Genomic DNA, 57,671 nt, shown 5'->3' on the forward strand with positions numbered 1-57,671 from the left:
AGCCCCGGTTCCAAGTAGACGGTGCGCAGTGCCTGCTCCACCTGGCGAACCTGCAGGATGACGTCGCCGTTGCTCTTGTTGGCACTCCGATTGTTCATGCTCTGCCCCTCCCATGGCCCGACCCCTCACGCTTGGGCGCCGCACCGACTGACCAACAAGATCGTTCCACATCCACCGGGACGTACTAGAGATTCCGACTACGCAGAATCGTCGAGGCCGAGGCCGAGGCCCAGCAATGCCAGTGCCTCGCCGACCTCCTGGGTCATTTCGTCGGCGGGTCCGAAGACGAGACAAAGGTCGTCGTGCAACGGCCGGAGTATCCGGCGGGCCTCGATCGCCTGTCCCTGGGCGAGCAGCAGCATGCCGATGTCGCGGCGCAGTTCGACGGCCTCCTCGCTGAGATCGCTGTCGACATTGCGTACGACGTCGAGGAGGCCACGCAGCGCGGCGAGCGCGTCGGTGACCTGGCCGATCTTGGCACGGCAGCGTGCGGCCTGGGCGCGGCAGGCGCGGGCCCGCTCGCCGGTGGGGCCGTCGGTGCGTGCGTAGGCGTCCGCCAGCGCGTCGAACTCGGGCAGGGCGGCCCGGTAGTCCCCGCCGAGCAGTTGGATCGCGGCCCGTCCGGTCCGCAGCTCCAGGACCTTCCGGCTCTCCGAGCCGAGTGCGCGGGCGGCGGGTTCGATGATCTCCCCGAGCACCTCGGCGGCCTGGGCGAACCGCTGCTCTTCCAAAAGCGCGTCGGAGTGCGCGTACGCCTCCTCGATCTCGGCACGCAACTGCGCCGGTACGGGGACGGGCGCGGCGGGCACGGCAGCCGGATCGGCGGCCACGGGCGCGGGGCGGCCCGCCCCCGCGCGGGCCCGGGGCGCGTACGGGTTGCGGAAGACCCCCGTCGGGTCCGGCGCCCCCGCCGGTCCGGCCTCGCCGGGTCCGGGCGTCCGGCCGGGCGGCGGCAGGAAGGGCCGCAGCCGCTCGTACACGTCCTGCACATCGGCGGGCCGCGCCTCGGGCGCCTTGAGGAGCAGGTGCAGGACGAGTTCCTCCAGCTCCTGCGGCACCTCGGGGCGCAGTGCACGCAGGGGAGTGGGAGCGGCGTTCACGTGCTGGTGCATCACCATGTACTCGCTGTCCGCCGTGAACAGCAGCCGCCCGCTGAGCAGTTCGTGCAGCACGCAGCCGAGCGCGTACAGATCGGTCTGCGGTGTGGTCCGCCCGCCGCGCACCTGCTCGGGTGCCATGTACTGGTACGTGCCGATGGGCGTGCCGGTCGCCGTCAGCTTGGTGACATCGGTGCGCAGGATCGCCGCGATCCCGAAGTCGAGGACCTTCACCGTTCCGTCGCGGGCGACCAGGATGTTGCCGGGCTTGAGGTCGCGGTGGATGACCGGCACCTCGTGCGCGTACGAGAGCACGGTGGCGACCTGCGCCGCCACCGCCACTGCCCAGCTGACCGGAAGCAGCCGGTCCGGGGCGATGTACGCGGACAGCGACACCCCGTCCACCAGTTCCATGACCAGGAACAGCCGCTCGTACGTGTCATCGAGCACCGCGTCGTACACCTGCGGCACACCGAGGTGCTGGATGCGCGCGGTGATCCGCGCCTCGCGGCGGAAGCGCTTGGCGAACTCCTCCGCGAGCTGCTGCGAGCCGCCGACGGACTGCTGCCGGATCAGCTTCACGGCGACGGGCCGGTCGAGCACGGCGTCGTAGCCGCGCCACACGTCCCCCATACCGCCGTTGTCGAGGGGCTCCAGGAGCTCGTACCGACCTGCGATCGGCTGGTGCTGCGGCACATTGCCCCCGTGTGTGCGTGTGCTGGCCGGTGCGCGCGGCTGGATGGACCGGCTTTCGGCAGGGTGAAGGGCAAGTGTCCCTGGTGAGGAGATCTTCAGTCCAGCGCCGGCGGTGCAGGAGTGTCCGGGACGCCTCTTTCCGGTCAGGTGGGTGGAAACAGTTCCCCGTGGTTGAATCCGCAAGGTTCGTGCCGTTCTTGTCGGATGTCGGCCGTACGCTGTTGTCGGAAAATTGGGGGAGACGATGATTGACTACCGCAAGGCGAGCGTTCCGGTGTGGACGCTGGCGACCGGTGACGTACGGGTGCCCGAAGTGGTCGGGGACGAGCCGATGACGGCGGCGCGCCTGGCGGAACTGCGCAGCGCACTGGCCGGCTTGGCGGACCAGCCGATTGCCACACTTGAGGCGCATCCGCTCCCCGGCACGCTGGACCGCAGCAAGGGCATGTCGCTCGACGCCGTCAGCCCCTTGGCGCAGCACCTGTCGCAGCTCATCACGCAGTCGGCGCGCGGCTCCTCCGCGGCGGCCAGGGCGACCGCTTCCGGTGAGTGCCTGTTCCGCATGGTGGTCCCGGCGAAGGTGGCTGCCCAGTACGGAGGCGCCGTCCGTCCGATGGTGGCCAAGGGGATCATCTGCGGCTTCCGCGGCCCCCTCGTGAACTCCACCACGGGCCGGATCGTCGCCGGCACGACGTTCGTTCCGGTCGGTACGGCAACAGCGGGCGCGGCCGGTGGGGCCGGTGCGGCGGCCGGCGTCGCGGTCGGCGGGAGCGTGGCGCTCACCGTGGCCGCGCCGCTCGTGCTCATGGCCGTGGCGGTGGGCGTGAGCGCGCACGTCGATCAGAAGCGCCAGCAGGCCATCGAGCACATCACGGAGCTGCTGGAGCAACTGCACGAACAGAAGCTCGACGACGAGCACAGCGAACTCGACGGCTGCCGAGATGCCATCGACAAGGCCACCGCCCTTCTGCTCGACCAGGGCAAGCTCGGCTTCTCGCTCGGGCTGGACTCGGCGGTGCACGCCATCAACACGGCACTGGGCGCCGCTGACCGCCGCCTCGCCCGGTGGCGGAGCGCGCTCGACAATCTGCCCGAGGGCAAGGCCGTGGACATCGGCACACTGACCAAGTCCTTCCCCGGCATCGACGAGGAAGGCGGCAGATTCCGCGCCCACCTCGAACTCGCCGCCCTGGCCATCGCGCTGAAGCGGCGGGTCGTCGTCCTCCAGGCCGTGGAGCACGCCCAGAGCGACCCCGACAACCTGTTCAAGAACTTCGCCGGCGCCCTCAAGAAGGACCAGCACCGCCTCGACGAACTGGAGTCGGGCATGACCGGTGTCCTGGAACGCCTTTCGACGCTGGAGCTGGGACGCCCGAGCGGTCTGCGGCCCGTCTTCACCAACGCTGAAGTCGATCGCCTGATGCGCGCGGCCAACCGGATTCGCAGGCTGGGTGACGGCGCCGCGGCCGACAGCCGTACGACGGATGTGGCCATTGAGATCGCCCGCGAGAAGGACGGCTCGGTGGTCGTGTTCCCCGCGCTGTCCGCGTCGGTGTAGGCGAGCTCGCAGTACGCGGGCGGGTGCTGTCGGTGTGCCTGCAGCCGGATCATGTTGCCGTGATCCGGCTGCCCGCGCAGTCGAGGTCACGGCCGCGCTCGTGGAAGCTTGCCGCATGGGCGGCGACGGGGGCTACACACCCTCGCCGACGCCCGGCAGGACTGATCCGGGGGCGAGCACCGCAGGGGGCAACGGGTGCGCGCGGTTGTCGAGTTGCCGCGTCGGCCGCGTTCCCAGAACGGCCCAGACCGTCTTGCCGGGCCCGTCCGTGATCGGGTACCAGCCCCAGCGATCCGCCAGCGCGGCCACCAGAACGAGACCGCGGCCGCCGGCGCCGTCTCCGTCCAGGTCGTCCGACGGTTCGGTGAGGACGGGGATGCGTTCGCCGCGGGTGTCGGTGACCTCGATGCGTAGAGCGGTGCCCTCGGCGGACACGCACAGGCGGAAGTCGCGGCCGGGGACGAGCCCGTGGCACACCGCGTTGGCGCTCAGCTCGGCCACGATGAGCGTCAGCGCGTCGTGCGTGTCGCTGCCGTACGGGATGCCCCACGCGTCGAGCCGCTCCCCGGCAAGGCGTCGGGCGAGGCGGGCGCCGCGGGGCGTGGAGCTGAAGCGCATCGAGAAGTGGTGCCACGGGAAGCGGCGTTGGGCGGCCGGAAGCGGGCGTACAGGGAGTGAGGGATTGCTGGTCATGACTCCACGGTGGGCCTCAGTGGCGTAGCGTGACCAGGGGTGACGCGCCGTCGCGGACTGCTTGTACGCGGAGGCGGTCTGCGTGTACGTACGTGGGTGCGTGGGACAGGCGGTGGCGATGACGGTGGTACGGGGCGACGCGGAGCCGGGCACGGGCGCGGAGACCGGGGAACGGCCGGAGGGCGAGCCGGGGTCCGGGGTGATGATGGCGTTCGGGCGGCAGCTGAAGCTGTTACGGCTCCGAGCGGGCCTGGACCGGACCGAGTTCGGCAAGCTGGTGGGCTACGCGGCGCAGTCCGTCGCGTCGTTCGAGCAGGGGCGACGAATTCCGCAGCCTGCGTTCATCGACAAGGCGGACCCGGTGCTGGACGCCGGGGGCTTGTTGCTGGCGTTGAAGGACGAGCTTGCGCGGGCGCAGTACCCGCCGTTCTTCCGGGACGCGGCACGGTTGGAGGCCCAGGCACTGGAGCTCTTTCTGTACGCGGTAAGTGCCGTGCCCGGACTTCTCCAGACTGAGGAGTACACCCGTGCCCTGCTTGCGATGCGGCGGCCACTTCTGGACGAGGACACGATCGAGCTGCGCGTGTCAGCGCGCATCGCGCGTCAGGAGATTCTCACTCGGTGGCCGGCCCCCTTGGTGAGCTTCGTGGTCGAGGAGGCCGTTCTGCGCCGGCCGTTCGGTGGTAGGCCAGTGCTTCGTGGCGTCCTTGAGCGGATTCTGCACGTTGGTCAGCACCGCAGTGTCGAGGTTCAGGTCATGCCGACCGACCGGGAGGACAATGCCGGACTGGACGGACCGTTCACCTTGCTGACTCGCAAGAGTGGTGACCAAATTGCCTATCTGGAGGTGCAGGGGCGCAGCATCCTGCTGACTGACAAGGATGAGGTGCGCTCCGTTGCGGCGCGTTATGGGATCATCCGGTCGCAGGCCCTCACTCCGCGGGAGTCGCTGGGATTCATCGAGAAGTTGCTGGGAGAACTATGAACACCACCGGTAGCCCTGCCACGCGGGAGCTGGCTTGGTTCAAGAGCAGCTACAGCGGGGCCGAAGGCGGCGAGTGCGTCGAGGTAGCCGCCGCAGCCACCCACGTACACATCCGCGACTCGAAGCAGCTCAGCGGCCCGATGCTGACCGTCGGTCCGCACGCATGGGCCGGGTTCGTCGGCCTCGTCACCGGCTGACGAACACCACACGACGACGGGAGGGTCCCGCCGCGCGCCGCGCGCCGCGTAGGCGCAACGGCGGGACCCTCCCGTGTCTGTGCGGGGCGGGACTACTCGTCCACGTTCTCCTCGCGGCGGATCATCCGCCACGCCGCCCGGCGAGCACTGCGGTCCAGGCTGGACCGGAAGTCCTTGTCGGGGCCGAAGTACTGGCGCCCTATGCCGGCGGTCGTCTCGATGTGGTCGGCCATGTTGTCGGCGAAGGCGCGGTCGAAGACCTTGCCGAAGTTCGCCTCGTCGTTGACGACGGCCGCGGCCCGGACCTTCGGGTCCTCGGTCGTCTTCTTGAACGGCTTGCGGACGTCGTCCTCGGTGAACTCCGTACCGAACTTGGCGTTGAACGCGTCGATCAGCTCAGACAGCAGCGACTTCTCCGCCTCCGCCGCACCGCCCGTGCCGTCGCCGAAGCCGGGGAGCTCGGCGGCTCCCTCGGGTGAGAGCGACACGTCGTACTCGCCGGTCTTCTCCACCCGCAGGTGACTGAGGTCGATCTCCCCTATGTCGACGCCACCGTCCGCACGGCGGGGGAGACGGTTCAGGAGGTAGCGGCCGTAGAGGTGCAGCCGCTCCAGCTCGGCATCGCGGTAGGGGACGATCTGCGCGAGGAAGCCGTACTTCCGTACGTAGTCGTTGAGGTCCGCGCGGAAGTCCTCGGCCGTCTCCACATCGTCGTCTTCCTCGCTCTCCAGGAGGGGGGTGAAGCGGGCGACGGCGGGGGAGAGGAGCCGGTACAGCTCGGCGTGCAGCTTCTCCCACTTCGCCTGCGAGCCGGCCGCCTTCTCCTTCGCCGCGAAGTACGCGGCGGCGAACTCGTCCATCTCCGATTCGGAGATGATCGGCGCCGACATGACCCGACTCTGCGCGGTGTAGAGCAGGTTCGGGTCGGAGGGGAGGGTGTTGGCCTCCTCGAAGTACGGGCGGAACGCGTCCTGGATGTCCTGCGCGTCGTTCACGAAGTCCAGGACCGCCAGATCCGCCTGCGTCTTGCGGTCGGCCGTGCGGTTGAGGCGTGAGAGCGTCTGGACGGCGGAGATGCCGGTCAGCGTCTTGTTGACGTACATGGTGGTGAGGAGCGGCTGGTCGAAGCCGGTCTGGTACTTCTCCGCGACGACCAGGATCTTGTACTCCTGCTGGCCCCGACCGCCCGCGCCGACCGCCTTGTCGTCGGCCCGGGTGTACGCGAACGCCTTCGGAAGCGCGCTCTCCGGGATACCGCCGTTTTCCTTGGCCTCGGTCGTCTCGTCCGTGTCGTCGCCGACCGTGAGGGAGCCCGAGAACGCCACCAGGACGCCGAGGTCCGGGTACTTGGTGTCGTACTCCCGGTCCTTGATGTAGCTCTTGATCGCCCGCGCCATCTCCGCAGCGGACTGCCGCGAGGCCGTCACCACCATGGACTTGGCCCGGCCGCCGAGCCGGCCTCGGGAGTGCGTCAGGAAGTGCTCGACGATCACCTGGGCGTGCTGGGTGACGGTGCTCTCGTGGGTGAGTGCGTACCGGGCGAGCAGCGTGTTGGCCTTGGAGGGGTCCACCTCGCGCTCGTCCGGGTTCTCGTTCACGAGCTTCCAGTACGTGTTGTACGTGACGTAGTTCCGCAGCGGGTCGAGGATGAACCCTTCCTCGATGGCCTGACGCATGGAGTACGTGTGGAAGGGGCGGTAGGCCGCCTTGCCGTCCACGGTGTCCTCCGTGCCGAAGAGTTCGAGCGTCTTGGCCTTCGGGGTTGCGGTGAAGGCGAAGTAGGAGAGGTTCGCGGCCTGGGAGCGCTCCGCGGCCTTCTTCTTCAGCTTCTCGTCGAGCGTGACGGCCGTCGCGCCCTGGTCGTCCGAGTCGGAGTCCAGGCCGAGGTCGCGGAGAGCAGCCCGCACGGCCGTGGCGGCGTCGCCGGACTGGGAGGAGTGGGCCTCGTCCACGATGATCGCGAAGCTGGTGCCGCTGATCTCGGTCGGGTTGCGCTGGATGTAGTCCAGCAGCGCCGGGAACGAGTGAAGGGTGACCGTCACGATCTTGCCGGTGTCACGGGACAGCGCGCGGGCGAGCTGCTCGCTCTTCGAGCCGTGCTTCTCGTCGACCTTCACCACCAGACCCTCGGTCTGCGAGAAGCTGCCGACCGTTTCGCGGAGCTGGGCGTCGAGGTTGCGGCGGTCCGTGATGACGATGACCTTGTCGAACACGGGCGAGCCCGGCTTGATCCGGCCGGCCGCGAGCGCTTCCGGGTCGATCGTGCGGGGATCGGTGTCGGCGTGCAGGTCGCTCAGCCGGTGGGCGAGCCAGCCGATGGTGTTCGACTTTCCGGAACCGGCGGACGCCATCACGAGGTAGTTCTGGCCCACGCCGTGGATGGATGCGTGGGTGGTCAGCTTCTTGACGACGTCCCACTGGTGGAAGCGCGGGAAGATCGTCGACTTGGTGGTCCCGCCGCCGGGGGTCTTCGTCTTCTGCTGGTGCACGTAACGCTGAAGCAGGTCCAGCCAGTTGTCCCGCGCCCAGACCTGCTCCCACAGGTAGGAGGTGGCGTAGGTGCCGTACGCGGTCGGGGCCGGGTTTCCAGCGCCGCCGGGCAGGCCGGCACCGTTGGAGCCGGTGTTGAAGGGGAGGAACCGGGTGTTCTTGCCCCGGAGCTGGGTGGCGACGAAGACGAGATCCGGGTCCACGGCGAAGTTGGCGATGACGCGGCGGGTGAAGATCAGCTCGGTGGGGTCGCGGTCGATGCGGTACTGCTCCTTGGCATGCTCGACGCCCTGCCGGGTGAGCGGGTTCTTCAACTCGGCGGTGGCGACGGGGATGCCGTTCAGGAACAGGGTCAGGTCGAGCCGGTTGTTCCAGTCGGCCTGCTTGGTGGCATAGGCGAGTTCGCGTACGACGGTGAGGCGGTTGGCCCGGTAGCCGTCGAGCACGGAATCGTCGGCGACGAGATTCGGCTTGAAGTAGGCCACGCGGAGACGGACGCCCCGGTCCTTGACGCCGTTCCGGAGGACCTTGAGAAGGCCCTCTTCGCTGATGGCCTTGTCGAGCCGCTGGGCGAAGCCGCGCTGGGCGGCGTTGACGTCGTTGCCGTACACGGCGAGGAGCTCGTTCCACTCGTGGATCTGGCTCTCGCCGAGGAACGTGAACAACTCGTTGGTGTCCAGGCCGAGGTCGGCCTGGTAGTCCTCGGGGCGTGCTTCGCGCCAGCCGCGCTCGGTCATGGACGCGACGATGGCGTCCCCGAAGGCGGACTCGCTGTGTACGGGGCTCACGCCGATACTCCGTCCGTAAAGTTGCGGCCGCTGGCGGTGGAGACGTCGAACTGGCCGGTTACTGCTGCGGTGATGAGGGCTTGGCGGCGTTCTGCGAGCAGTTGCACTTGCTGCTTTACATATTGAGTTGCTGTGCTACTCCATGTTTCGATTTCGTCGCAGCGCTGCGACAAGGTTGCCTGCTCGCCGCGGTCGGGCAGCAGCAATGGCATATTCAGCAAGATTTCCGAATTGAGGTTTGGCATCGTGCTGCCGATTGCATGCAACTGAAAGTAATGCCGTACTGCAGGGATCGCCAGGTAGCGCCGCAAATATCCGGAGTGAAATGCGTCGCTCTGGAATCGCACTCGCAATGACCCTGTGCCGCAAACCCATCCATCTTGTTCCTCCTGGACAACGCTTGCTCTCCCCAGTTCGCCCCTTCGTCCGAAGATGACGTCGCCCTTACGCAACACGTGACGCGCCAGATGCTCGCGAACTTCAGCAGAAACTGTGACGGTTCGGTCGGCGACAAGACCGACGGGTGTGATGTTGGCTGGATTGACTACCGGGTAGGCGTCCTCGACGTAGTCTTCGGCGTGCAACTGACTTCCGAAAGGGCCGGTTTGTACCTTGCAATCGATTGACCGGAGTCGCGCTTCCTGCCAGTTTGCAGGGATTTCCCCGAGCGGGATGTACTCGGCCTGCTTAGTCTGTCGAGTCGGCAGACCTCTGATAGTGAGATCCATCTGGCTGGCTGAACGCTCGGAGAGTAGGCCGAGGCTGCGGACTCGCAGCGCGGACAAGCGCTCGATGTGGGCGGTCTCGGTGTCGAGGAAGTCGGCGATGCGGCGCTGTTCATCGAGCTCTGGATACGCCCACGCGGCGGAGAAGAAGGCGCTGGCGTCCAGGTTTTGGATCCCCGTGGTCTGCTTGATGGCGCTCTGCGTCAGACCTTGCCCGTATGCTGCGGCAAAAACGTAGGTCAAGAAGCGGGCGTCCACGTTTCGTTCTGGGGAGATGCGGGCGCAGAAGTTGGAGCAGACCGCTTTGTCTGACTCTTCGAACAGGACGGCCATGCCGACCGGCTGCTTCTCTCCTCCGCCGGACTTTTCGAGTACAAGGTCTCCGGGCTCTAGTTGGTGATGTCGGAGCGTTGACACGTCAACGCTCCTCAGAGGTGCTTGGCTGATCCTTACGCGGCGTTTGGTGCGATCGAAGTCAGCAGCGCGGATGCAGTGAACGTCGTCACCGTCTTCCTTGGGATCGTTGCCCCACGTGCCATTGGTAGCGGAGGCGATGAGGTTCTTGATCCGCCCCCGCGTCCACTGGGCGGGTGCCGCATGAATCCACTCATTTGCGCTGGTCATTCTGTCACCTCACCCAGCAGCGCCTGAATCTCCGCCTCAAGCGCCTTCAGCTCCGCGTCGATCTCCGCCAACGGCCGCGGCGGCTCGTACACGTAGAAGTGCCGCGTGAACGGGATCTCGTACCCCACCTTCGTCTTCGCATGGTCGATCCACGCATCGGGAACGTGTGGGTGCACTTCCCGCTTCAGGTACTCCTCCACGTCCTCACCCAGCGGCACGTTCTCGTAGTCCCGCAACTCCGCGTCCGGCTCCGAGGCACCGCCCTTGAGGAGCTGCACCTCCCCCTCCGGATCCCGCACCCCCACCGCATCCCGCAACGCCTTGGCAAACGGCGCCCCCGTCGGCCCCGGCACGCCGGCCTCCGCCATTGCGCCCCGAACCGCCACCTGAGCCTCGGACTTGGTCGCCCACTCCGAGCCCAGCAGCGGCCTCAACGCATCCCCGAGCACCGCCGCCTCAGCATCGGCCAGCTTCTGGAACTGGGCCTCCTCATCTTCCGTGAGCTTCCGCCGGACCTTAGCCTTGGCAGCGAGCTCCGGCTCACGCGGCAGGAAGCGCTCCTCCGCCCACTTTTGCACCGGCTTTGACGCGAGCAGCGCGGCCAGGGTCTCCTCCGTCAGCTCGAACCGCAGCTTCAACGGCCGCTCCACCGTGATCCGCTGGTAGCCGAACGCCGTGTTGTCGAAGACCTTCACCTTGGCGTGCATCGGGTGCTCGGCGTCCGCCGCCGCTGCCACCGCTTCCCCGTACAGGCGGGTGATGTCGCCGATGTGGTTCGGCTTCCCGTTCGCCCCATCGCCCAGTTCCTTGCGCTTGTCGCCGAGCGACTTGCGCATCTTCACCCACTGGTTGCGCGCGTCCAGCAACACGACCTTGCCCTTGTGCTGGGCGTCCTTCCGGTTTGTCAGGATCCAGAAGTACGTGGAGATGCCCGTGTTGTAGAAGAGCTGGTCCGGCAGGGCGACGATCGCCTCCAGCCAGTCGTTCTCCAGGATCCAGCGGCGGATCTCCGACTCGCCGGAGCCGGCCGCGCCGGAGAAAAGCGGCGAGCCATTGAAGACGATCGCGATGCGTGAGCCGCCTCCGCCATTCACGTCCACCGGCTTCATCTTCGAGATCATGTGCTGGAGGAAGAGCAGCGAGCCGTCGTTGATACGAGGCAGGCCCGCGCCGAAGCGGCCGGAGTCGCCGAGGTTCGCGTGCTCGTACTCGACCTCCTCCTTGACCTTCTTCCACTCCACGCCGAACGGCGGGTTCGCCAGCAGGTAGTCGAACTTCTCGCGCTTGTGGCCGTCGTCCGAGAAGGAGTTGCCGAACGCGATGTTCTCCGGGTCCTGCCCCTTGATCATCAGGTCGGACCGGCAGATCGCCCAGGATTCCGGGTTGAGCTCCTGGCCGCTCACCTCCACCGTGGCGTCCTTGTTGTACGCCTTGATGTGATCCTCGGCCGCGCTGAGCATGCCGCCCGTGCCGCAGGCCGGGTCCATGACCGTACGTACGACACCGGGCATGCTGAGCGCGTCGCCGTCCGGGGCGATGAGCAAGCTGACCATCAGCTTGATGACTTCGCGCGGGGTGAAGTGCTCACCCGCGGTCTCGTTGGACTGCTCGGAGAAGCGGCGGATCAACTCCTCGAAGATGTAGCCCATGTTGTGGTTGGACACGGCCTCGGGGCGCAGGTCCAGGTCCGTGAACCTACCGATGACCTGGTATAGCAGATTCGCACTGTCCAGCTTGCGGATCTGCTGGGCGAACTCGTACTTCTCCAGCACCTCGCGGGCGTTCGGCGAGAAGGCGCCGATGTAGATCTGGAGGTTCGTCGCCGCGTTGTCCGGGTCACCGGCGATCGACTTCAGTGTCAGGCTGCTCGTGTTGTAGAACGAGTGGCCCGCGGCACGTGGCAGGAAGTAGTCCGGGTCGAGGTCCTGCTCCTTGCACCGGACGACCGCTTCCGCGACCTTCTCGCGCGTCGGCTCCAGGACGCATTCCAGACGGCGCAGCACGGTGAACGGCAGGATGACCTTGCCGTAGTCGGACTGCTTGTAATCGCCGCGCAGGAGGTCGGCGACGGACCAGGCGTGGTTCGCCAGTTCCGTGTGCTTACTGCTGTTCAACGCGTTCCCTTCGATGGACCCGGCCCGGCCGGGACGGTTGCGCTTCAGTGTGGTGGATGTGTGAAGGCGGCGTTGCCGTTCAGGCCAACGGGCTCTCCGGCGGCGGGCGTAGCGCCCCCGCCGTCAGGCCGGTGAGCAGTGCGTGGGCCGTGGCCTCGGCGAGGTCGGCCGTCCGGCGGGCGGCGGTGCGGAGTTCGTGGGTGTGGCGGAACGCGGCCCCGTAGCGGCGTTGTTCCTCCAGCGGGAGCAGCGGTACGCGCAGCCGGCCCGGGGAGACGTGCAGGATGGTGCTGCCCGTCGAGGCACCGGCGATGTTGGCCTCGGCGCCCAGGAACCCCGCGAGGAACCAGGGGTCCAGCCGGGCCGGGTCCGGGCGGAGCAGGTGGATGTGGTGGCCGAGGAGGGCCTCGGCGTCCGCCTCGTCCGCGACGCGGGCCATGAAGCCGTTGCCGCCGGCTACGCCCCGCACCAGCACATCCCCTGCGGCGACCGTGTGCGCCGCGTCGGTGCGCAGGTCCTCCGGTGTGCCCGAGGGGCTGGTGCCGCTGCTGATGTCGGACGCGGTGAGCACCGGGCGTTCCCTGCTGCCCCCGGCCCCGGTCTCACCGCGGGTGCCCGGGACCGCCGCCCGTAGCAAGGAGAGCGCACCTCCTCGGGCGAGGTCGGAGACCGTCGCCGTGCGCCAGGCCCCGGAGGACTCGGCGACCGCTTCCCACGGGCCGACGCCCGCCGTGTTCTCCAACTGGGGGAGGGAGGCGACGAGCAGCGCGCGCCGTTCCTCCGCGCGCCCCGCCACCTCAGCCGGGTCGAGGTCGGCGGGGGCGGTGCGCACCTGCCGGGCCGGCGTGAGGTCGACGAGGTCGTCGACCAGGTCGATGGTCGGGACGGCGCGTGCCGTGCCAGGGGTGTCGGTGAAGGAGTCCGGGGCCTGCCTGTACGCGGACCAGTGGCGCAGGACCTCGGCCGACAACGTGTCCCAGTCCACCCCGCCGCGACGGGTCCGGGGCCGGGAGTGCGTGTCCTGCGGCGACCCCGCAGCACCGTCGCGCTGGTCCCCGCTCACGTCCACGAACAGCACCGACGCACCGCCCGTGGCCCCCGGCTCAGGGCGCTGGAGCACCCACAGGTGCAGGCCGATGTGCAGCGGCGCCGAAGCGCCGACGGGCAGGCCGACAACGGCGCGCAGTGCTCCGCTGCGTACGAGCTCCGCACGGATGCGGCGGCCCGAGGCACGGGTGGACGTGGCCGGCGGGAGCAGCATCGCGGCATAGCCGCCGGGTTCCAGATGCGCGAGGGCGTGCTGCGTCCAGGCCAGCTCCGACTCGATCCGCGGCGGCACGCCGTAGGCCCACCGCTGGTCGTACGCGAGCTCCTCGTGGCCCCAGTCGCGGTCGCCGTACGGCGGGTTGCAGAGCACGCCGCCCACCCTAAGCTCCGGGAAGGCGTCGGCGCGCAGGGTGTCGCCCGCGCGGACGGTGACCTGTGCGTCGGGTGCCGCGAGCAGCAGGCGTACCGCGCTGCGCTGGGCCTGCACGGGCAGGGAGTCCTGGCCGTACAACTCCGTGGCGCCCCGGCGGGCCGCCGCCGCGAGCAGGCTGCCGCTGCCGCACGCCGGATCGAGAACGCGCGCCGTGCGCTCCGGCAGCAGCCGGGCCATGAGGTCCGCGAGTTCGGTCGGCGTCCGGTACGTGCCGCTGGAGGCGGTGTCGTCCAGTTCGCGTTCGGCGAGGACATTGAGCGCGCTCTGAGCACCCTCGCCGCGGACGCACCGCACCAGGGCCCGGAGTGCGGCCACGTCGTCCGGACCGAAACCGGCGGCTTCGGCTTCGGGGACGGATCCGGCGAGCTCTGCCGCAGCCTTGTCGGCCCGGGCGATGACCTCGGAGTCGGGCAGGCCGTCGAGCGCGGCGAGATCGTCCGCGCTCCGGTGCGACGCCGCGAGGACGAGAGGGAACAGGCGGGCTGCCACGCCGGCCCCGGATCCGTGGAGCCGCAGGACGGTGCGCAGCTCCTCAGAGGGGGTGGCGGCGGACGACTGGCCGCGCGCCTCCAGCCATCCCCGTACCGCTTCCAGGTCATAGAGCGGACTGCTGTCGGTGCCGCCCGACGGGGCCGGGAAGTCGTCGTGCCGACGGCGCCAGTTGCTGACGGTGGCACGCGTGACGCCGGCGATCCGGGAGATCTCGGCGGCGGTCACCTGAGCGGGTGGCTGGGGCATGGGGGTTCCTGGCCTCTCGGGAGTGAACAGTAAACAGACTACAGCGCTCGTCAAATCTCTCAAGGGGTTTGACAGTGCTTTCACGGCAGGCTTATCTGATGGAGCTTCCGGTTGGCGGCGCGCTCCTCGAGGTGTGAACCGTCGATGTGCCTGTTGCCCCTGCCTGCGACGCGGTGCCGCGCCACGCACCGCTCCTCTGATCCCGAGGGAGACACCCATGCAGATCACCCTGCCGACCACGGTCGTCGAAGGAATCCAGCTCACCGTCATGCCGTTCCGGACCGACGCCGTGATCGGGACCATGTCCGTGGCGACCCTCGTCCAGCTCGTCCCCTCGCCCCGCCGCGAGGAGGACACGAAGACGCTCAAGGCCGCATCCGGTGCCGTGCGGCGCCACGCCGAACTGCGCTCCCTGGTGCAGCGCGCGCTGAAGTCCACGCAGAAGGGGAAGAACGTCGGCTCGTACGCCGAGTACATCGCCGACGGCGTGAAGGGCGAACTGGGCGCCGGCTGGTCCACGCCGCCGATCACCTTCTGGCACGCCGGACCGCTCGCCGCGCTCAGCGACGAACTGCTGCCCGGAACGGGCCTGCGGACGCTGACCATCACGCCCGGCACCTGCGTCGTCGCCATCGACGGCGAGACGCAGACGACGGCCTGGCACGAGCTCTACGACGACCCCGGGCATTACGGGCTCACATACGCCGAACTCGCCACCATCCGCGTCCCCTTCGAGCTGTACGTGGATCTGTCGGTCGCCGACGCACGGCAGATCTTCTACGACCGCAACGTGCAGGGGGTCATCGTCGCCAAGAACCTGGCCATGTCCATGGACCAGCGGGACTTCGCGACCCGGCTCGCACACCGCCTCGCCGAATCCGTCAAGGTCGAGGTCGACGACAAGGTCGTCCCGTTCACGAAGCTCGTCAACGCCAGTAAGCGGCAGATCGGCAAGACGGACCCGGAGGTCATCACCCTCTCCGCGCTGCGCGCCCTCGTCATCACCGCGATCTACGGGCGCACGGGACTCTCACGCTCGGCGGAGACCGTCCACGAGGACGAGCTTCCCGCCGGGACGGATGCCGCGCAGGTCGAGGGGAGCGTCGTCCCGTCGCTGGCCCGGCTCATCTCCGACCACTTCCCGCACTTCGCCTCGCGCAGTGCCATCACCGCCCCGGCGGTGCTCGCGGGACTCGGCATCGCCGTGCACTACACCACCCCGTGGGCCGACCCGATGAACGCGCTCGGCGTCGAGGACCTGCACCGGCTCCTGGCCGACATCCGGTGGGACCGCGAGCCCCGCTACTGGCACGGCGTCGCCGCCAAGGCGACCGCCACGGGCCGTCTCAACTTCGCCGGCGGTGTGAGGGACTCCGGCGGTCGCGTCGCCGACGCGATCCTCTACCCCGCGACGGAAACGGGACGCCGGATCCGCGGGGAGTGACAGCGGCTGCCTCACCCGGACCGCACGGCCCCCCGAGCCCACTCAGCTCGTACGCCACTCGTACGCCACTCACTTGGAGCACGCCATGAACTCTCCCCAGTACCAGTACCAGGGCCCCGGACCGTACAACACCCCCCAGCACACCGCTCCGGTCCCGCCCGTTCCGTCGCCGCGCAAGCCCTCGCGCGCCAAGGCGTGGGTCACCCACGGGGCGGTCGCCTTCGTCGCCCTGCTCATCGGCACGGGCATCGGCTCCAGCGGCGAGGCCGACGCCGACGGCAAGGCCGGCGCCTCCGCGAAGCCGGGGCCGAAGGTGACCGCGACCGCGACCGCGACTGCCACCGCGACGGAGACGGCGAAGGCCGCTCCCGCGCCGACCGTGACCAAGACCGTGACGGCCAAGCCGAAGAAGACGGAGAAGCCCGGACCCCCGAGCACGTTCAGCGGGGACGGGGAGTACCTGGTCGGGGAGGACATCGCGGCGGGGACGTACAAGACCGCGGGCGGCGACGGATCGTTCGGCTGCTACTGGGCCCGGCTGAAGGACGCCAGCGGTGAGTTCGACGCGATCATCGCCAACAACAACCTGGAGGGGCCGGGCCGGGTGACGCTCAACAAGGGGGAGTACTTCCAGACGAAGCGCTGCGCGGAGTGGAAGAAGGCCGGGTGAAGCCGAGCGTCGGCCGAAGGCCAGGCGAAGGAACGACGACGAACACATCGGGGGGAATCCGTATGGACGAGGCTGAAGAGCCCGAACTGGCGGTGTATCACCGCCACCTGAAGGGCCTGCTCTCGTCCGGCGACAGGGAGACCTTCCGGGCCCTCATGGCTCAGGCCCGTCACATCACGAACCGGTCGTACGAGACGAGCCTCTACGACCACCAGCAGACGTTCCGCCTGCTCTGGCACCACCTGGACCACGTGGGTCACCTGAGCCGCATGAGTCAGGAGGCCGGGAGCCGCCTCGCTTCGGGGCGTGCGAGCGCCGAGGAGAGCGAAGAGCTGGAGTGCTTCCTCACCCTCTACCGCCGGATCACGGCACCCGAAGCGGACGATTCCAGGCGCGGCCACCTGTGACTGCCCGTCGCCGCGAATGGTCAGAGGCCCGTACGCCGAGCCGTGAGCGACGGGCCGTCCGAACGGCGACCGGGGTCCGATCAGGTCGGCGAATCCGAACGTCGTGCCTGGGGTTCTACAGCTGCCATTCCTCGGCCAGGAGGCCGATGAGTTCCACCTGGCGCTTCTCCAGGTGCTCGGGCGTCCAGGTTTCCTGACCCAGTACCTGTGTGGTCAGGGGGAACGTGACGACGCCCCGCTTGAGGTACCGCTCCTTCTTGTCGGTGAAGTCGAGGTTCTGAACCTGGGAGTTCTTGGCACGGCTGAGCAGCACCAGGTTGGCCAGGCGGTGCGTCCACAGAGCGCGTTCGCTCGTGGTGAAGTCCGCACGCCATTGCGACTGCGGATCGGGATTCTGGGGGAGCACATGCTCGACCGTGATGCGCGGAGCGTCGTAGGTCGCCACGATGTCGTCCTCGGACACCAACTCGTCGAGCCGCAACAGGATGTATCGCCGCGTCCTCAACTCGTGGTAGACCTCGCCGTCGAGCCGGCGCAGTGTCTCGGCCCGCTCGGTCTCGGTCAGTTGGAAGGCCGGGGCTTCGAGGCTCCTGTCCGGGGTCAGCTCCTTCAGCTCGGTAAGCAACTCGGCGAAGCGGAAGACACGGGGGGTGGTGTAGACACGTCGGACGAACATGCTTGCCGCGAGTCGTTCCAGTGACCGGAGAAAGGAACCCAGCCACACCGGATCGTCTCCGTGGGACCTGAGCGCCCACAGCGCGGCCGGCCACCAGTCGTTGTTGTCAAGCAGCAGGAGTCTGCGGAACCACAGATTGACCTGATCCGATCCGTCTCCGGCCGCGTACGCCTTGTCACGGATCACCGCCGACGCCTCGGCATAGGGCACGAGTACCTGGTCCACGAACTCCTTGGCGCGACCGCCCTTGTAGTGGACGAGGACCTGGCTCTGGAACTCCTTGAGCAGTTCCTGTCGTGCCCGCTCGCCCGAGAAGATCATGCGGATGTGGGAGAAGAGGTCGGAGAAGTCCTCGCGGCCAAGGCTCTCCTCGGAATCTTCCCACCGCCTGGCGTACGTCTCAGAGACCTCCTCGTCGATCTCCCCGATGATCTGCGCCTTGAAGATGTCGGCAGGCGACAGATCGAGGCCCCGGGAGTTCATGACGCTGAAGATCCGGTGGGCGCTGTCCAGGTCAGGGGTGCTGACCGCGACCAAGAAGGTCTGGACCCCCATCAGCTTGCACAGGGAGAGTCGCTGCTCGTCGCTCCAGGAGGCCAAGGCGGTGTGCAGTGCCAGCGCGTTGGCCTGGACGGCCCTCTGCGCGTCCGTCCTGAGATTGTGCGGGTTCAGCACCAGGAGTGTGCTGATGGAACCGGCGGTCTGAATGTGCTGCTGGAAGAAGTCGGCGTCCCGGGGGCGCAGAGTGAGACGGGGCTTGGCCTTCAGGCCCAGGACCGTGTTCCCGGGCTCGGAGATCATCGCCACCAGATTGGTCACCACATCGGGCTGCTGCGCCAGATCGCGCAGCACGGCCAGCAGGATGGTCAACGTCGTCAGACGTTGCTGACCGTCGATGACGTCGGCCTCGGCGGATCCGCTGTCCTTGACGAGAACCAGAGAGCCGAGGAAGTAGGGCTCCCCGTCGCCCCGCAGGAGGGCTTCCTCCAGGTCGGCCAGGAGCTGCTGGGCCTGTTCGGGCTGCCATGCGTAAGGGCGCTGGTAGTCAGGGATCCGAAAGTCGTAGTCACTGCAGAAGACTTTGTGCAGCGGCACTTCGCGCGCTTCGAGTTGGGCCATGATCCGCATGATTCCCCACAGGACGCGAACTTCGCAGCGAAGCAGGGCAAGTCCCCCAACCCGGGTGAGTTGGTGCGGTGAAGTGAGACGGCCGAAGACGTTCTGTCCGAGCCGCCGTGGGCTGATGCGCCGAGAGACGGGCACGGCATCCGGCTAGATTGAGAGCGTCCCTCAACATCGTTTGTGCCAGGAGGCACTCGTGAGCGAGCACCAAGTGCCTTCCGAGGCAGGTACATCGGCGCGGATCGATACCACGCGCCCACATTCGGCCCGCTTCTGGAACTACTTCGTGGGTGGGAAGGACAACTACGAGGTCGACCGTGAGATCGGCGATCAGATCAAGACGTTCTTCCCCGGGCTCGTCGATGTAGCAGTGGCGGGCCGGCAGTTTCTGCGCAGGTCGGTGAGCCATCTGGTGCAGGAACACGGCATCAGGCAGTTCCTCGACATCGGGACGGGTCTGCCCACCGCCGACAACACCCATCAGGTCGCCCAGGCAATCGCCCCGGACGCGCGCATCGTGTACGTCGACAACGACCCCCTGGTCCTCACCCATGCGCGGGCTCTGCTCACCAGTGCGCCGGAGGGGGTCACCGACTACATCGATGCCGACCTCTACCAGCCTGATGCCATCCTGGCCGAGGCGGCGAAGACCCTCGACTTCGATCGGCCCGTCGCGCTCATGCTGCTCGGCATCCTCGGCCATGCCGGCGACTTCGCCCGTGCGCGTGACGTGGTGCGCGCCCTCATGGCCGGGCTGCCGTCCGGGAGTTTCCTTGTCGTGTACGACGGCACGCGGACCAGCGAGGGCATGATCGCCGCGGAGAAGGCGTACATCGAGAGCGGTGCCGTGCCGTACTACGTCCGTGAGCCCCAGGAGATCGAGACGCTCTTCGACGGTCTGCGCATGATCGAGCCCGGGTTCGTACGACTCAGTGCATGGCATCCCGATGCCGACGGCGCGACGGTGGCGGCCGATGTGGATGCGTTCGGAGGCGTGGGAGTGAAGGCGTAGGGGGCGGTGGCCGGCCACGGGTGTGCGGGGCGGGCGGCCCATCACGATCGAGTGTAAGGGCAGGATCGTGGGCCGTTCCGTTGCCGACTGTTCGGTCGATAGCCATCACGTGCACACCGCACGGGTCTTCCGTAGGGGCGGTCGATTCTGGAACACTCCAGTCGCTTTCGCCCCCACATCCCCTCACCCTGCAGAGGCCCCCACCCATGGCAGAACTCAACCGTCGCCGCCTCCTGCAACTCGCCGGAGGCACGGCCGCCTACACCGCGTTGTCGAGCAGCATCGCCCGCGCCGCATCTCTTCCCGCGCGGGGTCGTACAGGCTCCCTTCAGGACGTCGAGCACATCGTCGTCCTGATGCAGGAGAACCGTTCCTTCGACCACTACTTCGGCACCATGAACGGCGTCCGCGGCTTCGGTGACCCGCGGCCGGTCACCCTGCCCAGCGGGAAGCCGGTCTGGCATCAGAAGGACCTCCTCGGCAAGGAGGTGCTGCCGTTCCGGCCGCCCGCCGACAAGCTCGGGATGCAGTTCCTCCGGGACCTGAACCACGACTGGGCGGGCGGGCACCGGGCGTTCAACAAGGGTGCGTACGACCAGTGGGTGCCGGCCAAGACGGCTACGACGATGGCCCACCTCACACGTGAGGACATACCGTTCCACTACGCCCTCGCCGACGCGTTCACCGTCTGCGACGCGTACCACTGCTCGTTCATCGGGTCGACCGACCCGAACCGCTACTACCTGTGGAGCGGACATACGGGGAACGACGGGTCCGGCGGCGGTCCCGTGCTCGGCAACGACGAGGCGGGGTACGGCTGGACCACCTACCCCGAGCGGCTGGAGCAGGCCGGGGTGTCGTGGAAGGTGTACCAGGACATCGGTGACGGGCTCGACGCGGCAGGGTCCTGGGGGTGGATCAACGATGCCTATCGAGGTACGTACGGCGACAACTCGCTCCTCTACTTCAACAGTTACCGCGAGGCCGAGCCCGGCGATCCGCTGTACGACAAGGCGCGTACCGGGACCGACATCAAGAACGGTGGCGGGCTCCTCGATGACCTGAAGGCCGATGTCCGGGCCGGGACGCTGCCGAAGGTGTCCTGGATCGTTGCCCCGGAGGCGTACAGCGAGCATCCCAACTGGCCCGCGAATTACGGTGCCTGGTACATCTCGCAGGTCCTGGACGCACTGACCGCCGACCCCGAGGTCTGGGGCCGGACGGCCCTCTTCATCACCTACGACGAGAACGACGGCTTCTTCGATCACATCGTGCCGCCCTTCGTGCCGTCGGGGGCCTCGCAGGGCCTGTCCACCGTGGACACCTCCGCCGACTACTTCCCCGGCGACATCCGGTACGCAGCCGGTCCGTACGGGCTCGGCCAGCGGGTGCCCATGATGGTCGTTTCCCCTTGGAGCACCGGCGGGTTCGCGTGTTCCGAGGTCTTCGACCACACCTCCGTCATCCGGTTCATCGAGCAGCGCTTCGGTGTGCGCGAGCCCAACATCTCGCCCTGGCGGCGCGCCGTCTGCGGTGATCTCACCTCGGCCTTCGACTTCCGCCGTTCGGACACCTCGGACGTCTCGCTGCCGTCGACGGATGCCTATGAGCCTCCGGACCGCCTCCGGCACCCCGACTACGTCCCCGCGCCGCCCGCCACCGGCAGCGTGCCCAAGCAGGAGAAGGGGGCCCGGCCCACCCGGCCGCTGCGCTACGCGCCCTTCGTGGACGGTGCCGCCGATACGGCCACCGGCAAGTACCGCCTCACCTTCAGTGGCGGCGCCGCCGCAGGGGCGCAGTTCCTCGTGACTTCCGCGAACCGCACCGACGGGCCCTGGACCTACACCACCGAGGCCGGAAAGTCCCTCTCGGACAGCTGGAACACCGCCTACTCCAAGGGAGTGACCGACCTCACCGTCCACGGCCCCAACGGATTCCTGCGCACCTTCCGGGCGGCCGGGAAGGTGGCGGGGCCGGAGGTGACGACTCGTCATGATGCCGCCACCGGTGGGCTCGAACTGACCTTCGTCAATGGCGGTTCCGCGACTGTGCGTCTGACCGTTCGCAGTGCCGTCGGGTACGGGGGAGGGGTGCAGACCTTCGAGGTCCGTGCGGGCGCGACTGTGAAGCACGCGCTTGACCTGCGGGGAAGCAAGAGCTGGTACGACGTCACCGTCGTCTCCGATGTGGACGCCACGTTCCTGCGGCGCTTCGCCGGGCACGTCGAGACGGGCCGGCCCGGTTCGAGCGACCCGGGTCTCGTCACCGGGTGAGTGGTCCCCGGCCCGGCGGGTGGTTCGGGGGTGGGCGGCGCCCGTGGCCGGGCGCCCGGCGCTCCTGACCACCCGTCGGGCCGGGCGCCCCGCGCTCCTGGCCACCCGTCGGGCCCTGCCGAGTGCGTGGGTTAGAGTCTTGGACGGGTCATGAGTTCCAGTGCACAGCCCCGGCTTGCTGGACGGCACCCCGCTCCGCTGCGGGTGCTCCGGGTGACGACCTGCCCCGTACGCAGGGTACGGGGAACAGCGGACCGCGGTGCAGGGCACTCGGGGTCCTCACCCCGGAAGGCGAACCTCACCATGTTGCGTCATCTCACCCAGAACGACTCCGTGCGGAGCGACGACTGCACCCGCTACGCCGCGGGGCACCGTGTGCACTGGATCCATGCCAAGAAGTGCCGGCAGGAGCCGGGCCGGGCCGTCGAGATCCTGCTCACCTCCGGTGACGTCCGCGACGACGGATGGGTCGAACTGCGTCCCGCCTTCGACTACTCGGGTGAGCTCCCCGTGGTCTGGACGCACGCTCCACTCTCGCTGCGGGAAACGCTCGCCGGTCACCGCGGGCGTGTGTACTGGCTGGAGCGCTGGCATGCGCTGAAGCTCGTGGAGGGTGAAGGCGGCGGCGGACTCGGGGACGAGAGAGGTGCCGGGCTGGTCAATGTCGGGCTCCAGGGCGGGGCCCTCTGCGAGGTCGGCTCCGCCCGGTGCGGTACATCGTGATGCTTATCAATTGTGCCGAGATGTCGTCCTGTTGTTCTGTTCGAGGTGCGGAATTGATCGCCCTCGACCGTTCCGGCGTCACATAAAATCCTTATAGTGAACGTGCGTTGATCGCATGATCGTGACGCTTGCAGCTGTCGCCACAGGAGTCAGGACTCATGACGCGCCCTTCATCCACCGAGCCCGCGCCGTCCACTCCTCCACCGCCTCCCGGCTGTCCGGCTCACGCCGGGGCCGTGCCGCTCGGCGGGCCGGGCTTCCAGACCGAACCCCAGGCCGCCTACCGCGCCATGCGGCGTGATCACGGGCCTGTCGTCCCCGTGGAGCTGCCGGGCGGGTTCCCCGCCTGGCTGGTCATCGGGTACCGCGAACTCCATCAAGTCACCAGCGACGGCGCGCTGTTCCCGCGTGATGTCGGCCTCTGGAACCAATGGCCCCACATCCCCGACGACTGGCCCCTGTTGCCGATGGTGGGGCGTCCCCTGCCGTCCATCTACTTCAGCGCGGGGGAGGAGCACCAGCGGCACGCCCGCATGGTCGGGCCGGCCCTGGAAGGCGCGGACCCCCATCAGATCCGCAGCCACTGCGAGCAGTTGGCCGACCGGCTCATCGACGACGTGTGCAGCCGCGGTACGGCCGACCTTGTCGCTGACTTCTGCGATCCCCTTCCCGTCCTCGTCCTCGCCCGGCTGGTCGGGTTCCCCGACGCCGAAGGCGCCGACATCGCCCGGGTGCTGAAGGACCTTGCCGACGGCGGCCCGGACGCGCAGAGCGCCCATCTGCGGTTCGGGGAACACATGGCCAGGCTGGTGGCCGCGAAGCGGGCCGCGCCCGGGGACGACGTGACCTCGCGCATGCTCGCCTTTCCCGAGGCTTTCACCGACGAGGAGTACATGCTCGACCTGATGGCCATCACGGCCGCCGGGCACCTCACCACCGCCGACTGGATCAGCAACTCCCTTCGGCTGATGCTCACCGAGGACGAGTTCGCCGACTCCATGGCCCGCGGCCGGCGCAGCATCGGCGAGGCCATGAACGAGGTGCTCTGGGAGGACACGCCCACCCAGATCCTCGCCGGACGCTGGGCCGTACGGGACACCCAGCTCGGCGGACAGCGGATCAAGGCCGGGGACATGCTGCTGCTCGGGCTCGGTGCCGCCAATACCGACCCCCTGATCCGCCAGAGCATGTCGGACACCGGAGCAGCCGCACAGGGCGGCAACGGTGCCCATCTCGCCTTCAGCCACGGCGAGTACCGATGCCCGTTCCCCGCGCAGGAGATCGCCGAGATCATCGCCCGTACCGGCATCGAGGTCCTGCTCGACCGGCTGCCCGATCTCCAACTGGGCGTCCCCGCCGGCGAACTCGTGCGACGGCCTTCCGCGTTCCTTCGAGGCTCTACCGCGCTCCCTGTTCGGTTCACCCCCGTTCGTACGACAGGAGACTTCTCGTGAACTGCCCCCACGCCGCCGCCCAGGCAGCAGCCCCGGACGGCGGGACCGTCGTCATCGACCCGATGGTCCAGGACCTGGACGGTGAGACGGCGCGGCTGCTCGACGCCGGGCCGCTGGCCCGGATCGAGCTGCTCGGTGTACCGGCCTGGACCATCACCCGGCACGCGGACGCCCGGCAGCTCCTGCTCGATCCCCGGCTGGTGAAGGACCTCGACGCCTGGGGTCTGTGGCAGAGCGGCGAGGTGACGCACGCGTGGCCGCTCATCGGGATGATCGACGCCGGCCGGTCCATGTTCACCGTCGACGGCGACGAGCACCGCCGGCTGCGGACCAAGACCTCCCAGGCGCTCACGCCCCGCCGGCTGGAGGCGATACGCCCCGACATCGAGAAGTTCACCGAGGAACTGCTGGACGCGCTCGCCGAGGGCGGTAAGGACGGGGCCGTCGTCGACCTCAAGTCCGTGTTCGCGCAGCCGCTGCCCATGCGGGTCGTCGGCATGCTGATGGGGGTCGACCCCGCCGCGAACGCCATGCTGACCCGCCAGTACAAGGCCTTCTTCTCGATGCTCACCCCGCAGGACGAGCGCTTGGCCCTCCTCGCCGACCTGGACGTCTTCTACGCCGGGCTCGTACGGGAGAAGGCCGCGCAGCCGACCGACGACCTGACCTCCGCGCTCATCCTCGCCGACGAGGGCGGCGAACCGCTGACCGAGGAAGAGGTGATCGGCAACCTCAAGGCGATGGTCGCGGCCGGGCACGAGACCACGATCGGGCTCATTCTCAACGCCGTACGTGCCCTGCTGGCCCACCCCGAACAGTTGCGGAAGGTCCTCGACGGAGAGGTCTCCTGGGAGACCGTGATCGAGGAGACCCTGCGGTGGGACACCCCGACCACCCATCTGCTGATGCGGTTCGCCACCGAGGACATCCAGGTGGGTGAGGGCGTTATCGCCAAGGGCGAGGGAGTGGTCATCTCCTACCGGGTGATCGGACGCGACCCGGAGCAGCACGGCCCCGACGCCGATGCCTTCGACATCACCCGCCCCACCCCCATCCGGCACATGACCTTCGGTCACGGCCCGCACATCTGCCCCGGTGCGGCGCTCTCACGCGTCGAGGCGGGGATCGCCCTGCCGGCGCTCTTCGGGCGCTTCCCGGAGCTGCGGCTCGCGGTGCCGGATGCGGACATCCGCAAGCTTCCCGTGATGACGCAGAACGACATGGAGGCCTTTCCCGTTCTGCTCAACGCCTGAGCCCGGGTGGCTGCGCCCTCTCCGTGCGCGCGCGTATCGTGAGATCCATGAAGATCCGTTTCGGTGTTGGGCTCGGTGCCGGTTCGCCCCTGTCGGATTTCAGCCGGATCGTCGACCGTCTCGAAAGCGGCGGAGTCGATTCGCTCTGGCTGTCGGAGCAGGTCTGTTCGGACGCGGTCGATCCCTTCATCGGCATGGCGCACGCCCTGTCCCGGACGAGCCGGCTGAAGGTCGGTACGTCGGTCGCGGTGCTCCCGGGGCGGCACCCGGTCCTGGTCGCCAAGCAGTTGGCGTCCCTGGCCGGGCTCTCGCCCCGGCGCGTGCTCCCGGTGTTCGGCCTCCAGCCCGCCCGGACCGGCGAGCGTGAGCTGTTCCCCGCACCTGAGGGACGGCGCGGGGCGCTGTTCGACGAGTCCCTGGAGCTGCTGCGGGCCTCACTCAGCGGGGAAGTCGCGGGATTCGACGGGGAGTTCCTCAGCGTCGATGCCGCGCGGATCGGGCCGCTGCCCGCGAAACCCCTGGACATCTGGCTCGGGGGCAGCGCGCCCGCAGGACTGCGCAGGGCCGGGCGGTACGGGGACGGATGGCTCGGTTCGTTCCTCACGCCCGCGGCTGCCGGACGGGCCCGGGAGGCCATTCAGGCCGCGGCGGCGGAAGCGGGCCGGACGATCGAGCCCGACCACTTCGGGATCAGCCTCACCGTCGCCGAGGGCGGCATTCCGGACGACCTCGCCCAGGTGATTCGGCGGCGCGTTCCGGAAAGCGACCCCAGGGATCTCGTGGCTGCCGGCTGGCCGGAACTGCACCGGCTGCTGGACGCGTACATCGAGGCCGGCCTGACCAAGTTCGTGATCTATTCCGCCGGGGCCCGGCCCGCAGATCCCTCCACCGATCCCTCCCCCGATGCCTCCATCGACGCCTTCCTGGACCGGTTCGAGGCGGAGCTGCTGCCCCGGCAGAACTGAACGTCACACGTCCGGAACCTCCTGGCCCTGTGCCTCGGCCGGCCGCAGCCCAGTGCGCGGCCCGGCCGGCACGGGCGGCGGCTCGGCCGAGCCAGGAGACGCGCACCGCGCAGGCCCGTGACGCCCTGAATGCCGATGCCCGCCCGTTACCGCGATCAAGCCGCTCAGGCCGCTGAGCGGTCGGCGAGTGGGCGGCGCCGCAGGGCGGTCTCGGTCAGTGATCGCGGTGGGAACGAGGTTGCGGGGTTGTACAGGTTCGTCCCGGGCGGCACGATCTCGTCGATCCGGTCGAGGGTTGCGTCGTCCAGGGTGAGCGCGGCGCCCTGGAGCAGGCCCTCCAGCTGCTGCATGGTCCGCGGTCCGATGATCGCCGAGGTGACGGCGGGGTGGGCCACGGTGAAGGCTATGGCGAGTTGCGGGAGGGTGCAGCCGATGCTTGTCGCGAGTTCGACGAGCTGTTCGACGGCGTCGAGTTTGGCGGTGTTCTCCGCGATCGCGGGATCGAAGAATGCCGGCCGGAGCGCGGCACGACCGGCATTCAGATCGATGGGCTGGTCCCTGCGGTGCTTGCCGGTGAGGAATCCGAAGGCGAGGGGGCTCCAGACCAGTACCCCCATTCCGTAGCGCTCGCAGGCGGGCAGGAGCGAGGTTTCGATCCCGCGGGCCAGGATCGAGTAGGGCGGCTGGTCGGTGCGGAAGCGTCCGAGGCCGCGTCGTTCGGAGACGTGGTGCGCCTCGACGATCTCGTCGGCCTGGTAGTTCGAGCAGCCGAAGGCGCGGATCTTCCCCTGCTGCACGAGGTCACTGAGCACGGAGAGGGTTTCCTCGATGTCAGTGGAGTGGTCGGGGAAGTGGACCTGGTAGAGGTCGATCCAGTCGGTGTTCAGGCGCCTGAGGCTGCCCTCGACCGCCTTGAGGATCCAACGTCGCGAGTTGCCACCGCGGTTGCGGCCCTCGCCCATCGGGAAGTGGACCTTGGTGGCGAGTACGACGTCGTCACGGCGCCCCCGCAGCGCCTTTCCCACGATCTCCTCGGACTCACCCTGTCCGTACATGTCAGCGGTGTCGACGAAGTTGATTCCGCTGTCGAGGGCGGCGTGGATGATGCGGACGCAGTCCTCGTGATCGGAGTTGCAGCCGTCCTGGAACATCATGGTCCCGAGACAGTGGACGCTGACCTCGATACCGGTCCTGCCGAGAGTGCGATAACGCATGGAGATGCCCCTTGTCCGTTCAACCCAGCATGCAGAGCGGCAGAAGTGTCGGCCGCACGAGGGACCCTAGGATCTAGAGTCGGCTCTAGATCAACCCCCGTTACCCTGACTGACATGGTTGAGACCACTGCGAGTCTGAGCATCGGACAGGTCGCCGAACGCACCGGCTTGAGCGTTCACGCGCTGCGCTTCTACGAGCGCGAGGGCCTCTTCGTCAATCCCGTTCGACGAGGGCCCGGCGGGCGACGCTTCTACAGCCAGGACGACGTCGACTGGCTGACCGTCTGCATCATTCTCCGCGCCTCAGGCATGCCCCTGCCCGCGCTCAGCCGGTACACCGACCTTGTCAGAGAAGGGACCGGCAACGAGGAAGAGCGGCTCGCGCTCATGCGCGAGCACCAAGCGCACGTCACTGCCCAGATCGGCAGGCTCGCAGAGTCCCTGGACCTGATTCGGTTCAAGGTCGGGGTGTACGAGGACTTCGTCGACCAAGGCGACGCCGCCGCCCGCCAATGCCACCCCCCGTCCCTTGCGGCTGACATCTAACACACACCGGGTCCCCTGGCATGCGAGCGGAACCTTGGAGCCCCCCCCATGAACCACCACGAGCCCGTCATCTCCGTATCTCCGCACCCGAGCCCGAGCTGAACGACCTGCGCTGACGGCTGCTCGACACTCGCCGGCCGACCCCCTGGCCCGCCACCGGCTGGGAGGTCGACGCCCCCTGTGCGCATTCTTGATGCGGGCGTGCGCGATCCGTTGACGTAAACGCTGTTCGACTCTACGGTCCCGTTCGAAGTCACGATCGCCATTCGAAATGCCGAACACTCTTAGAGCCGTACCGGGTCGCTGGATTTCCTCAATTAGTGGCATGCCCATGGCAACCACAGGCCCCTCCGCGGCGACTGCAGTACGAGTCCACGCTCCTCCCGTACCCGAACGCAGGAGGTCCCCTCATGAGCCGCACCACCCGCAGAAGGATCCTCGCGGTCCTGCCCGCCGCGCTTCTCCTGGCCCTCGTGCCGGGCAGCGCGTCCGCCTACCCCAACCCCGGCACCGTCACGGGCGACATCGTCGTCCACGACCCCTCGATGGTCCGGACGTCCTCGGGGCAGTATCTGCTCTACTCGACCGGCGACAACCTTCAGCTGCGCACCTCCACCGACCGCACCGCCTTCGGCCGCTCCGGATCGGCGTTCAGCACGCCGCCGAGCTGGTGGACGAACTACTCCTCGGCCTCCGATCCATGGGCGCCGGACATCTCGTACCACGGCGGCAAGTACCTGATGTACTACGCGGTCTCCTCCTTCGGGTCGAACACCTCGGCCATCGGGCTGGCCGGCTCCACCACCGGACAGCCGGGCAGCTGGACCGACTACGGCACGGTGTACACCTCGAGTGCGTCGAGCGACTACAACGCCATCGACCCCAACCTCCTCGTGGACGACGACGGCAAATGGTGGCTGTCCTTCGGCTCCTGGTGGACCGGGATCAAGATGATCCGGATCGACCCCTCGACCGGAAAGCAGTACGCCGGTGACACCGCTCGCCGCTCACTGGCGTCCCGCCCCACCGGGACCAAGGCGATCGAGGCGCCGTCCGTGGTGAAGCGGAACGGCTACTACTACCTGTTCGCCTCGTACGACACCTGCTGTGCGGGAACCAGCTCCACGTACAAGATCAAGGTCGGCCGCGCCGCGAGCGTGACGGGGCCGTACTACGACCGCAACGGCGTGAACATGCTGAGCAACGGCGGTACGACGGTGCTGGAGTCGCACGGCCGGTACATCGGGCCCGGCGGGCAGTCGGTGCTGGCCGACTCCGACGGTGATCTGCTCGTCTACCACTACTACGACGGCCAGGACAACGGGACTCCCAAGCTCGGCGTCAACCTCCTGAACTGGAGCAGCGGATGGCCCGTCGCCTACTGACCCTGCTGAGCGCCCTCCTGCTCGCGCTGGCCCTGGGACAGCCGGCACCCGCATCGGCGGCCGAGGGGCGCCCGTACACCAACCCCGTCAAGGCGCAGAAGGGCGCCGACCCCTGGATCTCGTACCACGACGGCAACTACTACCTGGTGACGACGAGTTGGACCGACGTCATCACCATGCGGAAGTCGCCCACGCTGGCCGGGCTCGAGGCCGCACCGAGCGTGCAGGTCTGGCAGGGTGACGCGGCCTCCCGCTGCTGCAACATCTGGGCGCCCGAGCTGCACTACTCGGACGGTCGCTGGTACCTGTACTACGTCGCGGGGCAGAACATCGCCGACTACAACCCGACCCAGCGGGTCCATGTCCTTCAGAGCGCCGGTTCGGACCCGATGGGGCCGTATACGTACAAGAGCCGGCTGGGCAGCGACTGGATGCTCGATCCGAGCGTGCTCACCGTGAACGGCAAGCTGTATCTCCTCGGCAGCGCGAGCGGCGGCGGAACCCAGAACCTGGTGATCGCGCCGATGGCGAACCCGTACACGCTCAGCGGGTCCTTCTCGACTATCTCCACACCCGTGCACGACTGGGAGAAGTCCGGCGCCGCCGTCAACGAGGGACCCGAGGTGCTGCAAAGGGGTGGGAAGACGTATCTCGTCTACTCCGCGAGCGGCTGCTGGACTCCCGACTACGAGCTCGGGCTGCTCACGCTCAGCGGCGCCGATCCGCTGTCCGCGTCCTCCTGGACGAAGAAGACGGATCCCGTGTTCCGGAGGAAGGACTCGGCGGGCGTCTTCGGGCCGGGACACAACGGCTTCTTCACCTCCCCGGACGGATCGGAGAGCTGGATCGTCTACCACGCCAACGACGCGTCCTCGGACGGCTGCGACAACGGGCGTACGACCCGGGCGCAGAAGTTCACCTGGAACTCCGACGGGACACCGAACCTCGGCACACCCCTCGCGCTCGGCAATACGGCAGCCGGACCCGCCGGGGAGACGGCAGCCACCCCCACCGCCTACACGGTCGTCAACCGGGCCACCGGCAAGTGCATGGACGTGGCCACCGGTTCGGACGGTGACGGGGCCGGCGTCCTCCAGGGCACGTGCAACGGTGGCAGCCGGCAGCGGTGGCGCATCGAGGACCAGGGCGACGACACCAGCCGGCTCGTCAACGCGGCCACCGGAAAGGTCCTGGACACCGCGGACTGCTCCGCGGCCGACGGGGCCGATCTGCGGCTGTGGTCCTGGCTGGACAACACCTGCCAGCGCTTCAGGTTCCTCACCACGGAGGCGGGCGGCTGGGTGCGCATCGTCGGTCAGGCGTCGGGGAAGGTCGCCGATGTGGCCGACTGCTCGGCCGCCGACGGGGCGGACGTGCGGCAGTGGTCGTGGCTGAACAACCATTGCCAGCAATGGCAGTTGAAGCCGATCTGACCGGGCGTGCCCGGCAACCATGCGGCCACCGGCGGCAACCAGTACCTGAACGCCACATCTCCTCAACGGGAACGGTTCAGGTCATGACAGCGGAACGCCGAACGGCACAGCACGCCCCCCACAAGCCGGCAGGCAGCAGCCACCGCAGCCGCAGCCGCAGAACACGACTGGCCCTGGCGACAGCGGTCGCCACCGCCCTCGCGGCCGGAGTCGCCGCCACCACGGCGAACGGTCTGCCCGGAGCGCAGGACGCTCCGGGCATGGCCGCCGTCGCAGCCTCCTCCTCCTCCTCGGTCCGGGCCGACGAGGTGGCCGACGGGTACGCATCGGTCGACGCCCTGGGACAGGACGGAACGTACGGAGGGCGCGGCGGTGCGACCGTGACCGTGCGCACCCTCGCCGACCTGGAGAAGTACGCGACGGCGACGCAGCCCTACGTCATCGTCGTCGCGGCGGCCATCGCCATGGATCCCAAGGGCAAGGAGATCAAGGTCGCCTCCGACAAGACGATCATCGGCTCCGGCACCTCGGGTCACATCGTCGGCGGCGGCTTCTTCCTCGGCCAGGGAGTGCACAACGTCATCATCCGCAACCTGACGATCCGGGACTCCTACGCGGGAATCTGGAACGACAAGGACCACGACTGGGACGCCATCCAGATGGACGGCGCCCACCACGTCTGGATCGACCACAACGACCTGCGGAACATGGCCGACGGGCTGATCGACAGCCGCAAGGACACCACGTACCTCACCGTGTCCTGGAACCGGCTCCAGCACGACAACAAGGCCTTCGGGATCGGCTGGACGGAGAACACCACCGCCGACATCACGATCCATCACAACTGGTTCCACGAGACCGAACAGCGCAACCCCTCGACCGACAACGTGGCCCACGCCCACCTGTACAACAACTACCTCCAGGACGACCCGGGCACGGACATCACGGCCAGTTACGGCAACTACGCCCGCGGGCACACCAACATGGTCCTGGAGAACAGCTACTTCGAGGGTCTGAAGAACCCCGTCACCCGGGACAGCACCGCCACCCTGGTCCAGCGCGGCAGCATCTTCGCCGGTACGAGCGGACGCAACGAGAGCGGCGGCGGGACGTCCTTCGACCCGCGCGCCTCCTACGCCTACACGCTCGACAGCGCCGCCGATGTGCCCGCTCTGGTGAAGGCGGGCGCAGGGCCGCGCTCCACGACCGCGTCCACCGCCGCGGCTGCCGCGACCACGCTGACCGTCGCCAAGGACGGCAGCGGTCAGTACGACACGGTGCAGGCCGCAGTGAACGCGGTTCCCGCAGGAAACACGGCCCGCGTCGTCATCGCCATCGCGCCGGGCACCTACCGCGAGCTGGTGAAGATCCCCTCGGCCAAGCAGAACGTCACCCTCCAGGGCACCGGGCCCGGTCGCAAGAGCACCGTCATCGTCTACGACAACGCCTCGGGCACGCAGAAGCCCGACGGCTCGGGGACGTACGGAACGGGCGGCAGCGCGACCGTCGCCGCTGAGGCAGATGGCTTCCAGGCCCGCAACCTCACCATCGCCAACGACTTCGACGAGGCGGCCCACCAGGACATGAGCGGGCTGCAGGCCGTCGCACTGCGTACCGCGGCCGACAAGGTGTTCCTCGACTCGATCATCACCGAGGGCGATCAGGACACCCTGCTGCTCGACACCGCCGCCAAGGACAAGCTCGGCCGTGTCTACATGAGGAACTCCTACGTCGTCGGCAACGTCGACTTCATCTTCGGCCGGGCGAGCGCGGTCATCGACGCCTCGGTCATCACCCTGAAGAAGCGGTGGGACGGCAGCTCCGCGGGATACATCACCGCCCCGAGCACGGCCGCCGACCGCAAAGGCTTCCTCATCAACAACTCCACGGTCAACGGTGACGTCTCTTCGGCGAGCTTCTACCTCGGGCGCCCCTGGCACGCCGGTGGCGACGCCGCGCTCGACCCGATGACCACCGTCCGCGACACCACCCTGAGCGCCGCGATCCGGCCGGCGCCGTGGACCGACATGAGCGGATTCTCCTGGAAGGACGACCGGTTCGCGGAGTACCGCAACGACGGACCGGGCGCCGGGACGGCGAGCGGCGACCGGCCGCAGCTCAGTGAAAGCGGGGCCGCCGGGCAGGAGATCGCCGACTGGCTGGGGACCTGGACCCCGTCGGCCTCCTGAGCCGCACGAACCCGCGCGTCCCCCTGATGCTCCGCGCCATGGGCCGGGCATATCGTGGCGGTAGCCGAAAGGCTGCCGCCACGGCAGCTCTCGGGCGGCGGGCCGCCGGGACATCGAGTCGAAGCGCTTCGACAGCACTATGGACACGCTGTGTGGGCAGGTCTAGGCTCGCATCATCCGGGCATGTCACAGGCGGGCCACGTGAAGTCGAAGCGCTTCGCCACATCTGACTGGGACTGCCGGTGCAGGCCGGTTTCCGTGCCGGTGTCCGACGATGTCCCGTGATGGAGAGCTGAATGGTCACCCTTGCCGAGGTCGCGCAGCACGCCGGAGTCTCCGCGAGCACGGTGAGCTATGTCCTCAGCGGGAAGCGGTCCATCTCGGTGCCCACCAGGGAGCGGGTGGAGTCGAGCATCCAGCAGCTCGGCTACCACCCCAACGCCGGTGCGCGGGCGCTCGCCAGCAGCCGGTCGAACATCATCGCGCTCATGGTGCCGCTGCGCACCGACATGTACGTCCCCGTGATGATGGAGATCGCCATCGCGGTCGCCACCACGGCCCGCACCCACGGCTACGACGTCCTGCTCCTCACGGGTGAGGAGGGCCCCGCCGCCGTGCGGCGCATCGCCGGCAGTTCGCTGGCCGACGCGATGATCCTCATGGACGTCGAGCTCCACGACGAACGGCTGCCGCTGCTGCGTGACACCGGCCGGGCTGCCGTGCTCATCGGGCTGCCCGCCGACACCGACGGGCTGACCTGCGTGGACCTCGACTTCGAGGCGACCGGGGCGCTCTGCGTGGACCATCTCGCCGGCCTCGGCCACCGCGAGGTCGCGGTGATCGGTGAGGCGGCCGCGGTGTACGAGCGGCACACCGGATTCGCCGAGCGGACGGTCGACGGCATCCGTGCCAAGGCGCAGGAGACCGGCGTACGCGTGCTGCACCGGCCCTGTGAGGGCGGCTATCCGGCGATGGCCCAGACCCTGTCGCGGATCTTCGACGAGCGTCCCGGCACCACCGGGTTCATCGTGCAGAACGAGTCGGCGGTGGAACCGCTGCTCAATCTCCTGCGGCAGCAGGGCCGGGCGGTGCCCGAGGACGTGTCGGTGGTCGCGATCTGCCCCGAACAGGTGGCCTCCCAGGCCTCGGTGCGGCTCACCTCCGTGGCCATCCCCGCGCAGGAGATGGGGCGCCGCTCGGTCGAGCAGGTCGTCGCCAAGCTCTCCGGCCGCGGCACGGACGAAGTCGAGCTGCTGGCGCCCGAGTTGACGGTACGTGAGAGCACCGGGCCCGCCCCGAGGTAGTGCCCGGTGCGGACGCGCGCACGAGCCGGCCCCCGCGCGGGGGCCGGCTCCTTGTGCGTACGACTCAGCTCGAGGAGACACCGAATCCGTTCGTCGTGAAGTCCAGTCCGCCCGACGACGAGGTGATCTCGTAGCCGAACTGGACGTCACCGATGGTCTCGTTGCCCCACCAGCCCTTGGTGTCCTTGATCCACTTCAGGATCGGCAGGATGTTCACCGTGCCCGAGGTGGAGTCCGAGGTGCGGAGGAAGGAGAACACCTCGTTGGCCCCGTTGTCGCCCTTGTAGACGGTCCAGGTGTGACCGCCGAGGGTCACCGTTCCCTGCGAGGTGCCGAGCGGCCCCACGGCGCCGTTGTAGTTGACCCAGAGCATGACCTCGTAGTCGTAGTCGCTGTCCCAGATGTCGTACGAGGTGTTGTAGGCACCGGACGACGGGACGGTGACGTTGTAGTTGCTGGTGAGCGACGACAGCGAGGTGATGGACTTGTTGACGACCTTCTTGGCGTTGGGGTACGACTTGATGCCGCCGGTGTTCGGGTGGTTGGCCCAAACGCCCCAGTTGCCGGATGAGTTGGCCCAGATGGACTGTGCGCCTGCGCCGGAACCCCAGATGTTGTTGTACAGGGTGTAGCCGTCGGAGGTGGTGTAGTTGCCCCACTGGTCCGATGAGGACCAGATCGCGGCCTGGGCGGGGGCGGCGGCGAAGCCGATGAGGGCAGCCACCGCCGTTGCCGGGGCCAGTACGAACCTGCTGAGGGTGCGGGTGCGTGTTGCCATGGTTGTCCTTCCATGGTGGGGGATGAGGTGGGGGGGGAGTGCTACCGCGGCCCCAGTTCGAGGACGCGGTCCACGCCGGCCGTCAGCTCCAGCGGAGCCGCGGGGTTCCCGGCGGAGGAATCGGTGAGAGTGCTGCCGTCGCCCGTACGGACATCGATCCGGGCGTCACGGGTGGGGTGCAGCACAGCGGTGGCGGTGCCGTCGGGGTACCAGCGCAGGTCCAGCCCGGCGCCGAACCTGGTGCGCACACCGCGCAGTTCGCCGCTCGGGCAGCCGGTCAGGGGGGCGGGCAGCAGGACCAGCCGGTGCGGTGTCGACTGGACAAGCGACTCGATGACCGCCGCGGGCAGTGCGTGGGCGGCGTCCGCGTTGTAGACGTTGCGGGACGGATAGTGGGCGCTCATCAGCGAGTCGTGGAAGAAGTCGCCCGCCAGTACGGAGTCCAGCGCCGCCGAGACCCGGAGGCCGTCCCGGAGGCGTGCGGCGATCAGCGCATGGTGCAGATGTCCGTGCGCGGAGTCGTTCTCCGATCCGCGCAGTTCCAGCGCGCGGTGCGCGGCGGCCGAGAGCTCGGGAGTGTCGTACGGATTGATCGCGTCCAACGGCCACACCGGATAGAGGTGGCTGAGATGGCGGTGGTCGTAGGTCTCCTCCAGGCCAGGCCAAGCCCACTCGGCGAGCGCGCCGTCCTCGTTGACCCGGTAGTCCGGGAGCCGGTCCGCGAGCTCCCGACGCCGTGCCGAGACCGGAGCGGTGGGGGAGCGGTCGGCCGACACGGTGAGTGCGTGACGGGCCGCCGCGAGGTCCATCGTCGCGTTCACCGTCCCCCAGCTCGCGTTGGCCGGACGGTTCTCCGGTGAGTACGAGGGCACGACCGCCACCGTGCCGTCCGGCGCGGTGCGGGTCAGGAAGTCCTCGTAGAACAGGGCGGCTTCATGCAGCGCTCCGACGAGCCGGGGGTCGGTCACCCCGCTCGTCTCGGCGTGCTCGATCAGTGGTTCCAGGAGCCAGTCCGCACCGGCCGTCCACAGGTGCAGCGGATAGGCCCGCTGGTAGTGACGGGTGTGGCCGGACTCGCCGTCGGTGTGCGACGGCGCGACGATGCCCCGCGTCCCGAAGAGTGACCGTGCGTTGTCCCGCCAGTCCGCCAACTGCCCGTACACCAGGGAGGCATGCGCCTCGGACACCTCGGGCAGCGCGGCTGCCGCCGCCGAGGCGATCTGGAGGTTGAGGTTGGCGTTGGTCGTGAACGCCCCCGACCAGGCGGTGTTCCAGTCGCCCGTCCACAGACCGGTCAGCCGGGGCGGCAGAACTCCGGAGGAGGAGAACAGGTGGTAGCGCCCCGCCGCGAACAGCCGCTCCAGCAGCGCGGGGCTGCCCGGCCTGCGTACCAGTTCGCTCCCGGGCAGAACGCGTTCGGCCGGATCGGCGTCCAGGGTCAGGGAGGCCCGCTGGAAGGCCGGGCGGTGCAGTGCGCGGTGCCGGCCGAGCAGCGTCGGGTAGTCGTCGTCCGGCAGAGCCGCGCACTCCGCGGCCAGGTCCAGGCTGCCCGTGTGGCGCCGCACCCGGGTGAGCAGCAGCAGACTCCGCGCCCCCTCGACGCGGATCCCCTCACCCGAGACCGACACCTTGCCGCCGTCCGCCCGGACCACGGTCACGCCGGTGTAGGCGAGTTCGCTGTCCGGGTACCCCACCCGGAGGGACAGCCGGCCACCTCCCGGCGTCAGCACCGTGCTGCGGCCGATGGCGAGGCGCGGCGGAGCGCCTGGCAGCGCGTGGTCCAGAGTCAGGTCCACCGCGAGGCCTGGGCCGGTGACGTACTGGACGATCACGTCGTCGGCGCGGGAGACGAAGACCTGACTGCGCCGGCCCTCGCATGCGGCCGTGATCTCACCGGTGGTGAAGTCGAGGGTGCGGCGGTAGCCCGGGGGCGGCCCGGAGCCCTCGGAACCGGACGACGAGCCGGGTGTGGGCCGGATCCTGGTCTGGAACGCCGGATGGAAGGGCTGCACCCACACCAGCGGCCGGCCCGCCCCGAACCGCTCGGCGGCCGTGGTGTCCCCGGCGAGCAGGTCGCTCTGGAGCTGGTCCAGCCGGTCCGCGAGCTCGGGCGGACGGAGGTGCTCGCTGCCGTTGGGCCGGACCAGGGTGTGGTGGTTGACGACGACCCGGTCGTCGACCGGATCCCCGTACACCATCGCGCCGTGCCGGCCGTTGCCGCCGAGGAAGGCATCCTCCCAGCGGTCCGCGGGACGCGGCTCCCACGTGCCGTCGATGTGTGTGCGGACGGTCATGGCGCGGCGCTCCGCAGCACGGCCACGCCGTAACGCCCCAGCTCGACCCGGTCCTCGACCGTACGGCCGGTCAGCAGTTCCTCGTGCGCACCCGGCACGGTCACGGTGACGTTGTCCCGCCCGTGGTGGAGCAGGAAGAGCAGCCCGCCGCGACGGACCGCCTCCACTCCGTCGGGCAGCCCGGCGAGCACCGGCTCCACGCCCGCGTCCCGCACCACGTCGCCGAGCAGCGCACGCAGCGCCTCCGGCTCCGGCAGCGTCGACAGGTAGCGGGCGCGGCCCCTGCGCAGCACCGCGGGCAGCCCCGCCAGCTCGCCGTCGCGGTACGCGGCCACCACCTCGGTGCCCTCGGCCGCCTCCAGCTCCTCCGACCAGAGGGTGCCCTTGAATCCGTCACACTCCACGGTCGAACCCGAGTCCAGCGGCCACCACTCGTGGAGGGTGCGGATGCCGAACAGCTCGCGCAGCCGCGCGTCCATGCCGCCCGGCCTGATGCGGTCGTCCACGTCCGCGATCCCGCTGAAGAAGCCGCAGACCAGGGTCCCGCCGCCCTGTGCGTACGCCACGAGATTGTCGACCGAGGCGTCGGTGAGCAGATACAGATGGGGTACGGCGACCGCCTTGAACCGGCTCAGGTCGGCGTCGGGGCGGGCGAACTCCGTGGCGACACCGTTCTCCCACAGGGCGCGGTGCCAACGCTGCACGACCTCGGTGTAGTCCAGCAGCGAGGACGGCCTGCCCTCCTGCGTGCCCGCCCACCACGAGTCCCAGTCGTGCAGGATCGCCACGTCGGCGGGTACGTCACCGCCGCCGACGGCCGGGCCGATCGTGGCGAGTTCCGCTCCAAGACGCTTGACCTCGCGGAAGGTGCGGCCCTGCTCGCCGGCGTGGGTGAGCATCCCGGAGTGGAACTTCTCCGATCCCTGCCGGGACTGCCGCCACTGGAAGTAGCAGACGGCATCGGCGCCGCGCGCCACGGCCTGCAGCGACCAGAGCCGGTTCAGGCCCTCGGGCTTGGGATGGTTGACGCCCCGCCAGTTGACCGGCCCCGCCGCCTGCTCCATCAGCATCCACGGCCCGGCGGCCTGCGAACGCGTCATGTCGGCGAGCATCGCGTTGTACTGGCCGCCCTGCGGGTCCCGTGGGTCCGGATAGATGTCCACGGAGACGATGTCCTCCTGCGCCGACCAGGCCCAGGCGTCCTGGCCCGACCAGAGCGGCATGAAGTTCGTCGTCACCGGAATACGCGGGGTGTGCCGGGCGACGATGTCGCGCTCCGCGACGTAGCACTCCATCAGCGCGTCGGAGGTGAACCGCTTGAAGTCCAGCACCTGTGCCGGGTTCTTCATGTACTGCGCCTTGCGCGGCGGCAGGATCTCCGTCCAGGAGTCGTAGCGCTGGCTCCAGAACGCCGTGCCCCACGCCTCGTTGAGCGCGTCGACGGTGCCGTAACGGCTGCGCAGCCACCGGCGGAAGTGGGCGGCCGTCTCGTCGCACCAGCAGTGGGTGCAGTACTCGTTGTTGATGTGCCACACGGTGAGCGCGGGATGGTCCGCGTACCGCGCCGCGAGGTCCTCCGTGAGGGCCGCGGCGTAGCGCCGGTAGATGGGGGAGCTCGCACAGAACTGCTGGCGCGATCCGTACCAGACGACCGAGCCGTCCTCCGTGCGCGGCAGGGTCTCCGGGTGCCGCGCCCCCATCCACGGCGGCGGGGACGCGGTCGGGGTGGCGAGCACGACGCCGATGCCGTTGGCGTGCATCAGGTCCATCAGCCGGTCCAGCCAGCCGAACTCCCGGGCTCCTGGGCGTGGTTCGATTTTCGCCCAGGAGAAGACGCCGAGGGTGACGGAGTTGACGCCGGCCTCCTTCATCAGCCGGGCGTCGTCCTCCCACACCTCCTCGGGCCACTGCTCGGGGTTGTAGTCGCCTCCGAAGAGGATGCGGCCACGGGCTGCGTCGCGCAGGGACGGCATGGCGTCTCTCGTTCCTTACTGGGGTTCTGCGTACTGGATGCCGCGGCCGTTGGTGCCCAGATAGGCACGGCCGTGGACGCGGGGGTCGCCGGTGATCACTTCGCCGGTCCAGCCCCACTGGTGGGAGTCGTCGTTGATCCGGACCCAGGTGGCACCGGCGTCGTCCGAGCGCAGCACCGCCACGCCGTCGTGCGTCGCGGAGACCCTGCCCGTCTGGAAGACGGCCGGGTAGCCGGCGCCGGGCCGCTCACGGCCCTTCACCGGAGCCGCCTTGCCGAAGCCCAGGGCGTGCGAGGCCTGGCAGCCGGCCACCGCCGTGAACGTCAGTCCGCCGTCCGTCGAACGGAACAGTCCGTTGTCCTTCGCGGAGAGCCACAGGTCACCGCTGCGTCCGGGGGCCGCCGCCACCTTGAACTGCACGTCGCCGGACGGGAGTCCGGCCGCGCCCCGGGCGAAGGTCGCCCCGCCGTCCGCCGAGTGGAAGACCGCTCCGGTGTCGGTGTCGTAGACGTAGAAGCGCCGCGCGTCGAGCGGATCGGCGACCGGGGCTGCGCCCTTGGGGTACGTGGCGACCTCGGTCCAGCTCGCCCCGCCGTCGGTGGAGCGGTGCGCCGGGTACTTGGTGCCGTCCCAGTGGACGAACGACCAGAGCAGCACCGACCCGTCCGCGGAGACCGCGACCGGACCGGGGGCGGAGGCGGCGATCTCCGGCTGGGCGGCGAACGGCTGCCAGGTCCTGCCGCCGTCGTCCGAGGACGCCCCGGCGGAGGCCGACCCCGACGGCCAGCCCGTCCGTACGACGTACGAGGGCTTGAGCGCGGCCAGGGCGAGCCCGGTGGCCGTGCCGAAGACCGGGTTCGACGCCATGCCGCGGGACGGGGACGCGGTCAGCGAGTCGTGGTACATCACCCCGATGTCGCCCAGACCGCTGAGGAGTCGGGCGCCCTTTCCGGGCGGGGCGAGCAGGAAACGTACCGACGACTCCTCCAGACCTCGGATCTCCGGGGCCCAGTGGACGAGGTCGCGGGTCCCGAAGATCGTCGCGCCCGTCCCGAAGACGATGTGCCGGGAGTCGAACGGGTCGACGGCCACGGCCTGGATCCACCAGCCGAACTTGGCCGACTCCCCGCCCCAGCGCAGATAGGGGGTCTCCGCGACATCGAGGACCGCGGTGTCCTTCAGCGAGGTCCAGGTGGCGCCGGCGTCGGTTGAGCGGAACACCGTGTCGATCTGCGCCCAGCGGTTGTTGGTGGTGACGACGAGGGTGCCGGCGCGGCGCGCGTCGACCGCGACACCGCCGTAGCCGAAGCCGTCACCGGCCGCGGCGTCGGGCCGCACGGGTGTGACCTCGCTCCAGGTGCCCGTCACCGTGTCGAGCCGGTGCACCGAGCCGGCGGACTGCCCGTTGGGGCCCGGGGCGTCCGCGTAGGTCACGTACAGGGCGCGGCCTCGGGCGTCGTACGCGGCCCGGACCGGGACCCTCGTCGCCGCGCTCCCGGAGGGCTGTCCGGGCACGGACTCCCAGCCGCCGGAACCGTTTGTACGGTAGAGCGCGCTGCCGCCGTCGCCCCAGCCCGCGTACACCGCCCGGCCCGCGGCGGCGAGGAACATCACGCCCTGGCCGCTCGCCGACGCGGCGGCGGGGAAGCCGGCCGGAGCCCAGGTCGCACCCCGGTCGGTGGAGCGCAGCAGCCCGTCGTGCCGGGTGCCGAGCCAGAGCGTGTCACTGTCCCGTGGGTCGACGAGCAGCCGCTCGCCGGCGCCGCGCCCGTCCTCGTTGGCGCCCAGCCGCACCGTCAGGTCGGCCCGCTGCCAGGTCGCGCCCCGGTCCTCGGAGCGGAGCACCGCGCCGGGGCTCGCCCAGGACTGGGCGTACGTGCCGCAGGCCAGGTAGAGGCGGTCCGGGTGTGCCGGGTCGACGGCCAGGGCCTCGATGCCGAGCAGGTTCCAGTCGTCCCAGCCGAGGTGGTCGGTGAGCGCGGTCCAGCGGCCCTTCGCGTCGTCCCAGCGGTAGGCACCGCCGATGTCGGTGCGGGCGTAGGCCAGTCCCTTCACGGAGGGGTGGAACAGCAGCCCGGTGACGAAACCCGTTCCGCCGATCGCGGCGGTCCGCCAGCGATGGGGCTCGGTGGACTCGTCCCGGTGGTGCTTCGATGCGGCCGCGGCGGGGCCCGCGACCGGCAGGGCTGTGGCAGCCGCGGCGACGGCCGCTCCCGCGAGCACGGTTCTACGGCTGGGCGTGGGCGCTGACGAAGCGCGCATGGCGAACACCTTCCGGACAAGGGCAAGAAGGACAAGGGCAAGAAGGACAAGGGCAAGAAGGACAAGGGCAAGAAGGACAAGGACAAGAAGGGCAGGGACAGGAAGGACAGGAGGAGGGGAAGAAGGAGCGGGGCCGGTCCCGGACAGTGCGCGGACCGGCCCCGTACCGGGGCCGTACTTCGGATCAGCCCTTCACGGCGCCGGTGAGCATGCCCTTCTGGAAGTGCTTCTGGACGAACGGCGAAAGGATCGCGACGGGGATGAGCGCGAGGATCATGACCGCCATCTGAACGGCGAGGCTGTTGATCGAACCGTTGCTGACCGCCGCGCCCATGGCGCCGGGCGGGACCTGGTGCTGGAGGACCAGTTGGCGCAGGATCATCTGCAGCGGGTACTTCTCGCTGTCCTGGATGTAGAGCATCGCGTTGAACCACTGGCTCCAGTAGCCCACCGCGTAGAACAGCGAGATCACGGCGATCACGGCGCGCGACAGCGGCAGGATGATCTGGAGCAGGATCCGCCACTCGCCGGCGCCGTCGATGCGGGCCGCGTCGATGAGTTCGGGCGCGGTGTCCATGAAGAAGCCGCGCAGGACCAGCACGTTGAAGACGCTGATCGCGCTGGGCAGGATCATCGACCAGTAGCTGTCACTCAGCCCGATGCCGGTGACCAGCAGGTACGTGGGGATGAGCCCGGCGCCGAAGAACATCGTCGCCATCAGGGTCATCAGCAGCGGGCGGTGGGCGTACGAGTCGCGGCGGCTCAGCCCGTACGCGCACAGGACCGAGACCACCATGCTGACCACCGTGCCGACGACGGTGAGGCCCACGCTCACGGCAGCCGCGCGGGTCACCGCGCCACCGCTGAGCAGCTCCTTGTAGGCGACGAAGGTGATGCTCTTCGGCCAGACGACCAGGCCGCCCGCCTCGTTGATCGCCTTGGTGTCGGAGAGGCTGGTGACGAGCACCACCCAGATCGGGATGATCACGATCGCGCAGATCGCGACGAGGCCGAACCCCTTGAAGGCGAGACCCGCCTTGGTGGGCTCCTCCTCCCAGACGGGCCGGGGTTCCATGCGCATGGCGCGCTGGAACGGTGTTTCCGCGCGGGGCGCGGGGCCGGCCGGGTCCTTCTCAAGTTCCAGGAGAGTTGTCATTTCTTGGAGTACACCCCCTGCTCGCCCAGCATGTGGGCGACCTTGTTGGCACCCAGCACCATGGCGACGCTGAACAGCCCCTTGAAGATGCCGGCGGCGGCCGCGTAGCCGAAGTCGCCGGTTTTGATGCCTGTCCACCAGATGTAGGTGTCCAGGATTTCCGAAGCGCCGGCGCCGACCTGGTCGCGCTGGAGCAGGATCTGCTCGAAGTCGAGGTTGAGCGCGCTGCCGACCCGCAGGACGAGCAGCAGTGCGATGACCGGACGCAGAGCGGGCAGCGTGACGTGCCACATGCGGCGCCAGCGGCCCGCGCCGTCCACGGCCGCGGCCTCGTACAGATCGGTGTTGACGGCGGCGAGCGCGGCGAGGAAGACGATCACGCCCCAGCCCGCGTCCTTCCAGACCGCCTGGGCGGAGACCAGGAACTTGAAGAAGCCCGGGTTGGTCATCAGGTCGAAGCCTTCATGGCCGTGCTCACGCAGCCACTGGGCGACCAGCCCTGCGCCGCCGAACATCTGCTGGAAGACGGTGACGACGAGCACCCACGAGAAGAAGTGCGGCAGATAGACGACTGCCTGGACCCAGGCCCGCACCCGCGCGCTCATGATCGTGTTGACCAGCAGCGCGATGGCGATCGGGATGGGGAAGAAGAGGACGAGCTGGGTGACGAAGATGACGAGGGTGTTGATGAGGACTTCCCAGAAGCGGTAGTCCTCGAAGATCCGGGTGAAGTTGTCGAAGCCGACGAAGGGGCTTCCGGTGATGCCCAGGTCGTACACGTCGTAGTCCTGGAAGGCCACGATGTTCCCGAGCAGCGGGATGTAGTTGAAGATCAGCAGCAGGGCGATGGCCGGCAGCGTCATCAGTACCAGGGTGCGGTCGCGGCGCAGCCGCTGACGCCAGGTGATGCCGCCCGCCTGCGGCCCGGTCTTCGCCGGTCTGCTCTTCGGCGTACGGGTACGGCGGGTGCCGGCCGCCCGCGACCTGCCCGTCCGTCCGCCGCTTCCGTCCTTGCTGTCGCCGTCACCGCTGCCGCTGCCGCCGGCCGGGGCGCTGGCCCCGTCGGAGGTGCGGTCCGGGTCGGTCGCAACCGTGGCCCGTGGCTTCACCGTGTGCTCCCCATGTCGTGCTCTCCGCCATGGCCGCCGGGGTCGTGCGCCCCCGGCGGCCTTCTTGCTGTCCTGCGTACGGCTGGTGCGCGTCGTACGCGTCAGACGCCGGAGCCGTTCTTGTCGAGAATGTCCTGGTACCAGTCGCGCAGCTTGTCGCCGCCGCTCTTCTTCCAGGTGTTCACGGCCTCGTCGACGTCGCTGACCTTCTTGCGGCCGCGGCGGATGTCCTTCTGCAGGTCGTCGAAGGGCGTGTACAGGGAGGCGTACCGCTGCGGTTCGACGACCTGCATGCCGAAGAAGAGGGGCTTCTTGACGTTCGGGGCCTGGCGCGCCATCCAGCCCGCGTAGTCCTTGGCCAGCTGCGGCTGGTCGGGGTAGGCGATGGAGGTCGGGGGCGAGGCGAGGAACAGGAAGGTGGAGGGCTGCGCCTCCTCGACACCCTGCGGGGTGTAGGTCGGGGCCCCGTCCTTGAGCGTGTAGTGGGTGCCCTTCACGCCGTAGTTGGTGAGCATGAACTCCTCGGTGCCGTACGGCGCGGCCGCGTAGTCGGCGATCGCGAGGAACTCCTCGATCTGCGCCTTGGAGAGCTTCTTGCTGAGGAAGGTGAAGATGCCGGCCGGGTCGTCCTGCCACAGGGTCGGCTTGCCGCCGTCCTGGTTGAAGAAGTCCAGCGCCTGCATGTCGAACTTCGGATTGGCGGTCGCCTGCTCGGTGACCATTCCCTTCCAGCCGCCGGTGCCGTCGTTGTACATGACCACGTGACCGCTGGTGAAGCGGATCTTGGAGTCGGCGTCCTTGTTGGCCTCGGCGTCGGGGTGGACGTACCCGCCGTCGTGGAGCTTGCGGGCGAAGGCGAGCGCCTCGCGGTACTCCTTCGTCTCGATCTTGTGGACCAGCTTGCCGTTCTCCAGCTGCCAGTAGTGCGGCGCGTCGGGGAGCAGGCCGTAGATCTTCTGGATGCAGGTCCAGAGGTCGTCGAAGGCCCAGACCTTCTTCTTGGGGGCGGTGTACTCCTTGCCGAAGGACAGCAGGTCGTCCGCGCTGGCCGGCACCGCGCCGGAGCCGATCAGGTCCTTGCGGTAGAAGATCGCGTTGCCGATGATCGGCGTCGGCATGGGCAGGCCGCGCAGCTTGCCGCCGAAGACGGAGTACTGCCAGGCGCCCGTCGGGATGTTCGCCAGGTTCGGGTACTTCTTGACGGCGTCGCCGGCCAGGTAGGGGGACAGGTCCGCGAACTTGGCGCTGATCGCGTTGCGGATCTGCCCCTGCATGTTCCAGCCGGGGATGGTCATGACGTCCGGGATGTCCGAACCGGCGAGGACCGCGCCGATCTTGTCCTGGTACGTGTTGCCGTCCTGCGGGTCGAAGTTGAGCGTGGCGCCGACGGCCTTGTTCACGGCCGTGTAGTACGGGTTGTTCTTCTTCGGGACGGTGCCCCACAGAGGCGTCATGACCCGGAACTTCGAGCCCTTGCCCGGGACCGACTTGACCGAGACGACCAGCGGGTCGGGCAGCTTGGTGAAGCCGGGGCTCGACCCGTTGACGCTCGCGACGTCGGGCTGGACCAGGTTCAGCGGGGCGTAGGTCGGCACGACCTTCTTGAGTGCCTTGCCCGTCGTCGTGCCCTCCTTGCTCCCGGAACCGGAGCCGGAGCCGCCGCACGCGGCGAGCAGCGGCACCCCACCGGCCACGGCGACAGCGGCGACCGCGCCCGTGGCGAGGAAGCTTCTCCGGCTCGGAGCCGTGGAGGAGGGGGAGGAATTCGGCGTCATTGCGTCAACCCTTCGAGGCGCACCAGGACGACACGTGGCGGGCGACCGCCGTTCGGTTCCTGTGTCTGAGGTGGAGCGTTGCTGACTGAGCCGGCGTGACCGGCCGCAGGTGAAGCGGTTCAACAGGGAGGCGGCAGGCTCTGTTGCCGTCCCGGAAATTCAAGGGCGCCGGGCGCCCCATCGAAGCTCCGTCGAAGCGCTTCGATGTTGCAGCGAGGTTAAGTGAAGGGCCCCGCCCGCACAAGAGTCCGTTTCTAGATTCCTCCGACCTGTTTCCGAACCGTTTCCTGGCGCAATGCGACGCTGTCGCGTACGGAGGTCGGGGGTGGGCCCTTGACACGCGCGGGGTCGGCCACGGAGCATCGAAGCGCTTCGAAAGATCTTTCCGAGGCTCCTTGAGCGCTCGTACGAGGCGCAGGCACCGAAATACCTCCCACCTCTCCAAGGGGACCCGCACGTGACGGAACAACCGCAGCCCTTCCGCGACCCGCAGCTGCCCTTCGCCAAGCGCGTCGACGATCTGCTTCAGCGGCTCACGCTCGATGAGCGGATCGCGATGCTGCACCAGTTCGCGCCGGCGGTCGACCGGCTCGGGCTCGGCGCCTTCCGGACCGGTCAGGAGGCCCTGCACGGTGTGGCCTGGATGGGTCCGGCCACGGTGTTCCCGCAGGCCGTGGGACTCGGCGCCACCTGGAACGACGAACTGGTGCGCCGGGTCGGCGAAGCCGTGGGCAACGAGGTCCGCGCCAAGCGTGCCCAGGACGACCGCGTCGGTCTCAACGTCTGGGCCCCGACCGTGAATCTGCTGCGCAACCCGCTGTGGGGACGCGGCGAGGAGGGGTACTCCGAGGACGCGGGCCTGACCTCCGCCATCGCGGTCGCCTACACCCGGGGACTGCGCGGCGACCACCCGCTCTACTGGCGGACCGCCCCCGTCCTCAAGCACTGGCTCGCCCACAACAACGAGACCGACCGCGACACCTCCTCGTCCTCGGTCCGCCCGCGGGTCCTGCACGAGTACGACCTCAAGGCCTTCCGCGACGCCGTGCAGGCGGGTGCGGTGGCCGGAGTCATGCCGGCGTACAACCTGGTCAACGGGCGCCCCAACCACGTCTCGCCGCTCCTGTCCCAGCAGCTGCGCAGCTGGACGGACCGGTCGCTGGTGGTCTGCTCCGACGCCGGGGCGCCGTCCAACCTCGTCGACTCCGAGCACTACTTCGAGACCCACGAGGAGGCCACGGCCGCCTCCCTGCGCGCCGGTGTCGACAGCTTCACCGACCACGGCCAGGACTCCGCCATCATGACCGGCCGCATCCGCGGCGCCCTGGAGCGCGGCCTGCTCGACGAGCACGACATCGACACCGCCGTCCGCCGACTGCTCGAACTGCGCCTCTCGCTCGGCGAGTTCGACCCCGAGCTCGACCCGTACGCGAACACCGACGCCTTCGACACCGAGGACCACCGGGCGCTCGCCCTGGAGGCCGCCGAGCAGGCCGTCGTCCTGCTCAAGAACGACGGCCTGCTGCCGCTCGACCCCGCCGCCGGAAAGACCGTCGCCGTCGTCGGCCTCCTCGCGGACGCCTGCAAACTCGACTGGTACAGCGGCACGCTGATCCACCGCTCCACCCCGCTCGACGGACTGCGGGACCGCTTCGGCTCCGACCACATCGTCTTCGTGGAGGGCGCCGACCTGGTCCGGCTGAAGTGCGCGGAGGGCTGGCTCCAGATCCCCGCGGCGGACGAGAGCCCGGAGCCGGTGCGCGGCGCGGAAGGCGCCCTCGACCCGGCACTGCTCGCAGGCCGCACCGACCTGCCGCCGCTGACCTGCGGCGACACCCCGTCGGAGCTGGCGCTCGTGGACTGGGGCAACGGCGTGATCACCCTGCGGGCGCCGGCCGGACGCTACCTCTCGGTCGCCGAGGACGGCTACGTACGCGCCTCCGCGGACGAGCCGGGCGGCTGGATCGTCCAGGAGACGTTCCGCTGGCAGGCGGTGGAAGGTCATGAGGGCGGTCACCGCCTTCTGCACGTGGGAACAGGTAGGTACGTCTCTGTCGCCGCCGACGGCGTAAAGGTTGCCGCCCCCGGCGAAGAACTTTCCGGCTCCGACCGGGACGCCGGAACCGTCTTCGAGCTGGAGGTGGCCGAGCGCGGCGATGACGCCGTCGCCCGCGCGGCAGCCGCCGCCGACCTCGTGATCGTGGTCGCCGGCAACGACGCGCACATCAACGGCCGCGAGACCGAGGACCGCACCACCCTCGACCTCCCCGCCCAGCAGGAACGCCTCTGGCGCGCCGCCCACGCCGCCAACCCGCGCACCGTGCTCGCCGTCACCTCCGCCTACCCGTACGCCCTCACCGACGCGGCGGCCACGCTCCCCGCACTGCTGTGGACCGCACACGGCGGCCAGGCCGCCGGGACCGCGCTCGCCCGTGTCCTGGCCGGCGACGTCTCCCCGGCCGGCCGGCTGCCGCAGACCTGGTACACCTCCGACGCGGAACTGCCCGGCCTGCTGGACTACGACATCATCGGCTCGCGCCAGACCTACCTCTACTACGACGGCACCCCGCTCTACCCGTTCGGCCACGGCCTCTCGTACAGCGACTTCACCTACAGCGCCCTGAACGCCGAACGTGACGGCGACGTGCTGCGGGTGTCGCTGACCGTCACCAACACCGGTGCCGTCGCCGCGGACGAGGTCGCCCAGCTGTACGTGCGAGCGGTGGCGCCGTCCGTGGTCCGGCCGCTGCGCCAGCTGGCGGGCCACCGCCGGCTGCACCTGGCACCCGGCGCCGCGGAGCGCGTCGACCTCACCGTCCCCGTCGCCGAGCTCGGCCACTGGGACGTGGCGCACGGCCGCTGGACCGTCGATCCGGGAGCGTACGAGATCCAGGCAGGAGCCTCCAGCACGGACATCCGGCTCATCACCGTCGTCACCGTCGACGGTGACCCGGCCGGACCGCGCCCCGTCCTGACACGCGGCCTGGAGGCGGTGGACTACGACGAGCAGCTGGGCACCGAGATCGCCGACCGCACGAAGACGGACGGCGACGCGGTCACCGCCGTCGCCGAGAGCAACGAACTCCTCTACCGGCGCTGCGACTTCGCGGCCGGAGCAAGCGGAGTCGAGGTTTCCGCCGCGGGGGAGGGGGCCGTGCTGATCACCGTCGACGGCACCACCGTCACCGTCCCGGTCGCCGCCACCGACGGACCGTACGACTACCGCACCGTCCGCGCCGGGCTGAACGCCTCCGGCACCGGAGACCTGCGCATCACTCTGCGCGGCACCGTGCGCCTCGCCCGGATCACCTTCACCGGGGACGGCCGGTGAACCGGACCGCTCCGCGCGCCGCTGTCCCCACCCCTCTCCACCCAGTTGCCCCCGGCAAGGAGTCCGCATGAAGTTCACCGACGGCTTCTGGCTCATGCGTGAGGGCGTACGCGCCTCCTACGCGACCGAGATCCGCGATCTGCACGTCGGCGACGGTCAGTTCACCGCCTACGCGTCGGTCAAGCACGTCGCCGAGCGCGGCGACACCCTCAACACCCCGCTCATCACGGTCGAATGCTTCTCCCCGGCCGAGGGAATCATCGGCGTGCGCACCACCCACCACGCCGGCCGGGTCAACCGCGGACCCGACTTCGCCTTCCCCGGCCTCGACCCGGCGGCCGCCGGTGCCCGCACCCGGCGGGACGGCGCGGTGACCGAACTGACCAGCGGCCCGCTGACCCTGCGCATGGACGGCGACGGCCCCTGGGGCCTGACCTTCCTCGACGCCGACGGCCGGCGCCTCACCGGCGTCGACGCCAAGGGCACCGCCTTCGCCACCACGCCGGACGGCTCTCACCACATGCTGGCCCAACTCGCCCTGGATATCGGCGAGAACGTCTACGGCCTTGGCGAGCGGTTCACCCCGTACGTCAAGAACGGCCAGACCGTCGACATCTGGCAGGCCGACGGCGGCACCAGCAGTGAACTGGCCTACAAGAACATCCCGTTCTACCTCTCTTCGCGCGGGTACGGCGTCTTCGTCAACCACCCGGGCAAGGTCTCGTTCGAGGTCGGCTCGGAGTCGGTCGGCCAGGTGCAGTTCAGCGTCGAGGACCAGTCGCTGGAGTACTACATCGTCGCCGGGCCGACGCCCAAGGAGGTGCTGGGCCGCTACACCGCGCTCACCGGGCGTCCCGCGCTGCCGCCGGCCTGGTCCTTCGGTCTCTGGCTCACCACGTCCTTCTGCACCTCGTACGACGAGGAGACCGTCACCTCGTTCGTCGACGGCATGGCCGAGCGCGACATCCCGCTCTCCGTCTTCCACTTCGACTGTTTCTGGATGCGCGAGTACCAGTGGTCGGACTTCCTGTGGGACCCGGACGTCTTCCCCGATCCGGAGGGCATGCTGGCCCGGCTCAAGGAACGCGGGCTGCGGATCAGTATGTGGATCAACCCGTACATCGCCCAGAAGTCCGCCCTGTTCGCGGAGGGCGCCGAACTCGGGTACCTGGTGCGCAGGGCCAACGGCGACATCTGGCAGTGGGACCTGTGGCAGCCCGGCATGGCCCTGGTCGACTTCACCAACCCCGCGGCGCGCGAGTGGTACAACAGCAAACTCCGCGTCCTGCTCGACCAGGGCGTCGACTGCTTCAAGACGGACTTCGGCGAGCGCATCCCCACCGATGTCGTCTGGCACGACGGCTCCGACCCGGAGCGGATGCACAACTACTACGCGCAGATCTACAACCGCACGGTCTTCGAACTCCTGGAGAAGGAGCGGGGCCATGGCGAGGCGGTGCTCTTCGCCCGCTCGGCCACGGCAGGCGGCCAGCAGTTCCCCGTGCACTGGGGCGGCGACTGCTTCGCCTCGTTCACCGCGATGGCCGAGTCGCTGCGCGGCGGACTCTCGCTGAGCCTGTCCGGCTTCGGCTTCTGGAGCCATGACATCGGCGGCTTCGAGGGCACGCCCGATCCGGCGGTCTTCAAACGCTGGCTCGCCTTCGGCCTGATGTCCTCGCACAGCCGGCTGCACGGCAACGTGTCCTACCGGGTGCCGTGGGCGTTCGGCGAGGAGGCGGTGGACGTCGCGCGGAAGTTCACCCTGCTCAAGCACCGGCTGATGCCGTACCTGTACGGGGCGGCCGCGACCGCCCACCGCACGGGCGTCCCGATGATGCGCCCCATGCTGCTGGAGTTCCCCGGCGACCCGACGACCCGGATGCTGGACCGCCAGTACATGCTCGGGCCGGACCTGCTGGTCGCGCCCGTCTTCACGGAGGACGGACAGGTCGAGTACTACGTACCCGAGGGCACCTGGACCGTTCTGCTGACCGGTGAGACCGTCACCGGGCCGGTCTGGCGCCACGAGACCCACGGCTTCGACAGCCTGCCGGTCCTGGTGCGCCCGGGCGCGGTGCTCCCGTGGGGCGCGGACGACCAGCGCCCCGACGGCGACTGGCTGGACGGGCTCACGCTGCGGGTCTTCGGCGGGGCGGCCGCCGGTGACAGCACGTCCGTCACAGTGCCGGACCTGACGGGCGAGACCGCCGCCGCGTTCCGGGTGGTGCGGGACGGGGAGGCCCTGACCGTCACTTCCGACGGCACGGACCGCCCGTACCGCGTGGTGGCGGAGACGACGGGAGCCACGGCGGAGGGGACGGGCACGGTGACGCTTTAGCGCGTCTGCGGGGCGGGGAGACACAGCCGTTCACGGCTCCGGCTCCCCGCCCCCGTGCGCTCAGCGAGTAGCCGAGGCCAGCGCCCGGTCCGCCGCGCCTCGCGAGGTGTGCCACAGCGTGGTCACCGGTTCCCAGACGCGGATGCCCCGGTCCATGCCCACCGTGGCCGCACCGAAGGTGGCCCCGTAGTGCGCGGGGTCCGCCGCCACGGACAGGCTGCGGACGACATGTCCCTGGGTGGTGCCGCGAGCCGCCGTGCGCACGGCGGCGTAACCACGCTCGCCCGGCGAGAGCACGTAGGAGCTGCTGGTGGCGGGCGGGACGGGCTGGGCCGAGCCGTCCAGGCCCCGGAACGTGATCGTCGGGATACGGTCCACGACACAGGTGCGGCCGCCCCGGTTGGTGACGGCGATCCGTGCCACGTTGTGCTGCCCGCCGGGGGAGGCGGAGAGCCTGAGGGACTTCTCCTGGCAGTGGGCCGGGCGGACCGACGCCCCGGTGGTGGCCGCGCCGGCCGTGGCCGACGCCCCGGTGGCCGTCAGGGCCAGGGCGGCCGCCGCGGTGAGCGCGGCGGTGAGAGCGGAACTCGGACGCATGATGTTTCTCCCCTTGGATCGACAGCCTGCGGTCGTGGCCTGCGGTCGTGGCCCGAGGGCCCCGGTGGCCGGTACGGCCGACACGGACATTCTGAACGGTATGCCCGGTTCATGGCGATAGTTCGGACATATCGGTTCAGTATCTGTCGCCGTGATGATGCTGCCGTCGCTGCCGTCGCTGCCGTCGCTGCCGTCGGCGCCGCCCGCACCTCGCGGGCGGGCGGCAGCGGGGCGGTGCTACCGCGCCCGGACCGTGGCCAGCACCTCGCGGTCCGGCTGCAACGTCAGGGACGGCACGGGGCCGACCGTGCCCGGATCCACGTCCAGGTCGAAGCGGCGCGCGAGCACCGCCAGGATCAGCACCGCCTCGACCATCGCGAACCGGGTGCCGAGGCAGACCCGGGGGCCGCCGCCGAACGGGAACCAGGCGTACTCCGCGATCTCGTCGCCCGCTTCCGGGTCCCAGCGCTCCGGGCGGAACTCCTCCGGCTCGGGGAACCACCGCTCGTCCCGGTGCGTGGCCCACTGGCTGCTCCACACCCTGGTGCCCTCCGGCATCGGCACTCCGCCGATCCGTGCCCCTTCCTTGGCGACCCCGGTGACCAGCCAGATCGTCGGATACAGCCGCAGCGTCTCCTTGACCACCGCCTGGGCGTAGGTGAGCCGGGCGTAGTCGTCGAACCCCGGCTCGCGGTCACCGAGCACCCGTTCCAGCTCCTCGGTCAGTGCGGCCCGCGCCCCGGGAGTGCGGGACAGCAGGTACCAGGCCCACACCAGTGTCGAACTCGTCGTCTCATGGCCGCCGATGTACAGCGTGACCGCCTCGTCGCGGATCTCCTGGTCCGTGAGCCGCGCCCCCGTCTCGTCGACAGCGGTGAGCAGTCGGCTGAGCAGGTCCGGGCGGTCGTCCCCGCCGTCGCGATGCCGGGCGACGACCCGGCCCACCTCGGCGTCGATGACCGCGGCGGCCTTCTTGATCCTGGCCCGTCCGGGGGTCGGCACCCAGTCCGGCAGCAGTGCGCCGATGCCCGCGAACTCCTTGCCGATCTCCGCCTGTGCCACGTCCATGGCCCGGCCCATCGCCTCGGCGTCCGCGGGGGTGTCGACACCGAAGATGGTGCGGACGGCGATCTTCTGCGTCAGTGCCGCCATCTCCCGCTTGATGTCTATGCGTTCGCCGCCCGACCAGGTGTCCGCGAGCTCCACCGCGCTGTCCGCCATGGTCGCCGCGTACGACCGAACCTGCTTGGGCCGTACGGACGGCTGCACGAGCGACCGCTTGCGCCGCCAGTCGCTGCCGCGCGCCACCACGACGCCGTTGCCCATCACGGTACGGAAGGCGATGCCGAGCGCCGGCTGGTCGAAGGTGCGCTCCGTCTCGGTGAGCAGCTCGCCTATGCACTCCGGATCAGCCACGAAAACACAGGAGTTGGAGCCGAAGCGCCACTGGACCATGTCGCCGTGGGCGCGCAGTCGCTCGAAGAACGCGAGAGGGTTCTTGGCGAACTGCGGCATGTTCCCGAGAAGGGGCAGCCCCTTCGGGCCCGGGACGATCCTGTGGCCGCGCGGCCCGGCATCGACGGCCGGGCCGGTCTCCGTGGACATGAAAGGTCTCCGCTCCCTGGTGGCGCGCCACGATCGGGCGCGCGGCGACATGACTCCGATGGACCCGCTGACCATTTCCCGTCACCGGCCGTGTGGAGTACGTGAGTTGTCGAGGGTAGCCGCGCCGGGTGTTGGAGCACGAGGCGGCCGTGCGGCGCTGCCGGGGCGCCGCCTGGCGGGGTGGCGTTCGAGCCCGCGTCGGCCGCGCAGGAGGTCGCCGCCAGGACGGCCGCGAGTGCGGCGCCTGCTCACGGTGATGTGCTCATGCTCGGCATCCTCGCCTGTCGGAGTGCGCGGGGTCTCACTGATCCGCCCATTTGCCTATAGGTATTAGGCATCTGCATAATGGGTGATGCCAAATAGGGAGATGAGCATGGTGCGTGTGGGGCTGACCGCGGAACGCCTGGCCCGGGCCGGGGCGGAGCTGGCCGACGAGGTCGGCTTCGACCAGGTGACCGTGTCGGCGCTCGCCCGGCGGTTCGACGTCAAGGTCGCGAGCCTGTACTCGCACCTGAAGAGCTCCCATGACCTCAGGACCAGGATCGCCCTGCTCGCCCTTGAGGAGCTCGCCGACCGTGGGGCGGCCGCACTGGCGGGCCGGGCCGGCAAGGACGCCCTGAGTGCGTTCGCGGACGTCTACCGCGACTACGCCCGGGAGCACCCCGGCCGTTATGCCGCAGCCCAGTTCAAGCTCGACCCGGAGGCGGCCGCCGCCAGCGCCGGTGGCCGGCACGCCCGGATGACGCGGGCGATCCTGCGCGGCTACGACCTGACGGAACCGGACGAGACGCACGCGGTCCGGCTGCTGGGCAGCGTCTTCCACGGATACGTCAGCCTGGAGATGCAGGGGGGGTTCAGCCACAGCGCCCCCGACTCGCAGGAGTCCTGGTCACGGGTCATGGACGCCCTGGACGCGCTGCTGCGGAACTGGCCCGCGCCCTGACCGCATTCCCCTGCCGGACGGCGGTGACCGTCGCCCACGGGGACCGAACACTTCAGACGTCACGAGTGGCAGGTAGAGACATGCACGCTGAGCCCAGTTGGATCACCACGCCGATCACCGCGGACCTTCTGCGCGGCGCGCTCGACCTGGAACGCACCGAGCACGGGCTGCGTCCGCACCGGCTGCCCGCCCGGGCCCGCGCGCAGTGCGCCGACGGCCAGCTGGCCATGGCGGAGGCCCAGCCCTCCGGCGTACGGCTGGTGTTCCGCACCCGGGCCACCGCTGTCGAGCTGGACGCGCTGCGTACCAAGACGGCCTACCGGGGCGCACCGCCGCGTCCGGACGGGGTCTACGACCTGCTCGTCGACGGCCGACTGGCCGGACAGGACCGTGCGTCCGGCGGCAACGTCCTCATGGTCGACATGACCACCGGGTCCGCGGAGACCCTGCCCGGCCCGGTCGGCACCGTCCGGTTCGCCGGGCTGCCCGAGGGCGACAAGGACATCGAGATCTGGCTGCCGTACAACGAGAGCACCGAGCTCGTCGCCCTGCGCACCGACGCCCCCGTCGAGCCCGCGCCGGACAGCGGGCGCAAGGTGTGGCTGCACCACGGCAGTTCGATCAGTCACGGCTCCGACGCGGCAAGCCCGACGGCCACCTGGCCCGCACGAGCCGCCTCCCTCGGCGGCGTGGAACTCATCAACCTGGGCCTGGGCGGCAGCGCCCTGCTCGACCCGTTCACCGCCCGCGCGATGCGTGACACCCCCGCGGACCTGATCAGCGTCAAGATCGGTATCAACCTCGTCAACGCCGACCTGATGCGCCTGCGCGCCTTCGCTCCGGCGGTGCACGGCTTCCTCGACACCATCCGCGAGGGACATCCGGACACCCCGTTGCTGGTCGTCTCGCCCGTCCTGTGCCCCATCCACGAGGACACCCCCGGCCCCAGCGCCCCCGACTTCAGCAACCTCGCCGAGGGCAGGATCCGGTTCGCGGCGATGGGCGACCCCTCGGAACGTGCCGCAGGAAAGCTGACGCTCAGCGTCATCCGGGACGAATTGAGCCGCCTCGTGACGCACCGCTCGGCGGACGACCCCAACCTTCACTACCTCGACGGCCGCAGCCTCTACGGCGAGAAGGATTTCGCCGAACTGCCGCTGCCCGACGAGCTCCATCCGGACGCCGCCACCCACCGCCGCATCGGCGACCGCTTCGCCGGCCTGGTGTTCACCGACGACGGTCCGTTCGCCGCCGGCCGCGCCGTCTGAACGGACGGACGGACGGACGACTGGTCCCGGTGCCGGCAGCGGCATCAGCCAGCGGCCGACGGGCCGGGCCGGACGAGCCCGGACTGGTGGGCCGGAATGGCGCTGGAAGCGATTGGGCATCAGGTCCCTGATGGGAGGGACTCGTGGCGGGACGGGCCGTGTCCGCGCGGGCAGGGGCTCCTGGTGTCGCGTGCGGGAAGGGGCCGTCCGTGGTGGCGGCCCCTGCCGGAGAGGCGGGCCGGTGCGGTGGGCGGCGCCCGACCGGGAGGCCGGTCACTGATGGACGGCCCCTGACCGGGTGGCGGGCGGCTGTCAGACAGGTGGCGGCCGTCGCGGTGCGTCCGAACCATGAGGTGACCGCAAGGCGGCGGGCGCCCGGGATCAGCCGGTGAGACGTATGGCGCGCAAGGTTTCCTGGGGGTCCAGGAAGGTGAGCATCCGGCCTGCGGCGAGTGGGGTGCTCCTGCGGATGCTCGACTTGAACTCGCCCTGCCACAGCGCGCGGCCGTCCGTGGAGCGGAGGATGCGGACCGTCTGCCTCTGCTGGAACAGTCTCGCGGTGTGCGAGTGACGGAGCATGGTGTAGTTGCCCGCGGAGTCGATCTCGAGGTCCTCGCCGTCCGTGAACCGCCAGCTCTCCGTGCCGTCCTCGGCGTCGAGGCAGACCGCGCCGTCGGGTGTGGGCAGGACGAAGCCGCCGGGGGTGGACACCGGGTCGTGATCGCGGTCCGCGGAGCGGACCTCCCCCTTGAAGACCCACTTCTGCTTCCCGGTGCGGACATCGACGGCTGTGGGGCTGCTGCGCTCGCCCTCGAGGCGGGGGAGCAGGAGGGTGGTGCCCGAGATGGGGGCCGCCGGGGGAGTCTCGTGCGTGAGGCCGTCGCTGCCGGGTACGGACTTGATCTCGGACAGGGGGATGCGCCACTTCTCCTGTCCGGTGCGTGCACTGCGCAGGACGAGATCGATGCGCTGCTTCTTGTCCCGCTCCTGGAAGAGGACGGCGTCGTCCGTTCGCTGAGGCGCGCTGATGTACTTCCCCAGGTCGCTGTACAGGTCCATGTGGGGCTGCTCCCACAGCTTCTTCCCTGTCGCGCCGTCGAGTGCCGTCGAGCCGACCAGCGCCAGGTCACCGATCGTCCTGATGTTTCCCGGCCCGGACAGCGACCGGCTCCAGCGCTCCTTCCCCGTACGGGCGTCGAAGGCGGTGACGTGCTGCTGGTTGGGGTCGTCGCTGCCGAAGAGGACCAGTCCGCGGTCGAGCACATGCAGGTCGTAGTCGTCCTTGTCGTACGACTCCAGCGTCCAACGGGTCCTGCCGGTGGCGCCGTCGAGTACGTACAGGACCGGGATCAGGCCCTCGTGCTGCTGGGCCAGCGCGACCACGGTGTGGCCGCCGTCGAGCGCGACCGTCTGCGAGCGTCCGTGCAGAGGCCACGCGAGGCCGAGGTCGCGCCTCCACAGACGCTTGCCGCTGTTGAGCGCGAACGCCTGGATCACGGCGCTGTCATGGGCGGGCACGAAGCAGCGTCCGCCGGACAGAATGGGCTGGTCGTAGCCCGCTCCGTCCGAGCCGGGGTCGTACGACCAGGCGAGCGCGTCGTGTTCCGGGCTGCCGGTGAGGTAGACGCCCGCGGAGACACCGACCGCGGCCACCGCCGCGAACCCGGCGCCGCGCCGGAGGAGCTCGCGGCGGCTCAACGGAGTGCGACCGGCCTGCCCCGGGGTGTCGGGACGCGTGGCCGTGACGGTGGGAGCCGCCTCCGGTGGCGGAGCGGCGTCCGCCTGTCCGGGGCGCGGGGACGGCACCGTCGCCGCGGAGGTGCCCCGGCCATCGAGCTCGCGCAGCGCTTCGGCGAGTCCGGCGGCAGAGTCGTACCTGTCACGGGGATCCTTCGCCAGCAGGCGCAGGATCAACCTGTCCCAGGCGGGGGAGACCTCCGGCGCCACGCTGCTCGGCACGGGTGGCGCGTCGTTGAGGTGCGCCGTC

40 protein-coding genes and 1 riboswitch (2 of these 41 only partly in view) are annotated in these 57,671 nt (G+C 69.5%); of the genes, 21 read left to right on the plus strand and 19 right to left on the minus strand.

What is annotated here, in order from left to right; genetic code table 11:
• Together ACIOEW_RS08015 and ACIOEW_RS08020 are read right to left on the minus strand one after the other, a co-directional pair.
• A protein-coding gene (locus ACIOEW_RS08015) for an AIPR family protein (protein ID WP_401962395.1) crosses the window boundary here: on the minus strand, positions 1 to 98 show its start. It extends 2,071 nt beyond the left edge of the window; only the first 98 of its 2,169 coding nucleotides appear in the window; the start codon lies at positions 96 to 98; its stop codon lies beyond the left edge, outside the window.
• A 99-nt stretch (positions 99 to 197) separates the two neighbouring features.
• On the minus strand, positions 198 to 1,793 hold the full coding sequence (locus ACIOEW_RS08020; protein WP_401962398.1) for a serine/threonine-protein kinase: 1,596 nt from the start codon (positions 1,791 to 1,793) through the stop codon (positions 198 to 200).
• A 244-nt stretch (positions 1,794 to 2,037) separates the two neighbouring features.
• Here ACIOEW_RS08020 and ACIOEW_RS08025 point away from each other — a divergent pair, with 244 nt between their 5' ends.
• Positions 2,038 to 3,351: a hypothetical protein gene (locus ACIOEW_RS08025; RefSeq protein ID WP_401962401.1), complete on the plus strand. Its 1,314-nt coding sequence runs from the start codon at positions 2,038 to 2,040 to the stop codon at positions 3,349 to 3,351.
• Positions 3,352 to 3,483: 132 nt separating this feature from the next.
• On the opposite strand, the gene ACIOEW_RS08030 is transcribed toward ACIOEW_RS08025, so the two are convergent.
• Complete coding sequence (locus ACIOEW_RS08030) at positions 3,484 to 4,044, minus strand: ATP-binding protein (protein WP_401962403.1); 561 nt, start codon at positions 4,042 to 4,044, stop codon at positions 3,484 to 3,486.
• A 118-nt stretch (positions 4,045 to 4,162) separates the two neighbouring features.
• Here ACIOEW_RS08030 and ACIOEW_RS08035 point away from each other — a divergent pair, with 118 nt between their 5' ends.
• Together ACIOEW_RS08035 and ACIOEW_RS08040 are read left to right on the plus strand one after the other, a co-directional pair.
• Positions 4,163 to 5,029, plus strand: a complete 867-nt coding sequence (locus ACIOEW_RS08035; protein ID WP_401962978.1) for a helix-turn-helix domain-containing protein — start codon at positions 4,163 to 4,165, stop codon at positions 5,027 to 5,029.
• Positions 5,026 to 5,226, plus strand: a complete 201-nt coding sequence (locus ACIOEW_RS08040; protein WP_401962405.1) for a DUF397 domain-containing protein — start codon at positions 5,026 to 5,028, stop codon at positions 5,224 to 5,226. The genes ACIOEW_RS08035 and ACIOEW_RS08040 overlap by 4 nt, the downstream gene beginning before the upstream one ends.
• Positions 5,227 to 5,318: 92 nt before the next feature.
• Here ACIOEW_RS08040 and ACIOEW_RS08045 read toward each other — a convergent pair whose 3' ends face one another.
• The 4 genes from ACIOEW_RS08045 to ACIOEW_RS08060 form a co-directional block, all read right to left on the minus strand.
• Positions 5,319 to 8,504 carry a type I restriction endonuclease subunit R gene (locus tag ACIOEW_RS08045; protein ID WP_401962406.1) on the minus strand — a complete coding sequence of 1,062 codons (3,186 nt, stop codon included), beginning with the start codon at positions 8,502 to 8,504 and terminating at the stop codon, positions 5,319 to 5,321.
• Positions 8,501 to 9,853 carry a restriction endonuclease subunit S gene (locus ACIOEW_RS08050; RefSeq protein ID WP_401962408.1) on the minus strand — a complete coding sequence of 451 codons (1,353 nt, stop codon included), beginning with the start codon at positions 9,851 to 9,853 and terminating at the stop codon, positions 8,501 to 8,503. The genes ACIOEW_RS08045 and ACIOEW_RS08050 overlap by 4 nt, the downstream gene beginning before the upstream one ends.
• Entirely contained in the window at positions 9,850 to 11,967 is a 2,118-nt protein-coding gene (locus ACIOEW_RS08055) for an N-6 DNA methylase (RefSeq protein WP_401962409.1), read from the minus strand. Before ACIOEW_RS08055 ends, ACIOEW_RS08050 begins: the two co-directional genes overlap by 4 nt.
• Positions 11,968 to 12,046: 79 nt before the next feature.
• Complete coding sequence (locus tag ACIOEW_RS08060; protein ID WP_401962411.1) at positions 12,047 to 14,185, minus strand: N-6 DNA methylase; 2,139 nt, start codon at positions 14,183 to 14,185, stop codon at positions 12,047 to 12,049.
• Positions 14,186 to 14,402: 217 nt separating this feature from the next.
• Between ACIOEW_RS08060 and ACIOEW_RS08065 the strand changes: the two genes are divergently transcribed.
• From ACIOEW_RS08065 to ACIOEW_RS08075, 3 genes are all read left to right on the plus strand, one after another.
• A complete protein-coding gene (locus ACIOEW_RS08065; RefSeq protein WP_401962412.1) occupies positions 14,403 to 15,629 on the plus strand; it encodes a DNA sulfur modification protein DndB in 1,227 nt (408 codons plus the stop codon).
• An 85-nt stretch (positions 15,630 to 15,714) separates the two neighbouring features.
• Complete coding sequence (locus ACIOEW_RS08070) at positions 15,715 to 16,299, plus strand: hypothetical protein (protein ID WP_401962413.1); 585 nt, start codon at positions 15,715 to 15,717, stop codon at positions 16,297 to 16,299.
• Positions 16,300 to 16,361: 62 nt separating this feature from the next.
• The gene (locus ACIOEW_RS08075) at positions 16,362 to 16,706 is read left to right on the plus strand and encodes a hypothetical protein (RefSeq protein ID WP_401962415.1); all 345 of its coding nucleotides are present in this window, start codon (positions 16,362 to 16,364) and stop codon (positions 16,704 to 16,706) included.
• 115 nt (positions 16,707 to 16,821) lie between these two features.
• Here ACIOEW_RS08075 and ACIOEW_RS08080 read toward each other — a convergent pair whose 3' ends face one another.
• Positions 16,822 to 18,501: a DUF262 domain-containing protein gene (locus ACIOEW_RS08080; RefSeq protein WP_401962418.1), complete on the minus strand. Its 1,680-nt coding sequence runs from the start codon at positions 18,499 to 18,501 to the stop codon at positions 16,822 to 16,824.
• 199 nt (positions 18,502 to 18,700) lie between these two features.
• On the opposite strand from ACIOEW_RS08080, the gene ACIOEW_RS08085 reads away from it, so the two are divergent.
• From ACIOEW_RS08085 to ACIOEW_RS08110, 6 genes are all read left to right on the plus strand, one after another.
• Positions 18,701 to 19,516: an SAM-dependent methyltransferase gene (locus ACIOEW_RS08085; protein ID WP_401962420.1), complete on the plus strand. Its 816-nt coding sequence runs from the start codon at positions 18,701 to 18,703 to the stop codon at positions 19,514 to 19,516.
• A 206-nt stretch (positions 19,517 to 19,722) separates the two neighbouring features.
• The gene (locus ACIOEW_RS08090; protein ID WP_401962421.1) at positions 19,723 to 21,789 is read left to right on the plus strand and encodes a phosphocholine-specific phospholipase C; all 2,067 of its coding nucleotides are present in this window, start codon (positions 19,723 to 19,725) and stop codon (positions 21,787 to 21,789) included.
• A 146-nt stretch (positions 21,790 to 21,935) separates the two neighbouring features.
• Positions 21,936 to 22,045: riboswitch (SAM riboswitch) on the plus strand.
• 47 nt (positions 22,046 to 22,092) lie between these two features.
• The gene (locus ACIOEW_RS08095; RefSeq protein ID WP_401962423.1) at positions 22,093 to 22,512 is read left to right on the plus strand and encodes a hypothetical protein; all 420 of its coding nucleotides are present in this window, start codon (positions 22,093 to 22,095) and stop codon (positions 22,510 to 22,512) included.
• A gap of 158 nt (positions 22,513 to 22,670) precedes the next feature.
• Positions 22,671 to 23,966, plus strand: coding sequence for a cytochrome P450 (locus ACIOEW_RS08100; RefSeq protein ID WP_362542066.1), 1,296 nt, complete (start codon positions 22,671 to 22,673; stop codon positions 23,964 to 23,966).
• Entirely contained in the window at positions 23,963 to 25,219 is a 1,257-nt protein-coding gene (locus ACIOEW_RS08105) for a cytochrome P450 (RefSeq protein WP_362542064.1), read from the plus strand. The genes ACIOEW_RS08100 and ACIOEW_RS08105 overlap by 4 nt, the downstream gene beginning before the upstream one ends.
• A 47-nt stretch (positions 25,220 to 25,266) precedes the next feature.
• Positions 25,267 to 26,184 (plus strand): TIGR03854 family LLM class F420-dependent oxidoreductase, encoded by a 918-nt coding sequence (locus ACIOEW_RS08110; protein WP_401962426.1) that lies wholly within the window; start codon positions 25,267 to 25,269, stop codon positions 26,182 to 26,184.
• A gap of 164 nt (positions 26,185 to 26,348) precedes the next feature.
• Here ACIOEW_RS08110 and ACIOEW_RS08115 read toward each other — a convergent pair whose 3' ends face one another.
• Positions 26,349 to 27,398 (minus strand): aldo/keto reductase, encoded by a 1,050-nt coding sequence (locus ACIOEW_RS08115; RefSeq protein WP_401962427.1) that lies wholly within the window; start codon positions 27,396 to 27,398, stop codon positions 26,349 to 26,351.
• A 114-nt stretch (positions 27,399 to 27,512) separates the two neighbouring features.
• Here ACIOEW_RS08115 and ACIOEW_RS08120 point away from each other — a divergent pair, with 114 nt between their 5' ends.
• From ACIOEW_RS08120 to ACIOEW_RS08140, 5 genes are all read left to right on the plus strand, one after another.
• A complete protein-coding gene (locus tag ACIOEW_RS08120; RefSeq protein ID WP_362542055.1) occupies positions 27,513 to 27,944 on the plus strand; it encodes a MerR family transcriptional regulator in 432 nt (143 codons plus the stop codon).
• Positions 27,945 to 28,354: 410 nt separating this feature from the next.
• Positions 28,355 to 29,329, plus strand: a complete 975-nt coding sequence (locus ACIOEW_RS08125; protein WP_362542052.1) for an arabinan endo-1,5-alpha-L-arabinosidase — start codon at positions 28,355 to 28,357, stop codon at positions 29,327 to 29,329.
• Positions 29,311 to 30,762 carry a family 43 glycosylhydrolase gene (locus ACIOEW_RS08130; RefSeq protein WP_401962430.1) on the plus strand — a complete coding sequence of 484 codons (1,452 nt, stop codon included), beginning with the start codon at positions 29,311 to 29,313 and terminating at the stop codon, positions 30,760 to 30,762. The genes ACIOEW_RS08125 and ACIOEW_RS08130 overlap by 19 nt, the downstream gene beginning before the upstream one ends.
• 83 nt (positions 30,763 to 30,845) lie before the next feature.
• The gene (locus tag ACIOEW_RS08135; RefSeq protein WP_401962431.1) at positions 30,846 to 32,951 is read left to right on the plus strand and encodes a pectinesterase family protein; all 2,106 of its coding nucleotides are present in this window, start codon (positions 30,846 to 30,848) and stop codon (positions 32,949 to 32,951) included.
• A gap of 296 nt (positions 32,952 to 33,247) precedes the next feature.
• The gene (locus ACIOEW_RS08140) at positions 33,248 to 34,255 is read left to right on the plus strand and encodes a LacI family DNA-binding transcriptional regulator (protein WP_362542044.1); all 1,008 of its coding nucleotides are present in this window, start codon (positions 33,248 to 33,250) and stop codon (positions 34,253 to 34,255) included.
• A gap of 64 nt (positions 34,256 to 34,319) precedes the next feature.
• On the opposite strand, the gene ACIOEW_RS08145 is transcribed toward ACIOEW_RS08140, so the two are convergent.
• The 7 genes from ACIOEW_RS08145 to ACIOEW_RS08175 form a co-directional block, all read right to left on the minus strand.
• Positions 34,320 to 35,033, minus strand: a complete 714-nt coding sequence (locus ACIOEW_RS08145; RefSeq protein ID WP_401962433.1) for a hypothetical protein — start codon at positions 35,031 to 35,033, stop codon at positions 34,320 to 34,322.
• 41 nt (positions 35,034 to 35,074) lie between these two features.
• A complete protein-coding gene (locus ACIOEW_RS08150; protein WP_401962435.1) occupies positions 35,075 to 37,327 on the minus strand; it encodes a glycosyl hydrolase family 95 catalytic domain-containing protein in 2,253 nt (750 codons plus the stop codon).
• Positions 37,324 to 39,300: a beta-galactosidase gene (locus ACIOEW_RS08155; RefSeq protein WP_401962437.1), complete on the minus strand. Its 1,977-nt coding sequence runs from the start codon at positions 39,298 to 39,300 to the stop codon at positions 37,324 to 37,326. Before ACIOEW_RS08155 ends, ACIOEW_RS08150 begins: the two co-directional genes overlap by 4 nt.
• A gap of 15 nt (positions 39,301 to 39,315) precedes the next feature.
• Positions 39,316 to 41,562 (minus strand): WD40/YVTN/BNR-like repeat-containing protein, encoded by a 2,247-nt coding sequence (locus ACIOEW_RS08160; RefSeq protein ID WP_401962440.1) that lies wholly within the window; start codon positions 41,560 to 41,562, stop codon positions 39,316 to 39,318.
• Between the two features lie 184 nt (positions 41,563 to 41,746).
• A complete protein-coding gene (locus tag ACIOEW_RS08165) occupies positions 41,747 to 42,718 on the minus strand; it encodes a carbohydrate ABC transporter permease (RefSeq protein ID WP_362542031.1) in 972 nt (323 codons plus the stop codon).
• Positions 42,715 to 43,827, minus strand: a complete 1,113-nt coding sequence (locus tag ACIOEW_RS08170) for an ABC transporter permease subunit (RefSeq protein ID WP_362542028.1) — start codon at positions 43,825 to 43,827, stop codon at positions 42,715 to 42,717. Before ACIOEW_RS08170 ends, ACIOEW_RS08165 begins: the two co-directional genes overlap by 4 nt.
• 101 nt (positions 43,828 to 43,928) lie before the next feature.
• Positions 43,929 to 45,602, minus strand: coding sequence for an extracellular solute-binding protein (locus ACIOEW_RS08175; RefSeq protein WP_362542026.1), 1,674 nt, complete (start codon positions 45,600 to 45,602; stop codon positions 43,929 to 43,931).
• A gap of 457 nt (positions 45,603 to 46,059) precedes the next feature.
• Here ACIOEW_RS08175 and ACIOEW_RS08180 point away from each other — a divergent pair, with 457 nt between their 5' ends.
• Complete coding sequence (locus ACIOEW_RS08180; RefSeq protein ID WP_401962441.1) at positions 46,060 to 48,933, plus strand: glycoside hydrolase family 3 C-terminal domain-containing protein; 2,874 nt, start codon at positions 46,060 to 46,062, stop codon at positions 48,931 to 48,933.
• Between the two features lie 67 nt (positions 48,934 to 49,000).
• Complete coding sequence (gene yicI, locus ACIOEW_RS08185; protein WP_401962444.1) at positions 49,001 to 51,271, plus strand: alpha-xylosidase; 2,271 nt, start codon at positions 49,001 to 49,003, stop codon at positions 51,269 to 51,271.
• A 60-nt stretch (positions 51,272 to 51,331) separates the two neighbouring features.
• On the opposite strand, the gene ACIOEW_RS08190 is transcribed toward yicI, so the two are convergent.
• Positions 51,332 to 51,868, minus strand: coding sequence for a DUF4232 domain-containing protein (locus ACIOEW_RS08190; RefSeq protein WP_401962446.1), 537 nt, complete (start codon positions 51,866 to 51,868; stop codon positions 51,332 to 51,334).
• Positions 51,869 to 52,105: 237 nt separating this feature from the next.
• Positions 52,106 to 53,473, minus strand: coding sequence for a cytochrome P450 (locus ACIOEW_RS08195; protein ID WP_362542015.1), 1,368 nt, complete (start codon positions 53,471 to 53,473; stop codon positions 52,106 to 52,108).
• A gap of 373 nt (positions 53,474 to 53,846) precedes the next feature.
• Here ACIOEW_RS08195 and ACIOEW_RS08200 point away from each other — a divergent pair, with 373 nt between their 5' ends.
• Together ACIOEW_RS08200 and ACIOEW_RS08205 are read left to right on the plus strand one after the other, a co-directional pair.
• Positions 53,847 to 54,416, plus strand: a complete 570-nt coding sequence (locus ACIOEW_RS08200; RefSeq protein ID WP_401962450.1) for a TetR/AcrR family transcriptional regulator — start codon at positions 53,847 to 53,849, stop codon at positions 54,414 to 54,416.
• Between the two features lie 80 nt (positions 54,417 to 54,496).
• Positions 54,497 to 55,684, plus strand: a complete 1,188-nt coding sequence (locus tag ACIOEW_RS08205) for a GDSL-type esterase/lipase family protein (protein WP_401962452.1) — start codon at positions 54,497 to 54,499, stop codon at positions 55,682 to 55,684.
• Positions 55,685 to 56,065: 381 nt separating this feature from the next.
• Here ACIOEW_RS08205 and ACIOEW_RS08210 read toward each other — a convergent pair whose 3' ends face one another.
• Positions 56,066 to 57,671: the 3' portion of a PQQ-binding-like beta-propeller repeat protein gene (locus tag ACIOEW_RS08210; protein WP_401962453.1), read on the minus strand. 680 nt of this gene lie beyond the right edge of the window; 1,606 of the gene's 2,286 nt are visible here — the last part of the coding sequence; the start codon falls outside the window, past its right edge — the gene reads right to left on this strand; its stop codon occupies positions 56,066 to 56,068.

This window comes from Streptomyces sp. NPDC087901, from assembly GCF_044742205.1.
Taxonomy (GTDB): Bacteria; Actinomycetota; Actinomycetes; order Streptomycetales; family Streptomycetaceae; genus Streptomyces.

Excerpts from the sequence above, each read along its gene's own strand:
- ACIOEW_RS08025 (WP_401962401.1), top strand. The coding sequence starts at position 2,038 with ATGATTGACTACCGCAAGGCGAGCGTTCCGGTGTGGACGCTGGCGACC.
- ACIOEW_RS08145 (WP_401962433.1), bottom strand. The coding sequence starts at position 35,033 with ATGGCAACACGCACCCGCACCCTCAGCAGGTTCGTACTGGCCCCGGCA.
- ACIOEW_RS08065 (WP_401962412.1), top strand. The coding sequence starts at position 14,403 with ATGCAGATCACCCTGCCGACCACGGTCGTCGAAGGAATCCAGCTCACC.
- ACIOEW_RS08175 (WP_362542026.1), bottom strand. The coding sequence starts at position 45,602 with ATGACGCCGAATTCCTCCCCCTCCTCCACGGCTCCGAGCCGGAGAAGC.
- ACIOEW_RS08150 (WP_401962435.1), bottom strand. The coding sequence starts at position 37,327 with ATGACCGTCCGCACACACATCGACGGCACGTGGGAGCCGCGTCCCGCG.
- ACIOEW_RS08155 (WP_401962437.1), bottom strand. The coding sequence starts at position 39,300 with ATGCCGTCCCTGCGCGACGCAGCCCGTGGCCGCATCCTCTTCGGAGGC.
- ACIOEW_RS08205 (WP_401962452.1), top strand. The coding sequence starts at position 54,497 with ATGCACGCTGAGCCCAGTTGGATCACCACGCCGATCACCGCGGACCTT.
- ACIOEW_RS08125 (WP_362542052.1), top strand. The coding sequence starts at position 28,355 with ATGAGCCGCACCACCCGCAGAAGGATCCTCGCGGTCCTGCCCGCCGCG.
- ACIOEW_RS08190 (WP_401962446.1), bottom strand. The coding sequence starts at position 51,868 with ATGCGTCCGAGTTCCGCTCTCACCGCCGCGCTCACCGCGGCGGCCGCC.
- ACIOEW_RS08095 (WP_401962423.1), top strand. The coding sequence starts at position 22,093 with ATGTTGCGTCATCTCACCCAGAACGACTCCGTGCGGAGCGACGACTGC.
- ACIOEW_RS08140 (WP_362542044.1), top strand. The coding sequence starts at position 33,248 with ATGGTCACCCTTGCCGAGGTCGCGCAGCACGCCGGAGTCTCCGCGAGC.
- ACIOEW_RS08135 (WP_401962431.1), top strand. The coding sequence starts at position 30,846 with ATGACAGCGGAACGCCGAACGGCACAGCACGCCCCCCACAAGCCGGCA.
- ACIOEW_RS08090 (WP_401962421.1), top strand. The coding sequence starts at position 19,723 with ATGGCAGAACTCAACCGTCGCCGCCTCCTGCAACTCGCCGGAGGCACG.
- ACIOEW_RS08040 (WP_401962405.1), top strand. The coding sequence starts at position 5,026 with ATGAACACCACCGGTAGCCCTGCCACGCGGGAGCTGGCTTGGTTCAAG.
- yicI (WP_401962444.1), top strand. The coding sequence starts at position 49,001 with ATGAAGTTCACCGACGGCTTCTGGCTCATGCGTGAGGGCGTACGCGCC.
- ACIOEW_RS08060 (WP_401962411.1), bottom strand. The coding sequence starts at position 14,185 with ATGCCCCAGCCACCCGCTCAGGTGACCGCCGCCGAGATCTCCCGGATC.
- ACIOEW_RS08050 (WP_401962408.1), bottom strand. The coding sequence starts at position 9,853 with ATGACCAGCGCAAATGAGTGGATTCATGCGGCACCCGCCCAGTGGACG.
- ACIOEW_RS08160 (WP_401962440.1), bottom strand. The coding sequence starts at position 41,562 with ATGCGCGCTTCGTCAGCGCCCACGCCCAGCCGTAGAACCGTGCTCGCG.
- ACIOEW_RS08080 (WP_401962418.1), bottom strand. The coding sequence starts at position 18,501 with ATGGCCCAACTCGAAGCGCGCGAAGTGCCGCTGCACAAAGTCTTCTGC.
- ACIOEW_RS08200 (WP_401962450.1), top strand. The coding sequence starts at position 53,847 with ATGGTGCGTGTGGGGCTGACCGCGGAACGCCTGGCCCGGGCCGGGGCG.
- ACIOEW_RS08115 (WP_401962427.1), bottom strand. The coding sequence starts at position 27,398 with ATGCGTTATCGCACTCTCGGCAGGACCGGTATCGAGGTCAGCGTCCAC.
- ACIOEW_RS08030 (WP_401962403.1), bottom strand. The coding sequence starts at position 4,044 with ATGACCAGCAATCCCTCACTCCCTGTACGCCCGCTTCCGGCCGCCCAA.
- ACIOEW_RS08070 (WP_401962413.1), top strand. The coding sequence starts at position 15,715 with ATGAACTCTCCCCAGTACCAGTACCAGGGCCCCGGACCGTACAACACC.
- ACIOEW_RS08035 (WP_401962978.1), top strand. The coding sequence starts at position 4,163 with ATGACGGTGGTACGGGGCGACGCGGAGCCGGGCACGGGCGCGGAGACC.
- ACIOEW_RS08100 (WP_362542066.1), top strand. The coding sequence starts at position 22,671 with ATGACGCGCCCTTCATCCACCGAGCCCGCGCCGTCCACTCCTCCACCG.
- ACIOEW_RS08075 (WP_401962415.1), top strand. The coding sequence starts at position 16,362 with ATGGACGAGGCTGAAGAGCCCGAACTGGCGGTGTATCACCGCCACCTG.
- ACIOEW_RS08110 (WP_401962426.1), top strand. The coding sequence starts at position 25,267 with ATGAAGATCCGTTTCGGTGTTGGGCTCGGTGCCGGTTCGCCCCTGTCG.
- ACIOEW_RS08195 (WP_362542015.1), bottom strand. The coding sequence starts at position 53,473 with ATGTCCACGGAGACCGGCCCGGCCGTCGATGCCGGGCCGCGCGGCCAC.
- ACIOEW_RS08165 (WP_362542031.1), bottom strand. The coding sequence starts at position 42,718 with ATGACAACTCTCCTGGAACTTGAGAAGGACCCGGCCGGCCCCGCGCCC.
- ACIOEW_RS08120 (WP_362542055.1), top strand. The coding sequence starts at position 27,513 with ATGGTTGAGACCACTGCGAGTCTGAGCATCGGACAGGTCGCCGAACGC.
- ACIOEW_RS08130 (WP_401962430.1), top strand. The coding sequence starts at position 29,311 with ATGGCCCGTCGCCTACTGACCCTGCTGAGCGCCCTCCTGCTCGCGCTG.